The organism is Colwellia sp. MB3u-45 (assembly GCF_014077005.1).
Lineage (GTDB): Bacteria > Pseudomonadota > Gammaproteobacteria > Enterobacterales > Alteromonadaceae > Cognaticolwellia.
The window spans coordinates 115,344-165,185 of sequence record NZ_JACGVC010000038.1 but is presented as its reverse complement, the minus strand read 5'-3'; the positions used below and the strand labels follow the sequence as shown (position 1 = coordinate 165,185).

The following is a 49,842-nucleotide window of genomic DNA, read 5'->3' as shown; positions in this document are numbered from 1 at the left end:
TCATTTTTACTGGTTAAAATAACCAACTACTGCGTTATTTATTTAATAATTAGAACAACTAGTTATTAAAATAAATGCCTTATATTTGGCCATTTTTCCTGCGTATAAAGTAGACCACCTAATTAATGAAATAGGTATTAAACAATTTTTTGTATGAGGTGAAATTATGTCATTTAATATAGCATTGAGCGGATTAAACGCAGCTCAGAAAGACTTGGATATAACATCCAACAACATTGCCAATGTAAACACCACTGGCTTTAAAGAATCACGAGCAGAGTTTGTTGACGTTTATGCGGCTTCACTTTTATCAGCCGGTAAAACTAAAGTCGGTGACGGTGTTTTGACGGCTGATGTGGCGCAACAATTTTCACAAGGTAGTATTAAGTTTACCAACAACTCCTTAGACTTAGCGATTACCGGTAACGGATTTTTTGCTACCGTACCAGAAATCGGGAGTTTAGAAACCTCATATACCCGAGCGGGTCAGTTTAAATTGAACCAAGACAATTTTATTGTTAATTCTCAAGGTGGGCACTTATTGGGCTTTCCTGTTAATGGCGACGGTTCATCAACCTCAGTAAGTTTAAGTACCGCTGAGCCTATTCGTATCCCAACCGCCTCAGGTGCACCACAGAGAACCTCAGAAGTTGATGTGCGAATGAATTTACCCGCAGGTGAAGCCTATATTGAAGGAGCGCCAAAAAACTTTAATTCAGCTGATCCAGCAACATTTAATCATTCAACATCAGCAACGGTATTTGACTCATTCGGTGACAGTCATATTATGACTTATTACTTTGTCAAAGATAATCCAGCGAACAGCCCCAATGAGTGGATGATGTTTACCGCTGTTGATGACGAGATGGTTGATTTAAAGGCTGATCCTGGACAGACTAACCCGATTGCAGGGGCAGAGTCTAAACCGCTATCTGATCGGGTATTACCTACACCGCCTTACGATGGGGTAGAGACCGGAGTTGTTGGTGCCAAATTGAAATTTAATTCAGTAGGCGATTTTACTGGCATAGTGCCAAGCTTAGATGACGGCGGATTAACGACTCTCGCTCTTGGCGGCACCATCTTATCGAACGGTGCAGATCCTGAACAGACCATCAGTGTTAACTTTAATTTAGATACCTCAGGTCCGAATCCAAATGAACCCACACAGTTTGCTTCCAGCTTTGAAGTCACCTCTTTACAACAAGATGGACTAGCGGTTGGTCGATTAACCGGTATTGATATCGGCGGTGATGGTTTGGTCAGGGCGATATACAGTAATGGCACTTCAGAGCCTTTATCACGTATTGCGATGGCAAGTTTTGCCAATGAACAGGGCTTAAAACAGGTTGGCAGCACCGGCTGGAAAGAAAGCATTACTTCTGGAGAAGCGCTAGCGGGTGAAGCGGGTGCTGGTACCTTTGGTTCGATAAGTTCTTCAGCATTAGAGCAATCGAATGTTAATTTAACCTCTGAGTTAATTGACTTGATCTCGGCGCAACGAAATTTCCAAGCTAACTCTAGAGCACTCGAAGTGGATAATCAGTTAAACCAAACCATTTTACAAATTCGTTAATCTCAATAGTGGTTAATCTCAGTAGTGGTTAAGAGCAATAGACAATAATTGCTCTTAACTACCAGATTAATTTATAGCACTCAGCGCTAGTTATTGAGCCTAATGAAGTTAAAAAGCCAGATAATCATCCATTGATATCTGGCTTTTTTATACTCAGGACGAGCAGCCTGTAAAGCGTAGCTGTCAGTAAAAATCTTTTAGTAACAAGCTTTCAGCTGTCAGTGAAAGCTTGCTGTTAGTAAAAAAGTCATAAGATCATGAGCTTAATACCATTCGTATTGCACCTTATTAACCCTTCTTAATTTTTGGCACTTTATTTGCAACAGTTTCAATATTATTAATATTATTGAGTGAAGTTCATTATGGATAAGATGCTGTATATCGCCATGAGTGGTGCAAAGCAAAACATGCAAGCCTTATCAGTCAATGCTAACAACCTCGCTAACGCCAAAACTACGGGCTTTAAAGCGGATCTAGCCAATGCTAGATCCATGCAAGCTTTTGGTGAAGGCCTGCCTTCTCGGGTATTTTCAATGACCGAACGAGCAGGCCAAAACTTTGACACTGGTGCTTTATTGACCACAGGACGTGATCTTGATATTGCCATTAAAGGCCAAGGTTGGTTAACGGTACAAACCGAAGATGGTAATGAAGCCTATACCCGCAATGGTCAGTTGAAGTTAAACGACAACGGGGCACTTGAAACCTCAAGAGGTGACATAGTGATTGGCGACCGTGGGCCAATTTTTTTACCTTTACCTGTGAGTAATATCAATATCACGTCTGACGGCACCATTATGGTTCAGCCTGAAGGAGCGCCAAGCTCTGCTCAAGAAGAAGTCGGCAGAATTAAATTTGTTAAGCCAGATAATCGCTTCCTAGAAAAAGGCAGTGATGGCTTATTTCGTCGTCAAGACGGCAACAATGAACCGGCCGATGTCACGGTAAAAGTGGCGAGTGGGGCATTAGAGTCGAGTAACGTAAACCCTATTAGTGAAATGACCGATATGATCGCGCTGCAGCGTCAATTTGAAATGCAGTTAAAAATGATGAAAACCGCAGAAGAAGTTGATGCAAGTGCAGCTTCGTTATTAAAAGCGTTCTAAATAAAATTTTTCGAGGTGATATATGAACCCAGCATTATGGATCAGTAAAACAGGCTTAGACGCCCAAACCAAAGAGATTGCGGTTATTTCCAACAATCTAGCCAACGCCAGTACCATTGGTTTTAAAAAGAGTCGCGCGGTATTTGAAGACTTACTTTATCAAAATATTAACCAGCCTGGTGGGCGTTCAGCACAAGACACTGAAATGCCGTCAGGGTTAATGTTAGGTGCGGGTACCAAAGTGGTAGCCACACAAAAAATTCACACCCAAGGTGACATGCTTAATACTGACAATGCCTTAGATCTGATGATCCAAGGTGAAGGTATGTTTGAAATTTTAATGCCTGACGGCTCTTCTGCTTATTCACGTAATGGTCAATTTACCATGAACGATGAAGGCAGCATAGTGACCCCAGGCGCGGGTTATTTAATGCAACCGCAAATAACCGTGCCAGAAGATGCCTTGAGTATTATTGTTTCGCAAGACGGCGAAGTCTCTGTCACCTTGCAGGGCCAAGCTGAACCCGCTGTAGTCGGACAAATTAATACCGTTAACTTTGTCAACCCAACTGGATTACAGCCCATCGGGCAGAACTTATACATAGAAACTGCAGTAAGTGGTGCGCCACAAGAGGGTGTACCAGGTTTGGCGGGTTACGGCATGATAGTGCAAGGTGCGTTAGAAACCTCAAATGTTAATACCACCGAAGAGCTGGTTAACCTGATTGAAAGCCAACGAGTTTATGAAATGAACTCGAAAGTCATTTCGGCGGTTGACGAAATGCTTAGCTACATTAATCAGCAACTATAACGTTGAGGAAGGTATCATGAAAAGCACCCGAACTTCGTTATTAAGCACAGTATTTACCGTCAGTATGGTCGCGCTATTACTCACGGGTTGTGCTAGCACTAAACAAGAAAAAACATTGCCTAATGATCCTGATTTTGCCCCCATTTTACCAGAAATGGAGGATAAACCTTTAGTGCCAACGGGCTCTCTTTTTAACGTCAATTATGTCAATAACATCTATTCAGACTCTAAAGCGCATCGGGTTGGCGATATTATTTCCGTGATTTTAAGTGAAAGTACCCAAGCGCAAAAAAGTGCCAAAACAGAGTTTAAAAAAGCCAATAGTGCCACGCTTAATCCTATTACCGGTTTTGGTGGTGCAGCGGTAAATTTCAACAACAAAGCCATACAATTTGGTTACGACCAAAGCTCAGATTTTAAAGGTGATTCAAAAGCTAATCAGGGCAACAGTTTAGCTGGCAATATTTCGGTGCATGTCTTGAGAGTTTTACCCAACGGTAACTTGATGATCCGTGGTGAAAAATGGATGTCATTAAATAATGGTGATGAATATATTCGCTTAACGGGTATTGTTCGTTCGCAAGACATCAGTTCAGATAACACAGTTACCTCGAGTAAAGTGGCGAACGCCCGTATTGAATATGCTGGCACCGGCACATTCGCTGACGTGCAAGAGCAAGGCTGGTTGTCGAAGTTTTTCAATAGTTCATGGTGGCCTCTTTAGTAGGATCATAGCAGTAGGATAAGAGAATGAAAAAATATTTAGTTAGCTTTGCTTGTTTAACCTTGATGCTTTTATTACCAGCAGCCAATGCCCAACGTATTAAAGACTTGGCTGATGTTGCGGGTGTGCGCAGCAACCAATTAATTGGTTATGGTTTGGTGGTGGGTTTGCCAGGTACGGGTGAGCAAAGTCCTTTTACCGAGCAAAGTTTTAAAACCATGTTAAGCAATTTTGGCATTAAAATGCCGGCGAATTTAAAACCAAAAATTAAAAATGTCGCTGCTGTGGCGGTCCATGCTGAATTACCTGCATTTGCCAAACCAGGACAAACCATTGACGTTACCGTGTCGTCTATGGGTAGTGCACAAAGTTTACGTGGCGGTACCTTAATACAAACTATTTTAATGGGACTAGACGGTAATGCTTATGCGGTTGCCCAAGGTAGCTTGATTGTGAGTGGTTTAGGCGCTGAAGGCTTAGACGGCTCAAAAGTGATTGCTAATACCCCCACCGTAGGTCGTATCGCCAATGGTGCTATGGTTGAGCGCGAAGTATTATCGCCCTTTGCTTCAGGTGACCATATTACTTTTAATCTTCATAACGCTGACTTTACCACCGCAAAGCGCCTTTCTGACACCATTAATAACTTAATTTCTGGCTCAGCACGCGCCATTGACGCTGCGTCGGTACAAGTGACTGCGCCCAGAGATGCTGCGGATCGGGTGAGTTTTTTGTCAGTATTAGAAAACTTAGAGTTTGAACCTGGCTCGCCAGCGGCAAAAATTATTGTTAACTCACGCACAGGTACTATCGTTATTGGCGCTGATGTTCGCCTATTACCTGCGGCCATTACCCATGGTGGCATTACCGTCACTATTAATGAAGTGGCTGCTGTTGCACAGCCTAATGCCTTTGCTGAGGGGGTAACGGTAGTGACTAATCAATCGATTATTGACGTTAAAAAAGATGACTCACGGATGTTTGTTTTTGACCCCGGCGTTACGCTAGACGCACTTGTACGTGCTATCAACCAAGTAGGCGCTGGCCCTGGTGATGTTATGGCGATATTAGAAGCCCTAGACCAAGCCGGTGCATTACGTGGAGATTTGATCATTATTTAATGAACAAATAAAGCTTATGACAACACGTATTGCAGACGCACAAAACTTTTTAGACGTTAATGGCTTAAACTCGATTCGCCAAGACGCGAAATCGGGTGATAAAGCCGGTAAAAAAGATGCATTAGATCAGGCCGCTAAACAGTTTGAAGCTATTTTTATGCAAATGCTGATGAAAAGTATGCGTAAAGCGCAAGAAGTGTTGGAGTCTGACAGCCCATTTAATTCAGAATCGACAAAATTTTATCGTGACATGCATGATCAACAAATGTCACTAGAGTTGTCCAATAATGGTGCCTTAGGTCTTTCTGAACTTATTGTTCGCCAGCTAGGTGGCGACAGTGAAAACTTTACCCCACATAATATTTTACGCAGCGATGGCAATCTCGATAGTCGTGGCAGTTTGCGTATTAGCGAGCCGGCATTGCTCAGCAATATAAGCACAGTCAATGACTCGTCAGCGCATCAGGATCCTAGTAAAGATCGTCAAACAAATGGCTCTATTGCTGCCCAAGCGGCCAGCATGATGCAAAGCCCAACCTTCGAACAGCCAAAAGATTTTGTGAGCGCCTTAACCGCTGATGCTAAACGTGTACAAGATAAAATCAACGTACCCTTTGAGGTCGTTATTGCCCAAGCCGCGCTAGAAACCGGTTGGGGTCAAAAAATAATCAAAACCAATTCAGGTGAAAGTTCGAATAACTTATTTAATATTAAAGCAGATAGCCGCTGGGCTGGCGAGAAAACACACAAAGAAACCTTAGAGTTTGAAAATGGCGCTATGGTGAAAAAGCGTGAACCGTTTAGGGTTTACGAATCTATTGGCCAAAGTGTTGATGACTACTTAAATTTATTGACCAAAAGCGAACGTTATCAGGGTGCATTAGAAAATTCGGCCAATGTGGAGCAATTTTTGCATAACCTACAAAGTGCTGGTTATGCCACCGATCCTGATTACGCTAAAAAAATCATAGGAACACTTCGGACAGTAACCAGCTTATTAGATAAATAATAAATAAGTTTACCGCTAATTTCACTGTTGAAATTAACGTTACTGTAGGAGTTTAGGTCATGTCGATTAATCTGTATCAAACTGGTGTTAGTGGTTTACTGTCCGCGCAGCAGCAGTTAGGCACTACAGGTCATAACATTGCTAACGTTAATACTGAAGGTTATACCCGCCAACGTGCTGAACAAGCCGCAGTGGCAGGAAATGCTAACAGCGGTAATTTTATTGGCGCGGGTACTTATGTTCAAGACATTACTCGGATCTACGATCAATTCTCTTATAAAGAACAATTACTCAATAAAAGTAACTTGGGTAATGCGGACTCAATGAGTACAGACCTCAACCAATTAAATCAAATAATGTCATTTTCAAACGAAGCTATTGGCGGCTCTATTGATCGGTTTTATCAAGCGGCTAATGGTATTGCTGACAACCCAAGTGACATTGGTTTACGTAATATCGCGCTCAGCCAAGCCGAGGTATTAGCCAAAGATTTTAACAGCTTAAATGATAATTTAGACCAGCTTGAAAAGTCGACTAACGGCGAAATCGAGCAAATGGCGAATAAAATATCACAAATCTCTCTTAATTTGGCCAAAGTTAATGAACAAATATTAGATAGTAAAAACCTAGATCAAACTGGCCAACCCAATGATTTATTAGACAAGCGCGACCAACTGGTGAGCCAACTGGGCGAATATACCTCGGTAAATACCATTGAAGACTCTAATGGGGTAATGACCGTTATGATCGGTAATGGCGCAACGCTTGTTGCTGGCACCACGGCTTTAACGGTGAGTGTGCAAGCGGGCGATCCTGACCCATTACAAACAAAATTACAGTTAAATAGTCGCAATGGCTCGGTCGCACTTGAGGGCGCTAAGTTGGGTGGCGCTATTGCCGCCAAAATAGAATATCGTGATGAGCATGTTGCCAAAGCGCGCAGCGAACTCAATCGTTTAGCCATGTCAGTGTCACAAACCTTAAATCAAACCCAAGCACAAGGGCTAGATTTAAATGGCAAGCAAGGCCAAGATATCTTTACTGATATTAACAGCACCAGCCTACAAAACTCACGCGTACTCGCCTCATCAAAAAATTCAGGCAGTGTGCAAGCGGGCATAAAAATCACTGACATTTCATTAGTGCCTACCAATGAATTTAGCGTTAAGTATGACGGCTCAGACTATATTATGACCAATGAACTTGATGGCAGCAAAACCACCTTAACCGAGTCACCTTTGGACTCGGGGGTTTACCCAACTGATTTTGGCTTTGAATTTAGCGTTAATTCAGGCACAGCCAATGTAAATGATAGTTTTACGCTGCGCCCAACCGAAAACAGCGCCGCATTAATGCATGTCACGCTTAACGATCCTAAAGGCATAGCCGCAAGCTCTGCCATTTCGGTCGCGGCGAATGATAATAATGTTAGTAATGGCACTGTGAATATTGTCAATGTAACTAACCCAGAAGTTGCCCGCGCTTTTACCGAAGGCAGCAATGAAAAATTAACCCTAGATGTTTATGAAAGTGCGCCAGGCACCTTCGAATACCGGGTTTATAACGCAGCTAATCCACCACCGGCGCCATCATTAGCCAATGGTAACTTTGCCGCTGGCGAGTCAGCGGTTATTGACATGCCACCCTTGCCAGCAACCGCGGCTTTTCAAATAGACATTACCGGTTTACCCGTTGGGCAAGGGCCATTTGCGCGGGAAAAATTTACTATCTCAGATGCTTTTGGCTCAGGTAACGCCAGTAATGCCAGCATAATGGCGGCCACGCAAGAACAACAGATTTTAGGTGGCGGTAAACAAACCTTTAACCAAGCATTAGCCACGGCCACGGCTGATGTAGGGTCAAATGCCAGTTCGGCTGAATTTGTTGCTGACACAGCGCAGGCACTGTACACCCAAGCCTATAACCGCAATCAATCTAAGTCAGGGGTAAATCTTGATGAAGAAGCGGCAAACTTATTGAAATACCAACAAGCCTACCAAGCGTCGTCACAGATAATTTCAGTGGCAAATACCATTTTCGACACATTACTAGCGGCCACTAGATAGGAGTTATTATGCGCGTTTCTACAGCACAGTTTTATATTCAAAGTGGCTTAAAAATGTCTAATCAGCAGTCTAACGTTAACGAACAAGTTAATCACATTTCTAGTGGTAAGCAGGTAATAACCGCCAAAGACGACGCCGTAGCCTATGGCACCTTAGCCGGTTATAAAAATGATTTGGCCAATATTGATAAGTACCAACGTAATATTACCCAAGCAGAAAATCATAACAGTTTAATTGATACCTCGTTAGCCAATGCCGAAGACATTATGAATGAGTTAAAAAACTTAATGCTACAAGCTAATAATGGTGCCTACACAGCGGATGATCTTGCCGCTATTGGCCAACAGGCCAGCCAAAATTTGCAGCAAATACTCGGCATTGCCAATACCCAAGACCAATCGGGCAATTATGCTTTTGCCGGTTACCAAATTGACGATGCCCCGTTTGCTTTACAAGCTGACAACTCGGTGAATTATCGGGGTGATAATGGTGTTAGAGAATTGCAAATAGCCAAAAACGTTACCATAGCGACTAATCAAAGTGGTGAGCAGGTGTTTGAAAAAGTGCCCAATGCTATTGGCGACTTTTCGGCCACTTATAATAACAATACTTCAGGCATAGCGGTTGAACGTGCCGTTGTCGCCGATGCGAGTAGTTATAATAGTGCGGTAAATCCAGCAGACTTTACCTTTGAATTTAGCACAGCCACTGACCTAAGCATTACTGACGGCGCCGGTAACGTGACCAACATCACAGATTACGCACCAGGGCAAACCATTGCCTTTAACGGTATTGAGGTTAAATTAAGCGGCAACCCGTTGCCGGGCGATAACTTCTCGCTAACACCAGAACAAAATGTCGGTGTTTTTGACACAATAAAATCAGCCATTGATTGGATTAACACCAAGGCCGGTAGCGAAGAAGACGCACAAGTACAAGTTGACTTTAATCAAATTCTTAACCAATTAGGTGATGCAATTAACCACCTAACGTCTAGCCGAGCAGAGTCGGGTATTAACTTACAAGTTATCGACCGTCAAAAAAGTAACCACTTAGATACCGAGGTTTACTTGGAGTCAGGTCGAGCTTCAATTGAAGATTTAGATTTTGCCAAGGCCATATCAAACTTTGAACAATCTAAAATTGCGCTACAAGCGGCTCAGCAAACATTCACGCAAGTGCAGGGCTTATCCTTGTTTAACTACATATAAAAATCATACCATCACTTTCTTAGTTGGCATTATTTATGCTTTGTTTAGGTTAGTGATAAAAAACAGCATGAGACTAAATTTAATCTGTCGTTTTTTATAAGTAAAAGAGCAGAGGCTTGCATTAACAAGCTTCTAATTAAAACAAAGTAAATGTATACATTAGGAGTGATATTATGGCTATTTCAGTAAACACTAACGTTACCTCGTTAAATGCACAACGTAACTTAACAAAATCAGGCGAGGCGTTAAGCCAGTCTATGGAGCGCTTATCTTCAGGTATGCGTATTAACAGTGCGAAAGACGATGCCGCGGGCATGCAAATCTCTACTCGTTTAACCTCACAAATTAGTGGTTTAGGTGTAGCACAACGTAATGCTAACGACGGTATTTCAATGGCACAAACAGCAGAGGGTGCATTGCAATCTTCTACTGATATTTTACAACGTATGCGTGACTTGTCTCTGCAATCGGCGAATGGTTCAAACTCTACTTCAGACCGTGAAGCACTACAAAAAGAAGTGTCAGCATTGCAATCAGAGCTAACCCGTATCTCAGATACCACTACCTTTGGTGGCCAAAAACTATTAAGTGGTGATTACGGAACACAGCAATTCCAAGTCGGCTCAGACAGCAATCAAACCATTGGTGTTACCTTAAACTCTTCAGCGGCTGAAGATATTGGTTTAACAGGTAAAGGCATTAATGGTCTTAGTGCTATTACTGGTTTTGCTGGGGCGCGTTCTTCAGCTTTAGAATTTGGCGGTACAGACTCTATTACTATGAATGTTGGTGGCGAGTCTAAAAGCTTAGATTTAACCACAGGAATGAGTGCGGCCAATCTAGCGGGTCAGATAAATGGTATTGATGGCGTCGCTGGTGTAAAAGCTAGCTCTGAAGTTGCCATCAATAATTTTGCTGGTGGTGCCAACTTTGTAGACGCAGTAAAGCTTAATGTGGAAGGTGTGGAAATAAATTTTGATATGGTTACAGATAGTGATACTACAGCGGCTGCTGGTCTGACTGCTATCAACTCATCATCTGTTGGTGAAGCTCTACTTGAGAAAGGTATAGTGGCAAGTATTCAAAGTGACACAAATGGTGATGCTTCATTAGTTTTTACAAATACTACGGGTGACAATATATCTGTGTCTATGCAGATAACCGCTGATGGTACAAATGGTGGTTCAGCTGATATTGTTGGCTATAATTCATCACTTGCTACACCTGCCGAAGTAGGGGCTACTACTTCAGTGAGTGCAGCGTCTGCGAATGCAGTCGCACTTGGCTCTGTTGATGCCACAGGTCGATTAAATTTTGATGATGCGATTGTTAATGCAAGTGTTGGTAGTGCATCGTTAGTGGTTACTGGCACGGGCACAGGAAGTATATTAACAGCTTCTGATGAAGACGCTACCTTTGATGCTTCAACTAGCTTACTTTCTATAGCTGAGGTAGATATCTCAACTACCGGTGGCTCTCAGTCAGCAATCGATGTTATTGATGCCGCATTACAACAAATTGGTAATGAACGTGCTGAGTTAGGTGCGACGCAAAACCGTTTTAGTCAAACTATTGGTAACTTGGCGAATATCCAAGAAAATGCTTCAGCATCACGTAGCCGTATTCAAGATACTGATTACGCGACTGAAACAGCGGTTATGACTAAAAACCAAATATTGCAACAAGCCGGCACCTCAATTTTAGCGCAAGCGAATCAAATACCACAAGCAGCAATTAGCTTAATCGGCGGTTAATAAATATCAGCTTGGTATAAGTTTACTAATAAGATCATTGTAATATTTAAGCCATCCCTGTGCCGTGATGGCTTTTTTGTCACTAGAATGCGTCATGTATTTGCTAATGGTTATAGATTTCAGTCCCTCAACATACATTGCCCTAACTCATAGCTCAAACTACCGAGTAACAACCGCGGGCAGATTAATATCATTTCGAAAATCGCTGAATATCAATAGGGCTGTTATGCCCATGTCACACTACTTGTTATTTAAACTAGGCTAGTGATTAATTATAGTCCTGCTTAAACATTTAAAAGTGGGCAACTGATGTTTTCAGGAATATAAAGCTTGCCTTTTGTAAGGCGATAAAAGGCCTTTTAAAACAATTGGTTATATTCATGGGTGGGAGGGTTTTAGTCACCCTTTTAAAAATAGTCATCTTTTTTATATAAAAAGATTAAAGTTAATTTAACTGCTGCCGTTACTGTTATTAGAACGGGTACTTAATGACACTTTCTTATCAATAATGAAAAGCATCATGTAGGTTCCTGATTTATTAAAATTGTTTAACTAACGTATTACATATTGTAATCAGGAGTTTTAAAAATGGCTATTTCAGTAAACACTAACGTTACCTCGTTAAATGCTCAACGTAACTTATCAAAATCAGGCGAGGCGTTAAGCCAGTCTATGGAACGCTTATCTTCAGGTATGCGTATTAACAGTGCGAAAGACGATGCCGCGGGCATGCAAATTGCTACCCGTTTAACCTCACAAATTAGTGGTTTAGGTGTAGCACAACGAAATGCTAACGACGGTATTTCAATGGCACAAACAGCAGAAGGTGCATTGCAATCTTCTACTGATATTTTACAACGTATGCGTGACTTGTCTCTGCAATCGGCGAATGGTTCAAACTCTACTTCAGACCGTGAAGCACTACAAAAAGAAGTGTCAGCATTGCAATCAGAGCTAACCCGTATCTCAGATACCACTACCTTTGGTGGCCAAAAACTATTAAGTGGTGATTACGGAACACAGCAATTCCAAGTCGGCTCAGACAGCAATCAAACCATTGGTGTTACCTTAAACTCTTCAGCGGCTGAAGATATTGGTTTAACAGGTAAAGGCATTAATGGTCTTAGTGCTATTACTGGTTTTGCTGGGGCGCGTTCTTCAGCTTTAGAATTTGGCGGTACAGACTCTATTACTATGAATGTTGGTGGCGAGTCTAAAAGCTTAGATTTAACCACAGGAATGAGTGCGGCCAATCTAGCGGGTCAGATAAATGGTATTGATGGCGTCGCTGGTGTAAAAGCTAGCTCTGAAGTTGCCATCAATAATTTTGCTGGTGGTGCCAACTTTGTAGACGCAGTAAAGCTTAATGTGGAAGGTGTGGAAATAAATTTTGATATGGTTACAGATAGTGATACTACAGCGGCTGCTGGTCTGACTGCTATCAACTCATCATCTGTTGGTGAAGCTCTACTTGAGAAAGGTATAGTGGCAAGTATTCAAAGTGACACAAATGGTGATGCTTCATTAGTTTTTACAAATACTACGGGTGACAATATATCTGTGTCTATGCAGATAACCGCTGATGGTACAAATGGTGGTTCAGCTGATATTGTTGGCTATAATTCATCACTTGCTACACCTGCCGAAGTAGGGGCTACTACTTCAGTGAGTGCAGCGTCTGCGAATGCAGTCGCACTTGGCTCTGTTGATGCCACAGGTCGATTAAATTTTGATGATGCGATTGTTAATGCAAGTGTTGGTAGTGCATCGTTAGTGGTTACTGGCACGGGCACAGGAAGTATATTAACAGCTTCTGATGAAGACGCTACCTTTGATGCTTCAACTAGCTTACTTTCTATAGCTGAGGTAGATATCTCAACTACCGGTGGCTCTCAGTCAGCAATCGATGTTATTGATGCCGCATTACAACAAATTGGTAATGAACGTGCTGAGTTAGGTGCGACGCAAAACCGTTTTAGTCAAACTATTGGTAACTTGGCGAATATCCAAGAAAATGCTTCAGCATCACGTAGCCGTATTCAAGATACTGATTACGCGACTGAAACAGCGGTTATGACTAAAAACCAAATATTACAACAAGCCGGTACCTCAATTTTAGCGCAAGCGAATCAATTGCCACAAGCGGCGTTAAGTCTAATTGGTTAATTTGATAGGTAGTCGCAGATAACTTTGTCAGGCTAATTAGCTGATAAAGTTAGCGTAATACGAGGAAGGCCTATTTTATAGTACCTTCCTTTTTCGTGTTTCTATCACAGTGTTTTATTTTATTTTATTTCAGTTTAGTTCAGTTTGATATTTTAGGAGTTAATGATGAGTGCCATAAATATTTCAACAGATAATAGTCATAATGTTAATTCACCCGCAATAATGACAAGCTCTGAAAAAGACTTAGCCATTAAAAATAGTTCAATAACATCACAACCTGCAGACAAAGTGCAAAGCGATAAAAAAACGGCTGAAGCAGCCATAAAGCTAAGCGAAGCAGAGCAAAATAATAAAGCTTTAATGACCTCTGATCAGTTAGAGAAAGTGGCGCAAAAATTGCAGGATTTTGTCGGTGAAATGAACAAAGGTTTAGAGTTCTCAGTAGATAAAGCTTCTGGACGAGATGTCATTAAAGTCATTGACAAAAAAAGTGGTGATTTAATTAAGCAGTATCCTACAGAGGAAGTATTAGACCTAGTGGCTAAACTTTCTGAAGCAACTGGTAATTTTATTAATACCGATGCATAGTTACTCAGGCACTAAAGCGCTAGTTACTGTTGTATGATTTTGTGCACAGGGTGCCTTATAACACATAGCAATAAACTTGATTGATGACCGTTGGCTTTATATAGCGGCTAACTGGATAAAACGTGGTGACATATGGCTAATATTACATTTAATGGTTTAGGATCTGGCTTACAAGTAACTGAGATTGTAGAGGCTATTGTAGGTGCGGAAAAAGTGCCTTTTGTATCAAGACTCAACCGCAAAGAAGCGGCAATGACAACCGATATCTCAGCTGTTGGTGCGCTTAAATCGGCGCTACAAAAAGTACAAGACTCCATTTCGAATTTAGCCAATGCTGATAGGTACCAACTACGTGAAGCAAAAGGTAATGATGATTTCATCGCCATGACATCAAATAAAGAGGCTGAAATAGGTAATTACTCTGTAAAAGTTGATACCTTAGCTGAAAAGCATAAGCTAATATCTGAAGGTATAGATAGTGAAGACGTTGTGGGTGAAGGTACGCTAACCATTAAATCTGGCGAGAACAGTTTCGACATTACCGCTTCTGATACCGCAACACTAGCTGATATTCGTGATGCCATTAACGATAGCAGTGATAATGAATCAGTTATCGCGACCATTATCACCGATGATAACGGACAACATTTAGTGTTATCGAGTAAAGAAACCGGGGTTGCAAATGCAATTACTGTCGTTGTTGATGATGTTAGTGATGGTCAAAATACCGATAATCAATTTCTTTCACGTTTAGCTTATGATCCTGACACAAATTCTGCCAATTATTCACTAAGCATGAATGAAGTTACACCAGCCGTTGATGCGCAAATAACCATTGACGGTACCTTAGTCGTCACTAATAGTACTAACACCTTTACCGACGTTATTGACGGTGTTGATATAACAGCCAAGAAAATCCATACAGTCGATGATGATTTAAGCCGTGTTACTTTAAGTGAAAATAATGCCAATGTTGAAGCTGGGCTTAACCAGTTTGTTAAGAATTATAATGAACTCTTAACGTTAAGCAAAGCCTTAGGTCAAGCAAGTGAAGCAAGCTCAGGCCCATTAGCGGGAGACTCTCTTTTGCGTGGCGTTATGAGTAAATTACGTCAGCAAATAAGTACTCCCTTTGAAACCAGTGGTGGTGATACCTTATCACTATCGCAGTTAGGTGTTCGAGGTGATCGTGAGGGCGTATTGTCGTTAGATAAAAGTGATTTAAATGAATTCATAGCACAAGATGTTGATGGCGTACAAAACTTTTTTGTTGGCTCTGACGATACTCCTGGCTTTGCCGCATCAGTTGATACTTTAATGAAGTTTTATACTGATTCTGATGGCTTAATTCAAAGCCGTATTGATGGTAAAAAAAATCAATTAGAAAGTTTAGATGATGACCGTCTCGCTTTTGGTCGAAAAATGGATAGTTTAGAAGACCGCTTATATCAACAGTACAACGCTATGGATTTATTAGTTGCCAATTTAAATGCTACCGGGAGCTATCTCACCGCGCAATTGGATAATATGCCGGGTGTAGTAAAACAAAACAAGTAATTGACCTAGCGGTGAATAATAAAGGTTAATGACCTTGATAATGTACCTGTTTAATAAAATAAAAAATAACGATTTTTGAAGCCAGTTCAATTGGTTTATAAGAAAATAGCAACGCTATAATAAAAATTCGTCGCTTGGTAGCTAATTCAATTACCTTGTGACTTTTCTTTACCGTCTATTATGCACACCTTAATTATTTCCTTGACGATACCTTTAATTACGTTAGTAGTTGCCATATAAATCAGTACTCAAGCGCTTTTATTTACTGATTGTTGTCGGCTTAGGCATTAAATGACACTAGATCACACTATTACTGGTCAGTGGCTTTGTAGTTTACATAACATACGCCTGAATTTTTACCAAAGCAGGGTGCTAATTGCTTGCTAGTGAAAGTAGCTTCAGTATGAATTATTTCTACATGAAGAAGTGACATTATACTGCGCAAATTAACTTGCCCGTTAATACTTTTGATAAGATTTAGATATCTTTTTTCTTTTTTTAAGTCTAATGACGTGCTCTGCTAAGATCTGTTTGCAGACTTCGGAATGTTTCGATAACTCAGTATCAAGTGGGATCATTCTATTTAATAAGTTAAGCTCTTTTGATATTTCTTCATGGGTGTTTTGCTCAAATAAACAATGGATTAAACGATGTCTTGTCGCTACTAATTCAATTAGTTCTTGATCTGTTATTAATCCGCTAGAATTAGAGTCATCGTTATTTGATGCGTTAATATCTGTTTTAATTTCTTTAAGTTTATTTTGCATAGTAAGTAAATGCGACAGTAACTGCCGCGATACTTCATTGATTTTCTCAAGTTGCTGTTTAGTATCATTGAGCACTAAAAGCTAACCTGATTGTGGTTTTCAAGTGGAATACTATCCCAGCCTGATTTGATAGGAATTAATATTTGCGCCACTTCATTGAGTTTATCAATATCGTTGTTAGTGCTTGCTAGCAGTAACTGTTCTGAACAATAAAGGTAGAGCGATGCTAAGTTATTCGATATTTCGCCACCTTGTTCGAAATCAATTGAGGCCTCTAATACCCCAATAATGGCAATGGCATTTGATAACTCTGCGCCTTTCTTCTCGTAATTTTTTTGCGTTATAGCGCCTTTTGCGGTGGCAATGTTATCAAGTAACTTTTGAAATAACATGGCAACCAACTGATAAGGCGAAGCTTCTTGAGCGGTGCTTTTGTTAACTTGTTGATATTTTTTTAATGACGCGTGAATCATAGGTATTCCCTTCTCATTTAATAAAATTATTAAATCTGAGTGTTATAAATTATATCAAGGCCTGGTTATTTACCGTTACAGCAAAGCCTTCATTTTTAGCTTTTTCGTAGGCGGCTTTTAAAACAGCATGCTCAATATCGTTTAGATCTTCAACAATACCGTTATTAGTAACCTCAATATTATCCCAGCCCCGAGTGACTAAGTAATCTTCTATTTGGATGAGCTGATCTTCTAGCGGCATATTTACTGAGAACATATTGAACTCATGTCGGTCGCCTTTTTGAAAGCTGCCATTATCTTTCATAAGCTCAGCTGTACCGTTAATAATTAACATCGAATATTCCTATTAAATTTTATTTCTAATCGTGTTGCTCAGACAAGCTTATTTCATGCCACTTTTGATTTAGACTTAAAAAAAACAGTATTGTAATGAAATATAAGCAATTATCTGCTTGTTTAAATATAAAAATCATTCAAGTGATTATAGGTAAGCTTAGTTGTTGTTTTTTTGACATGGCGTTAATAGGACCTTTTTTACTTGTGTGCATGTGAGTATTAACCGCAAGCTATTTTCGTTACTTACCCTGTATCGGCTGGCTTCTCTTTTACTTTAACTGACAATAAAATGACAGACAAGTGTCAATTTATTGTTGATTAATCATGACAGCAAGTGAATAATGGCGGCAGCTTATAATAATAAATGACTTGTTAGGCTCTTGCGTAAGATCAAAAAGTAAGGTCAAAAAGCGCAAGATAAGCTAACGTGAAGTCAACCAATACAAAGGCAAAAAATGCAAGAAAAAAAATATATTTTAGTTGTCGATAATGATGCGACAAGACGCCATCAAATAGAAACAGTTTTAGCTTTTGTAGGTGAGTATTTTCATGTTTTTGCTGAAGAAGAAATTGATCAATATCTAGCTGAAGTGCCGAATGTTCTGACCATTATTTTATGTGGTGACGTTTCTGAAAAGTTACAAAATATTATTAAATCTCAGCCAACCTACCCTTTTATTTATCACGATGTTATTGATAGAAAACAACTGAGTGGTTATGTCAATGTGATTGGCGAATTAACCAGACCGCTAAATTATGCACAATTGACCGAGTTAGTGCACCACAGTCACCAATACCATAATAACCTGCCGTCAAAACGTGGTTTTAATCGTCCAAACTCTTTATTTCGCTCTTTGGTGGGTACGAGTAGTGCAATGCAAGAGGTACGATTTTTAATTGAACAAGTGGCCTCTACTTCGGCCAGTGTCTTGATTTTAGGTGAGTCGGGCACAGGTAAAGAGGTGGTTGCGCGAAATATTCATAACTTGTCAGAGCGAAGTAAAGGGCCATTTGTGCCAGTTAATTGTGGTGCTATTCCCGCTGATTTACTAGAAAGTGAGCTGTTTGGCCATGAAAAAGGGGCATTTACCGGTGCTATTTCTACGCGCAAAGGTCGCTTTGAAATGGCGGAAGGCGGCACACTATTTCTCGATGAAATTGGTGATATGCCACAGCCCATGCAAGTAAAATTATTACGTGTATTACAAGAACGAACCTTTGAACGGGTAGGTGGCGCTAAAAGTTTAAAAGCTAATGTGCGAATTGTGGCGGCGACACATCAACATTTAGAAGACATGATTAAAACTAATCATTTTCGTGAAGATCTTTACTATCGATTAAATGTTTTCCCTATCGAAACTCCGTCGCTAAGAGAGCGAAAAGAAGATATTCCACTCTTGTTGCAAGAGCTTATTTCACGATTTTCTGCTGAGCAAGGGCAGTCAGTGCGCTTTACGGAACAAGCGATTGAATCGTTAAAAGAGCATACCTGGGCCGGTAATGTGAGAGAACTCTCCAATTTAATTGAACGTATGATTATTATGTATGGCGAGCAGGTGGTGAATGTTGGACAACTACCGTTGAAGTATCAACACTTAGACATAGATGACTATCAACCTGAATATCCTGAAGAGTTACAAGAACGTGAAGCGATTAATGACATGTTTTCAGGTGCTGATTATGACGATGAAGATGAAGAGGAGGCGATGGCACAAACTAGCTCAGCAGATGCGAGCGCTGATAGTGGCAATATCCTTGATGTTTTGCCCAATAATGGTCTGAACCTAAAAGAGTATTTAGCTGATTTAGAAATTTCCTTGATTAACCAAGCCTTAGGTAAAAATGATTGGGTTGTTGCTCGTTCAGCTGAGCTTTTAGGTATGCGCCGTACTACCTTGGTGGAGAAAATGCGTAAATATAATCTCCAGAAAGTCAGTTAATTATTCATTCATAGCTATAAGCGCTAGGTAACAGCAAGACAAGTTAGCGCTGCTTTGTTAGCTTGATTGCGTAAAACGCCCTTGAAATAATGATTATTTCAAGGGCGTTTTACTTTTTAGCACAGCCAATAAAGTCAGTTATACCCATTGTTTAATTCGCATTGTTTAAATAGACATTGTTTAAATACAGATGGTAATAGCGCTTTTAGATCGGCGTTCAGTGTTTTTTTAACGGTTTTATGATGTTAGCCATTTTATTGACAGCCAGTTTTAATCGAAATAATTAGCTTTAGTTGCTGAATAATATCAGTTTAATTGGTTGGCATGCTTAATGCTTTGTTCGAGTGTACTTCTTTACTCGGGTAAAATATTATGGCACTTGCCTATTCGACATCGACCAATTCTTCTTCAGCCCATTCTGCGCTGAATCGTGTAGTAACTTCATTTGATGAGGTTAGTTTTAAACGCGAGCAATCCAATCGACTAGAAAGCGAAAACTACGCGGGTGAATTGGCGTACTTACGTCAACAAAACAAACAACTGCAACACGTTATTGATGTTATGCCAACGGGGATGATCATGCTTGATGGCAACGGTATTGTGGTGAAAATTAATGACAGCGCTAAACGTTTGCTTGATGAGCCCATTTTGGGTCAACCTTGGTTTGGTGTAATTAAACGCTCTTTTAAACCCCGCGCTGATGATTGGCACGAGGTTTCGCTAAATGATGGTCGCCGGGTAAAATTAGAAATTACCACTTTAGGCGGTCAACCTGGGCAGTTGATCATGATCACTGACTTAACCGAAACGCGACTTTTACAAGATAAGCTTGGCCAATTACAGCGACTATCGTCTTTAGGGCGTATGGTGTCAAAATTGGCTCATCAAATTCGTACACCATTATCGGCTGCCATGTTGTATGGCGCTAATCTACGCAATAAAAAACTCAGCCAAGAGGCACGGGGTAATTTTCAAGACAAATTAATGTTACGTCTACATGACTTAGAGCAGCAAGTTAATGACATGCTGTTGTTTGCTAAAAGTGGCAGTAAAGCGGTTGTTGAACCGGTTAATATTAACCAACTGATTGAGCAAGCCAAGCAAGTCATTGAGCCGCAAGTGAGTCAAGCTGGCGCAAAAGTTAATCTGCATTTTTGCCAACAAGGCTGCGAGATTTTAGGCAATGTGAGTGCCTTGTCGGGGGCAATTCAAAACTTAATACACAATAGTTTATCTGTCATTAAAGCCGATGCCGTTATCAACATTAGTGCTTACTGTCAGGGCGAATATGCCTACATTAGTGTCCGTGATAATGGTCCGGGCATTAGTGGCGAGCTAGCCGATAAAATATTCGAACCTTTTTATACCTCAAGAAGCCAAGGCACAGGTTTAGGCCTAGCGGTGGTAAAATCTGTCACTAATGCACACCAAGGTGAAGTGAGCTTGTTAAGTCAGCCAGGTGAAGGGGCACATTTTTGTATGAAAATACCCTTACTGGTCAGTGAAGAGACTAACGCGGCATTGACTGAGCATGAAAATGAGGCACTTTTGTTTAAGGAGCTTAGTCATGAGCACAAGTAAAATAATGGTTGTTGAAGATGATGCCGGTCTTAGAGAGGCACTGGTTGATACTTTGCTGTTGGCGGGCTATCAATGTTTAGCCGTAGACTCAGGCGAAGACGCACTGATAAAACTCAAGTCGCATAACGTCGATTTAGTGGTGAGTGATGTACAAATGGGCGGCATGTCAGGACTGTCGTTATTGAAAAGTATTCGCCATAACTATCCAAAATTGCCGGTATTGATCATGACCGCGTATGGCACTATTGATGATGCTGTACAGGCCATGCGAGACGGTGCACGCAATTATATGGCCAAACCCTTTGCGCCAGAAGTTTTACTCAATATGGTCAGTCAGTATGTGCCGTTACAAGTGAATGATGGTGGCGACCCTATTGTGGCTGATGCGCAAAGTCTTGAGTTATTAAAGCTCGCCAAAAAAGTGGCAAATACTGACGCCTCTGTGATGGTTTTGGGACCTAGTGGCTCAGGTAAAGAAGTGCTGGCACAATACATTCACAACTACTCGCCACGTAGCCAAGCGCCTTTTGTGGCGATTAACTGTGCGGCTATTCCTGAAAATATGCTTGAAGCCACTTTATTTGGTTATGAAAAAGGCGCTTTTACTGGCGCTATTCAAGCGTGTCCGGGTAAATTTGAACAAGCGCAAGGCGGCACTATTTTACTTGATGAAATAACCGAAATGGACTTAAGTTTACAAGCCAAAATTTTACGCGTGTTACAAGAGCGAGAAGTAGAGCGCATAGGTGGACGTAAAACCATCAGCTTAGATGTCAGAGTAATAGCCACCAGTAATCGCGATTTAAAAGCCGCTGTGCAAAGTGGTATCTTTAGAGAAGACTTATATTATCGCCTGAATGTATTCCCATTAACCTGGTTGCGACTTAATGAACGTCGTGATGATATTCTCCCCTTGGCGACCCATCTTATTAGCCGTATTTGTCAAAAAGACGGTAATGTTATTCCTGAATTCACCGCGGCTGCGCGTAGTAAATTAGTGGCTTACGACTGGCCGGGTAATGTGCGAGAGTTAGACAATGTTATTCAACGGGCGTTAATTTTACAAAGTGATCGTTGCATTGATGCGAATGATTTATTGATCGATGACTTTGAAATACCCAAGGTAGCAAGTGAGGCAGTAGACGCGGCAAAAAATGACAAACTCGGCAGTGAACTTAAATTACAAGAACATCAAATAATATTGGACACTTTGCATGCTTGTCGCGGCAGTCGTAAAGATGTGGCCGAGCGTTTAGGTATTAGTCCACGCACCTTACGTTATAAAATTGCGCGTATGCGTGATAGTGGTATTAATATCCCACTTTAAGAAAAAATAGGCTTAGTACCTGTTTGTAACAAAAAAACGACGCATTAACGTCGTTTTTTTCGTTTCATTAATTATTTATTTATATTTACGATATTTATTTATTTTTAGTTTCTATCTGATTTTAAAGTCTTTTTAAAAACTTTAAAAGATATTTTAGCTTTTTTATCAGGTGATTTTTTCAATATTTTGCGATATTATTTAGCTTGGCACTATGCTTGCTTTAATCTTAGGTAACATTAAGTAACAAGAAATTGACGAAAGCGAGATAGCCATGGATATTAAAACTAATTCTTTATACGCTCAAATGCAAAGCATGTCGATGGAAGCTATGGGTAATAAACTACCCATAGGTGAAGCAAATGGCATGGGCACACCACCGGTGAGCAAAGCCGGTAGTGACTTTGGTAGCTTATTAAAAGATGCCGTTAATAATGTCAATGAGCTACAACAAGATGCGGGTGCTAAGCGTACCGCTTTTGAACTTGGCGATCGCAGTGTTACTTTGGCTGACACCATGATTTCGGCGTCAAAGGCAGGTATTGCTTTCGATGCGACCGTTCAAGTGCGTAATAAGTTTGTTGAAGCTTACAAAGAAATTATGAGCATGCCGGTATAACGGTTCAGTGGTTAAGCATAAAACGATAGTGACGCGGAGAGAAGTAAGTGGCAGATTCAACAAACAACACAAATTTAACGGTGGCAGATGGTAACAATGACTTAGTCGCCAACGATAGTTCAGATGATGTTGGTGAACAAAAGTCAGGTTTAGCCGCGGCTATGGGTAATGTTGATTTTCTACGTCAAATGACCATAGTGATTGCGCTAGCGATTTGTTTCGCGATTGCTGTGTTTGTTATTATGCTAGCCAATGAAGCAGAATATCGTTTTTTAACTAAATTGCCCACCGAGCAATTAATTAAAACCATGGATTTTCTGGACAGCAAGCAAGTTGAATACCGCCAAGAAAACAACACAATATCGGTAGAAAGTGACCAATACCAAGATGTTAAGTTGATGCTAGCTCGTGGCGGCCTAAGTGATGCGCCTTCTGAGGGCAGCGAAATTCTTATGCAAGATATGGGTTTTGGTGTGAGTCAACGGCTTGAAACTGAACGTTTAAAGCATTCTAGAGAGCAGCAACTTGCCCGCACCATTGAAGAGTTAAAATCTATTTCACGCGCTCGAGTTTTATTAGCCATTCCACGTGAAAATGTTTTCGCTAAACGTGAAAAAAATCCGTCAGCTACTGTGGTACTAACCTTGAGTCGGGGCCGCCTGTTATCTGAAGAAGAAGTTGACGCTGTAGTAGATATTGTCGGATCAGCCGTGCAAAGTTTATCGCCCAATCGGGTCACGGTGACCGACCAAAATGGTCGTTTATTAAATTCTGGCTCACAAGATTCTGTGTCGTCACGCTCACGTAAAGAATTTGAAATTGAACAAAAACGCGAAGCAGAATACATGGATAAGATTGATTCGATTTTAATTCCAGTGGTAGGTTTAGGCAACTTTACCGCCCAAGTTGACGTGGCCATGGACTTTACCAATACTGAAGAAACTCAGCGGCGTTATAATTCAGATTTACCAGCTTTGCGTAGCGAAATGAAAGTTGAAGATAATACCATTGGTGGTTTACTCGGTGGTATTCCAGGTGCGTTAACGAATCAACCCCCGCTGGACAGTAATATTCCCGAAGATGCTACGGGCAATGCTCAACAGCAAACCATGCCAGGCCGCAAACATACAGAGTCAACACGTAATTATGAACTCGACGAGGCTATTAGCTACACCAAACAACAAACCGGCGTTATTCATCGCATTAGTGTCTCTGTTGCCTTAGATTACTTGTCTGAGTTAAATGCTGAAGGTGAACCTGTACCAACACCACGCTCTGTACAAGAAATGGCTAATATTCGTCGTTTATTGCAAGGCAGTATTGGTTTTAACTTACAACGTGGTGATTCATTAGAGGTGGTTACTTTACCGTTTTCTCGCCCAGAAATTATAGCCGTGGCGCCACTAGCATGGTGGAAAGATCCTACTATTTATAAATATGCAAAATTGCTTGGGGCGGTTATCTTAATTGCTATCTTGTTTATTGCCGTGGTGCGTCCGATGTTAAAACGCCTAATTCATCCCGAAAAAACCCCGAGTGACTACGGTGATAAGTCGCTTGATAGTCATGTTGATTTGGGTGATGAAACCATGGACATGTTATCATCTGACTTTGATGCTGGCTCAATTGGCTTTGCTCCTGATGGTAGTTTACAATTGCCTGATTTACATCGCGATGGCGATATACTAAAAGCGGTACGGGCCTTAGTGGCAAACGAGCCAGAATTATCATCGCAAGTCGTTAAAAGTTGGTTAACCGAAAATGAGTGATGAAAATCAAGAACTAGCAGAGCAACAATCGTCTGGCTATGACGTCAATAAACTTGACGGCGCTGAAAAAGCCGCGATTTTATTGTTGAGTCTTTCAGAAGAAGATGCGGCACAAATACTAAAACACTTAGAGCCCAAGCAAGTGCAAAAAGTGGGTATGATCATGGCCGGTATGGAAGATTTTACTCAACAAAAAATTACCGCTGTGCATAAGTTATTTATTAACGAAATTCAAAATTTTTCTACTATTGGTTTCAAAAGTGAAGAGTTTGTCCGCAAAGCATTAACCGCAGCATTAGGCGAAGATAAAGCCGGTAACCTTATTGATCAAATTGTCAAAGGTGGTGGTGCTAAGGGCCTTGATTCTTTGAAATGGATGGACTCGAAGCAAGTGGCGAACATTATTCGTAATGAACATCCTCAAATTCAAACCATCGTTTTATCTTACCTTGAACCAGATCAATCAGCAGAAATACTGACCCAGTTCGCCGACAAAGTGCGCTTGGATCTTATGATGCGTATTGCCAATTTAGAAGAAGTTCAACCCGCGGCATTGCAAGAATTAAATGAGATCATGGAAAAACAATTTGCCGGTCAAGCCGGTGCACAAGCCGCGAAAATGGGCGGCTTGAAAGCGGCTGCAGACATCATGAACTATTTAGACAATAATGTTGAAGGTATGTTGATGGCTTCAATTCGCGAACATGACGAAGAAATGAGTCAGCAAATACAAGACCTTATGTTTGTCTTTGAAAACCTTGCCGATGTTGACGACCGAGGTATCCAAGCCATTTTAAGAGAAGTTCAGCAAGATGCGCTCATGAAAGCAATAAAAGGTGCTGATGAAGCCTTAAAAGAAAAAATTATGGCCAATATGTCTAAACGTGCTGCAGAAATGCTAGCGGATGATCTTGAAGTGATGGGGCCAGTACGTATTAGTGAAGTTGAAGCCGCGCAAAAAGAAATTTTGGCGGTTGCACATCGATTATCTGATGCCGGTGAAATTATGTTAGGCGGCGGCGGTGGCGGCGATGAATTCTTATAATCAAACATCAGAGAGTGTAACCTAATGGCAGCAGATTCTGAGCCAAGCACTGGGGCGATGGCGGAAAAAAAAATTGAAAAGGTTGATACCTGGTCAGCACCTAATGTGCAACCAGACGAAGATACAAAGGTTAATAAAACTAATGCCTTAGGCCAGCCAATGAACTGGCGTTATGAGCCACCAGAAGAGACAGAAGTCAATGAGCCTGTGCCGTTAACGGCACAAGACATGGAAGACATTCGTCAAGCCGCATTTGAAGAAGGCTTTAGTGAGGGAAAAGCAGACGGTTTTGCTAAAGGTTTTGATGAAGGTAAAACCAGTGGTCATGAAGCGGGTCTTATTTCAGGTAGTGAAGAAGGTGTGATACAAGGTTTAGCCGAAGGTAAAGAAACCAGCGAACAACAAATCGCGGCAATGCAAACTCTATTAGACCAATTACATCAGCCTTTGCTTAATGTTGAAAAAAATGTTGAAGCGCAATTATTACAGTTAGTCGTGCAACTAACCCAAGCGGTGACTAAGCATGAAGCGAAAACTAACCCAGATATTTTATTATCGGCTATCGCTGAAGGTATTAAAGCCTTACCGGCACAAGAGTCTCAAACCCAAATTTTATTGCATCCCACAGACATTAAATTGGTAGAAGAACAATTTGGTGCAGCACATATTCAAGAACAAGGTTGGCGTTTATTGGCTGCGCCACAATTAAGCCCCGGGAGTTGTCAAATTGAAAACAGCACTTCTAATATTGATCTGAGTGTTAAATCACGTTTGAATGAGGTTTTGGACTCGTTTTTGCAAGAAGCTTTACATCAATAAGCTTTACATCAATAAGCTATATATCAAAAAACTTATATCAAGAAAACGAATCTCAAGAAAAAATAAGTCATGAAACTTACAAAAATAAACCCGACACACCTTAACTTTCTCGCGACAAATATTGTCCTGTTAAACTTTATCAATAAGCGTAAAAATTTCTATGGTTGATATAAATCGCATAACTGAACGTTTAAAAAATAGTGAAAAATTTATTCACCCGCACAGTGTCTCTGTTGCCGGGCGTTTAGTGCGTGTGGTGGGGTTAACTTTAGAAGCGGTTGGCGTTAAAGCCGCGGTTGGTAGCCAATGTTTGGTGGAAACCTCACAAGGCGAGCTGATTGCAGAAATTGTTGGCTTTGCCCAAGATATAACATTTTTAATGCCAGAACAAAGCTTGCAAGGGGTATTACCTGGCGCACGAGTCGTGCCTTTATCGACTAAAGCACGTTTACCCTTATCAATGGACTTGTTAGGCAGAGTTATTGACGGTGTTGGCAAACCGCTTGACGGTAAAGGGCCGATTAAAGCCTCTGATAGTTATCAATATGACAGTACACCGATCAATCCCTTATCACGACGAGCCATTACCGAGCCCCTAGATGTTGGAGTGCGCTCGATTAACAGTTTTCTAACCGTTGGTGTTGGGCAACGAATGGGCTTGTTTGCGGGCTCAGGTGTTGGTAAAAGTGTGCTGTTAGGTATGATGACACGTGGCACAAACGCTGATGTTATTGTCGTGGGTTTAATTGGCGAGCGTGGACGAGAAGTTAAAGAATTTATTGAAGAAATTTTGGGTGAAGAAGGTCGTGCGCGTTCTGTGGTGGTGGCAGCACCGGCCGATAATTCAGCGTTAATGCGGCTTAAGGGCTGTGAAACCGCAGTGCAGATCAGCGAATACTTTCGTGACCAAGGTTTAAATGTTTTATTGTTGGTAGATTCACTGACCCGTTATGCACAAGCGCAGCGCGAAATAGCACTAGCGGTAGGCGAGCCACCGGCAACGAAAGGTTATCCGCCATCCGTTTTCTCTAAATTACCCCAACTCGTTGAGCGAGCCGGCAATGGCGGGGACGGCCAAGGTTCAATCAGTGCATTTTTTACTGTATTAACCGAAGGTGATGATTTACAAGACCCGATTGCTGATGCTGCCCGTGCCATTTTAGACGGTCATATTGTTTTGTCTCGAAAACTAGCTGATGCCGGGCATTATCCAGCGGTTGATATTGAAGGCTCAATTAGTCGAGTTATGCCGATGGTAACCAGCCAAGAACATCAGCAACTTGCTAGGCAACTACGGCAGATTTATGCCTTATATCAGGAAAATAAAGATTTGATTGCCATTGGCGCCTACAGCAGAGGGACGGATCCAAGAATAGATCAATCGATTGACTTGCAACCCGTAATTCAATTTTTTTTGCAGCAAAAAACGCTTGAAATTATTCCTTATGATCAAAGTTTAACTCAGCTGCAGGAAGTATTAGCGGCAGCGCAAGCTCATGCCAATAAAAATCAGTAGACACAATAACGAATAGGTCACTAAACCGATGAAACAGTTGAACACCTTATATAAGTATGAACTTGATAAAGAACAAAAAGCCTCACAAGCATTACAAGTGGCAGAGGTTGATTATGAACAAAATAAAACGCGATTAAAAAGTGTTAGTGATTATCGTTTAGAATATATGCGCCGGCTTAATCAGCGTTCAATCGAGGGTATTGATAGTGCAACATATAGCCATTTTCATGCTTTTATCGCGAAACTAGATAACGCCTCTCAACAGGTTAAAGTTGCGGTTCATCAAGCGAAAGCATTAGTTGATACGCGAAAAAAACAATGGTTAGAGCAAAGACAAAAAATACAAGCGGTAGAATTACTACGTAATAAAAAACTGGCCGCGCTGCAATTAGTCGCGAATAAAAAAGAACAAAAAATGTTTGATGAAATGGCGACACAACAATTTGTTCGCCGCCGCCGCTAAACTCTGCCATTTTAATAATAGAAACAATAGATTAAGTACTTGAGTAAACCCCATCAGCATCAAGATTCAAACTCAAGGCTTGTTATTGATGCTTTTATATTTAGTTCACTTTAATCTTTAGCGCTGAACTGCCTATTAGATCGGCACGATTTGGTCACAGGTAGAGACAAGCAGGATCATACTGCCTTCTCTCTTGAAAATTATTTTTGGAATGAATATTGCTTAATTAACAATAGAAATAATTTATTAAATTGTGCTTAAGTCTACATTTAAGAAAGGTCTGTTATGTCTCAAATGAATATATTGTCTACTGATGCTGGCCAAAGCCTTGACACCCCTGGTGCTAAAGGTGGGTCGTCAATAAAAAGTCAAGCTAAAAGCAACGCATTTAATGATGCGATGGAGCAACACTATTTAAGAAAAAAAGCGGAAGAGTCAGAGCAAAATACTGAGCCATATGGCAATTTTGTCTCTAAAGCGGCAGAACAACACCAACAGGCTTTAAAAAGCGAGCGTTTAGCCAAGGGCAATGAAGTTGATGATGCTCATACTTTACCCGTGCCTTTACCGATAGACGATGCCAAAAATCTCTCTGCGCCAAACGCTGAGCTAAAATCCTATCTTGGCTTTCAAACTCAAACTGAACATCAAGCTCAAACCCAAAGTGACTTAGCGAGCAATGTTGAAAATGATGACGCGGTTGATTTATTAAAAATGTTAAGTGGTGCAGAGCAATTGTTGACAAAATCTGCAGCAAATAATACTGCTGAAGGGAAAGTGCCGGGCGACGTTACATCAGGCTATATGCAAACAACCACTGCCGGCACAACGTCCTTAACGAGTGAGCAAGCTAGCATTGATGATGCCGAGCTAATGGCAAAGCAAGCAGGTATAAAAGCATTAACTGAAGAAGGCAATGCCGGTTTAGATAAAACCCAAGGTGTTGACCAATTAGCTAACAATAGCGCATTGCAAAATAGTGCCAGCGATAAAGCGAGTGAATTTAAACCTGGTAGCGATATCGAAGCCGCAAAAACTCATCTTGTTAATCAAAGTACAGCTACTGTGGTATCAACATCGGTTACGGATACAAAACTTGATACTAATCAGAAAACAGCGATAAATGAAGACCTTGATAAATTAGCCAGTGCCATGCTCGAGGCACAAAAAACCGCTAAAACTGAGGGCGACAAGCTAACACCACAAGTTGACAAAGTGGCGTCAGTGTTTAATCAAACATTAGTTGATCAAGCCAAGCCGCTGACAAGTGCTGCGGATTTAGCTGCCCAGCAAGAGCAAAGTTTTGAAAGTACGGTAAATCAATTAACGACAAATACTGTCTCAACACAAAAATCATTTGCCACTATGCAGACTGAAACTATTGCTATTTACCGTAAAGATTTTGCCGATGCTGTTAAAGATAAAGTGATGGTGATGATCAACCAAAAAATTCAACAAGTGGAAATTCAACTTGACCCACCAGAGATGGGTAATATTCATGTGCGAGTGAATTTACAAAATGAGCAAGCCGCGGTGCAATTTGTGGTGCAAAACCAGCAAGCAAGAGAGGCTTTAGAGCAAAATATGGGCAAGTTACGCGATATGTTAGCTGAAAGTGGTGTTGATGTTGGGGAGGCAAATATCGAACAGCGCGAAGCAAAAGAGCAAGATGGTGATGGTTTTGACAGCCAGTCTAACAAGGGGCAAAATGCCCAGTCGGCTGAAGACAGTTTCAGTGAAAATGATAACGCAATAGTGAATGTGCTCAAAGCTTCGTCAACCGGTATCGATTACTATGCTTAATTCATGAATACACTGACAATACTTGATAAACCCTTTGGATTAGCAGCTATTCAACGATATAGTTTAACAATAGATATAAAAACTCTTCACAGGTAGAAACCATGGCAGACGAAAAAGAACTTAAGCTGGATAACCCAGGTAAGAAGAAAAAGTTGATTATCATTATCGCCATTGTTGCCGTTTTGGCTATTGCTGGCGGTGCGGCTGCGTTTTTTATCTTTGGTGGTGATAATGACATTTCACAAGCTGAGATCGATGCGGCTTTAGACACAGGCGCTGAAAACGAAGCGGTAAAAGTCGTAGGTGCTCAACTTGGCTCAGCTTTATATGTGCCTATGCCAAGACATTTTCGCTTTAATGTACCTGGAATTGCTCGTGATCGCTTTGTTGAAATTCGTGTACAGCTGTTGGTGCGAGGCGCTGAAAATGAAGAAATCGCTAAAAAACATGTACCCTTAATTGAAAGTGCCTTGTTAGGTGTTTTCTCAAAGTCGAATGCTGATGATCTAGCAACAAGTGCAGGAAAAGTAGCTTTAAAGCAAAAGTCTTTAGTAGCAGTTCAGAAAGTAATGACTGAAATTGAAGGGAGTACAGTGGTTGAAAAAGTACTCTTTACCGGCTTTGTCATGCAGTAATTCCTTTGAAGAAAAATAGCCGCGAATAGATTGCTTGGTTGATTGAAGCTTTTGATTGAATTTTTGATTAAACTTTTGCTTAAGTTAACGGCTATGGTTTGTGAACAGTGTAACTAAACTAACAAGATAAAGAGACTATTGAGTGAGTGATTTATTATCTCAAGATGAAATTGATGCACTTTTACACGGTGTTGATGATGTTGAAGAAGATGAAACTTTAGAGGACTCTGCTAATTCAGGAGAGACGTCTGATTACGATTTCTCTTCGCAAGATCGCCTTGTTCGTGGCCGCATGCCAACGTTGGAGATGATCAACGAACGTTTTGCACGTCATATGCGTATTAGTTTATTTAATATGATGCGTCGCACCGCAGAAGTTTCTATTAACGGTATCCAAATGATTAAGTTTGGAGAATACGTACATACTTTATTTGTGCCAACCAGTTTAAATATGGTGCGCTTTCGGCCTTTAAAAGGCACGGCACTAATTACCATGGAAGCGCGACTGGTTTTTATATTAGTGGACAATTTTTTTGGTGGTGATGGTCGATATCATGCGAAAATTGAAGGACGTGAATTTACTCCCACTGAACGCCGTATTGTGCAAATGTTGTTAAAAATTATCTTTGAAGATTATAAAGTAGCATGGTCACCTGTGATGGATGTTTCATTTGAATATCTTGATTCAGAAGTTAATCCCTCGATGGCAAATATTGTTAGTCCAACTGAAGTGGTGGTGATTAGTTCTTTTCATATTGAACTTGATGGGGGTGGCGGTGATTTTCATGTGGTTTTACCGTATGCAATGTTAGAGCCTATTCGCGAATTACTTGATGCCGGTTTACAAACTGATAAAGAAGATACTGATATGCGTTGGTCGAAGGCCCTGCGTGATGAAATTATGGACGTGTCGGTCGAGATATCAACTAAATTTATCGAAGTGACCTTGCCATTGCAAAAAATTATGGACCTTAAAGCCGGTGACATTATTCCCATTGATATGCCTGAACATATTACTGTATTAATAGAAAAATTACCGTCATTTAGGGCTCAACTTGGTCAAAGTCGTAATAATTTAGCGCTGAAAATAGAATCAAAAATTAAGCGTCCGGAATCAGTTAAATCAGAGCTAACTATTTTGACCAAAGGTGGTAAGCGTTTAGACAGTGATGCCGAGCTGCATTTATTAGACGATTATTTATAACAAACCTGGATAAGTAATATTGATAAAACATGTTTGAGAAAACAGGCTTGATAAAACAGGACTGATTAACTCTGGTGTAAAAATTGTATAACGGCATAATAGAAAATAACAAACGAGTAGTGTAAGTATTTTGACGCTACTCGATGAAAATTGAGGAAAATAGTATGAGTACAGAAAACAAAGATGATTTAGGTATGTGGGATGAAGCGATGGATGAGCAAGCTAGTGCAGAAGCGGCTAAAGCGGTTGAATTGGAAGAGTTAGAAGAAGATAGTGGCAATATCTCAGGTGCAGAAAAGCGTAAGCTCGATGCGATTCTAGACATACCTGTTACCATCTCTATGGAAGTAGGGCGTAGTCATATTAGTATTCGAAATTTGCTACAGCTGAACCAAGGCTCGGTTGTTGAACTTGACCGTGTTGCAGGTGAATCATTAGATGTGATGGTCAATGGCACCTTAATCGCTCATGGTGAAGTGGTTGTGGTTAATGATAAATTTGGTATTCGCTTGACTGATGTTATTAGCCAAGTTGAACGTATTAAAAAGTTAAAATAGTCACTAATGAAAAAAACTTTATCAGGACTTTTAAGCTGGTTGGCTTTTGCAGCCTTTGCCCATGCGCAAGAGGTTGTTAGCGATGTTGCTTTAACTGAGGATGTTCCGGTTGAAGTGGGCAAGCATGTTGCCACTAATATGAATTCTATGAGTATGATTATGTCATTACTGATGGTGCTGGCGGTGATTGTTATTAGTGCCATGATATTAAAGCGTTTTCAAGGCGTACGTCAAACTCACCATGGCTTAAAAATAGTCACAAGTTTACACCTTGGGGCAAAAGAGAAGTTAGTGGTGGTGCAAGCTGGAGATAAACAATTATTGCTTGGGGTCACCACACAGCAGGTTACCTTGTTAGAAACCCTTGATGAACCCTTGGTGAATGCCACAGAAAACAGTGTTGATTTTGCTCAGTCGTTAGCAAAACTATTCAAACAAAAAGCTATAAAAACTTATGATAAACAAAAATAAAAAATCATTATTATCGTTAAACAAAATCGTCACTTTACTGGTGACGATTTTGTCGTTTTTACTCATTAGCAATACTAGTTTTGCCGCCGATGGCCTTTCATTATCAGCGTTAACCTTGACCACTAATCCGGATGGTTCGCAAGAATACTCAGTTACCTTACAAATATTAATTTTTATGACCGCGCTAGGTTTCATACCGGCAGCGGTGATCATGATGACGTCGTTTACCCGCATTGTGGTGGTCATGGCGATTTTACGGCAAGCTTTTGGTTTACAACAAACCCCGTCTAATCAGGTTATTATTGGCATTACTTTGTTTATGACCTTATTTATTATGACGCCGGTCTATAACGAAATTAATGCTCGGGCGATTCAACCTTACTTACAAGACCAATTAACCTCGGTTGAGGCGATTAATAAAGCTAAAGTGCCATTACGGGCGTTTATGTTAGAGCAAACACGTATTAAAGATCTGGATACCTTGGCCCAAATGGCAGGTATAACACAAGTTGATAAACCAACAGATTTACCGATGACAGTGATCATTCCAGCCTTTGTTATTAGTGAGTTAAAAACGGCATTTCAAATTGGCTTTATGTTATTTATTCCATTTTTAATCATAGATTTAGTGGTGGCCAGTATTTTAATGGCGATGGGGATGATGATGCTATCGCCGATGATCGTATCTTTGCCGTTTAAGTTAATGCTATTTGTGCTGATTGATGGCTGGAATTTAGTGATAGGTACACTGGCAACAAGTTACGGTATGGGAGCCACGTAATGGGTCCTGAGGTATTTGTTGATATTTTACGAGATGCGCTGTTTCTAGTGATTGTACTGGTGAGTGCCGTTATTGTGCCAAGCCTGATTATTGGTTTGGTTGTAGCAGTATTCCAAGCCGCTACCTCGATAAATGAACAAACCTTGAGTTTTTTACCGCGTTTAATTGTGACTTTGCTGTCTTTAATTATAGGCGGACATTGGTTGGTACAAAAACTAATGGATTATACCATTCGACTCATCGGTAGCATCCCTAGCGTAGTCAGTTAGCCATGGAGTTCACTGAGTCAATTATTAATCAAAGCATGGCTGATTTTTTGCTGCCGTTTACACGTATTTCAGCCATGGTGATGTCAATGATAGGCTTAGGGGCAAAAGCCATTCCTGGACGGGTGAAATTGTTTCTTTGCTTGGCCGTCACGGTCGCGGTTATGCCAGCATTACCGCCTGCTCGTGTTGATAATATGTTTTCATTGGCGACAACATTGCTCATTGGTGAGCAAATGATTATCGGCATCATGCTCGGCTTTGTCACCGTGATGGTGGTTAATACTTTTACCTTAGCGGGCCAAATTATCGCGATGCAAACGGGTTTAGGTTTTGCCTCGCTTGTTGACCCCGCCAGTGGCACAAGCGTGCCGGCTGTAGGTCAGTTCTTTTTAATTTTATCATCATTATTGTTTTGGACAATGGATGGCCACTTAGCTTATTTACAGTTTGTGGTCGCCAGTTTTGACACTATTCCTATTCCTGCCCCAGAATTTTCCAGTATCAAATTTAAAGAAATCGCCCAATGGGGTGGATGGATGTTTGCCACCGCATTGTCACTCGCCATTGCACCTTTAACAGCGATGTTATTAATTAACTTTTCATTTGGCATTATGACGCGAGCAGCGCCGCAATTGAATATTTTCGCTATTGGTTTTCCTGTCACCATGTGTGCAGGATTATTAATTATGTGGTTAACCATGGGTAATTTTTATAGTCATTTTGTTATGCAATGGCAACGGGCTTTAGATTTTAGCTGTTATCTTATCGATTGTGGAGCCGCGCCCTAATGGCTGAATCTGATAGCGGTGAAAAAACCGAAGAACCCACGGCGAAAAAACTTTCTGACGCGAGAAAAAAAGGCCAAATAGCGCGTTCAAAAGATTTAGGCACTATGTTTGTTTTAGTCGGCAGTGCGGCGGCATTGATGCTCATGGGCAATTCTTTGGTTGAGGGCCTAGCAAAGATGATGACTCGTCTGCTGAGTCTAAGTCGGAAAGAAACCATGGATGTGCATGCTTTATATCAAGTGATCAGTGATAGTATCAGTGCAATAACAGTACCTTTTCTTTGGATACATATTATTATTGTTATTGCGGCCTTTATTGGCAACATGCTGCTGGGCGGTATCAGTTTTTCTTGGGAAGCTATGGCACCCAAAGCCAGTAAACTTTCGCCGATGGCTGGGTTTAAACGCATGTTTGGTGTGCAATCCTATGTTGAACTTATTAAGTCAATTCTTAAGTTTTTTGTGGTTTTTATTTCAGCGTATTTATTACTGAGTAGTTTGTTTGGCCAAATATTGAGTTTAAGTACGGAGAATATTCCGGATAATTTTGCTCATGCGGTGTCATTACTGATGTGGATGTTTTTAGCCTTAGCGTTTTCAATTGGCATTATTGTGGTTATTGATGCGCCATATCAAGTGTGGAATCATAATCGGCAATTAAAAATGAGTATGCAAGAAATTAAAGATGAAATGAAAAGCTCTGAAGGTAGCCCAGAAACAAAAGGTCGGATTAGAAGGGCGCAATATGAAATGTCACAACGGCGCATGATGCAAGACGTACCCCAATCTGATGTGGTGATCACTAACCCAACCCATTATTCAGTAGCGCTTAAATATGACACTGAAGCGGGTGGTGCACCGGTATTAGTCGCTAAAGGCATAGATGAAATGGCCTTACATATTCGTACCATTGCCAAAGAGCATAATATTGAGGTTGTGGCATCTCCAGCTTTAGCTCGATCTTTATATTACACCGCAGAGCCCAATGAAGAAATCCCAGAACAATTATTTGCGGCAGTAGCACAAATACTGGCATTTATTTTTCAGTTGAGTGCCCATAAAAAAGGTCAGGCGCGCCGACCCAAACCTGTGGCCAAAAACTTACCCATCCCAGATGAATTTCGCTATTAATTCTGACGAAAAAAAGGTCGGGATTAGCTTTCAGTAAAAAGACATCGCTGTCGGTCGGTGGTTAAACAATTAGTCATCAGCTGTCAGTAAAAATATTGGACAGTTTTAAGCAACAATAACCCCCAATCCACATCAGCAGCCATAGGCGTTATCTAATTCGGATTAACTGTCGACCTAGAATAAAATTTTGTCGTTTATGCATTACGATTTTTTTATATGAACAAGAACTGATCAATAGTGATACTAAAAAATACAAAATAAAAATGCATAAATTACAAAAGTAATAACATTGGTCTGATTATTGCTAATTACAAGACACGTCAAAAAATTATCCTTAAGCACTCATGCAGTTAGCCGCAACTTTTAATAAGCTAAAGAAACAAAAACTTAACCTACTTTCAGGTTTAGGTACGCCATTCCTCGTGATGGCGGCGCTCGGTATGGTGATTTTACCTATGCCAGCATTTTTGTTGGATATTCTTTTTTCCTTCAATATTGCCTTGTCTCTGGTGGTTTTATTGATCACGGTTTATACCTTAAAGCCGCTTGAGTTTGGCTCATTTCCAGCGGTATTGCTGATTGCGACTATTTTACGTTTAGCGCTTAATGTTGCGAGTACCCGAGTGGTATTACTTGAGGGGCACGAAGGCCCTGATGCGGCAGGGAAAGTGATTGAAGCCTTTGGCTCGGTTGTTATTGGTGGCAATTATGCGGTTGGTTTAGTCGTTTTTTCCATTTTGATTATCATCAACTTTGTTGTTGTTACCAAAGGTGCAGGGCGTATTGCTGAGGTAACTGCGCGCTTTACTTTAGACGCTATGCCAGGTAAACAAATGGCGATTGACGCGGATTTAAATGCCGGTTTTATCACCGCAGATGAAGCGAGAGAACGCCGAGTTGAAGTCACCAGTGAAGCCGACTTTTATGGTTCAATGGATGGTGCGAGTAAATTTGTTAAAGGTGATGCCATTGCGGGGATTTTAATTCTCTTTATCAATATTGTTGGTGGTTTAATTATTGGTATGGTGCAGCATGATCTTTCGTTTGACAGTGCGGTGGAAATTTATACCCTACTGACTATCGGAGACGGTTTAGTTGCACAAATTCCAGGGTTATTGCTCTCAGTAGGCACGGCAATCGTGGTTACCCGCCAAAACACCTCTCAAGATATGGGCGAGCAAGTTAGTAGTCAACTTGGCCAAGAAAAATCACTTTATATTGCCGCAGGTGTGATGTTTGTTATGGGCATTGTGCCTGGAATGCCCCACTTTGCTTTTTTAACCTTTGCGATATTAATCGCGGGGGTGGCGTTTTTTAATAGTAAATATAAAGCAGCGGCGGCGGCACAATTAATTGAACAAGGTCAGGCGGCAGAAGTTGAAAGTCAGCAACAAGAAGCCGAAGTTAAAGACCTAGGTTGGGATGATGTCAATCATGTTGATATTATTGGCCTTGAAATAGGCTATCGCTTAATTCCTTTGGTGGATAAAGCTCAAGGTGGAGAGTTACTTAATCGCATTAAAGGCGTGAGAAAAAAGCTTTCGCAAGAATTTGGCTTTTTGGTACCAGCCGTTCATATTCGCGATAATTTAGACTTAGATCCTAACAGTTACCGGATATCACTGATGGGAGTCACGGTAGGTGAAGCCGAAATTCGCCACGATCAAGAACTGGCTATTAATCCAGGTCAAGTATTTGGCAAGCTTGATGGTGTTGCAACCAAAGACCCTGCTTTTGGCTTAGATGCGGTGTGGATAAAAAAAGATCAACGCGAACACGCACAATCACTAGGCTATACGGTGGTTGATTCAGCCACGGTATTAGCAACACATTTAAGTCAAATTTTAACTAATAATACCGCACAGCTATTAGGCCATGAGGAAGTTCAAAACTTACTTGATATGTTAGCTAAGAGTTATCCTAAATTGATTGAAGGCCTGATCCCTGATGTCTTGTCATTAGGCACTATTGTAAAAGTACTACAAAACTTAATGAATGAAGGGGTGGCTGTACGTGATATGCGTAGCATTATTCAAACCTTAGTTGAGTATGGTCCTAAGACTCAAGACCCTGAAGTGTTAACGGCGGCGGTTCGGATAACCTTGCGAAAATTCATTGTGCAAGAGTTAGTTGGACCTGTGGTAGAGGTACCTGTCATAACTTTGTCACCAGAGTTGGAACAGATGTTGCATCAGTCTATGCAAATGGCTGGAGATGATGGCGCAGGTATCGAACCAGGTTTAGCAGAAAGACTACAGAAATCTTTGACCGATGGTGCACAACAGCAAGAAATGGCTGGTGACACACCAATTTTATTAACGTCAGGTATTTTACGTGCAGTTTTAGCTAAATTTGTTAAATATACCATCCCGGGATTACGGGTGATTTCTTATCAAGAAATTCCAGATGATAAGCAAATCAAAATTGTTAGCGCTATCGGCCAGTAAAAAATACTTCAAAGTAAGTTGTACTGAATTATAAGGGTTGGCGATGAAAATTAGACGTTATGTAGCAAAAGATATGAGAAGCGCACTCGCACAAATTAAAGAAGATTTGGGTGTTGATGCCGTCATTATGTCTAATAAAAAAATTGCTGAAGGTGTCGAGTTAATGGCTGCGGTTGATTATAACCAAAGTGTTAAGCCTACCCAATCACCAGTATCTGAGCACAGCAAAGCGAGTACGGCTGCCAATACCCAGCCGACTCATCAAGTTGACCGATTCGACAGTGTTGAAGATACGGTAGCCATTAGTAGCTCACCTCAGTCAGCAGAAACGTCAACCACTTTGCCAGCCGATAGCTTAGCCGCGTTGTTAAGCCGACAAGTACAACAAAATGGCTACGATAAAGCACCAGCAACACAGGCATTTAATAGTCAAATAGCTAGCTCAACTCATGAGGTTAATCATCAAGCGGACAACAAGCCTGGTGCTGCACCACAAGATATTGAACAACAGTTTAAAAATTTCACTACTCGTTTAGCGCAAACTACTGATTTAGACTCAGCGGATCACGCGGGCAACCAAGGAGCAGATACTCCTGGGCATGGCTCAAACAGTGCAAACTTTACTAACTCGCTTGATTCATCAACACCTGCACCTGAGCAAATGGCTTCGCGTGGCGAACGTCAAATAAGTGGCAGTGAGTTTGATCATATGCAAAAAGAAATGTCATCTATTCGTCAGCTATTAGAACATCAAATGTCAGGGCTAATGTGGCAAGATATGGCGCAAAAAGATCCGATGCGCGCTGTGTTGGTTAATAAATTAATGGCGATGGGTCTTAATGAACAAGTGGCTGATCAAATTGCGGGTTACATTCCAGCCAATAGCCTTGAAAAAGATGCCTTTGAGCAAGCAAAACATATTATAGCGCAACAATTAAACACCACTAACAATGATATTATTCAACGTGGTGGCGTGGTTTCTCTTGTTGGGCCAACAGGCGTGGGTAAAACCACCACTATTGCGAAATTAGCGGCCCGCTTTGCTCAGCTGCACGGCGCCGACCAAGTGGTATTAATTTCTACAGATAGTTATCGTATTGCTGGTTTTGAACAGCTTGCTACTTACGGTCGTATTATTGGTTGCCACGTTAAGTTGGCCAATGACGGCGATGAGCTAGATAGCTTGTTACAACAGTTCTCACAAAAAAAATTAATATTGATCGATACTGCCGGTATGGGGCAAAGAGATATGCGTCTAACTGAGCATTTGACTACCTTAATCTCAAATGCTCGTGTTAGAATTCGTAATTACTTAGTATTAGCCGCCAATACGCAGCAGCGTGTTATGCAAGAAAATGTTGAGCGCTTTAAAAGTATTCCTTTAGCGGGCTGCATTTATACTAAATTAGATGAAAGCCTAAGTGTCGGTGAAATTATCACCACATCATTACAAAACGGTTTAGCTATTGGCTATCTTACTGATGGACAAAGAGTTCCGGAAGATATTAAGGTTGCAAATGCTGAAAAATTGGTTACGCTAGCAGACAGAATGGCCACTAAGTATCAAAGCTCAGGGACTGTTTCTTGGCGTAATCCGGTATCAGCCGTCGCAATATAGTTAGGCAGAGCAATTATGCTAATTGAATTAAGTAAGCAATTATCCAATTATAAGTAAGCATAAATATTCAAGAGCATAGGTTTATTGTTTCAGACTACAGGTAAGTATCACCATCCGTGTAGTTTGGCGCTTGATTGATTCTTACATGGCCATTTTGAGTCATGTATGGTTCCACAGCATTAAGTGATTTTTGTACGTTGAGGTCAGCTTAAAATGACCGATTATTTATTGCAATGGGCATTACATAGAGAAGTTATATAGATGATAGATCAAGCGAGTGGCTTAAGAAAAATGCAAAACCCCGAATACATAAAAGTCATCGCCGTTTCTGGCGGTAAAGGCGGGGTTGGTAAAACTAATGTCTCATTAAATACTGCCATTTCTTTAGCTAAATTAGGTAAGCGGGTTTTAGTGCTAGATGCCGACTTAGGCTTGGCTAATGTTGATGTTATGCTAGGTTTGCGCGTAAAACGCAACCTGTCGCATGTGCTATCGGGTGAATGTGAACTGGATGATATTATTATTCAAGGCCCTGCCGGCATTAATATTATTCCTGCGACATCAGGCACTCAATCTATGGTGGATTTAACCCCAGCTGAGCATGCCGGACTTATTCGTGCTTTTAGTGATATGAAAACCAAATTTGACATTTTAATTGTTGATACCGCTGCCGGTATCTCAGATATGGTATTAAGTTTTTGCCGTGCATCACAAGATGTTTTATTAGTCGTGTGTGACGAACCCACCTCAATTACTGACTGTTATGCCTTAATGAAATTGTTAAGCCGAGATCACGGGCTATTCAAATTTAAAGTGGTGGCAAACATGGTGCGCACCCCGAATGAAGGTAAAAATTTATTTGCGAAATTAGCTAAAGTCACTGACAGATTTTTGGATGTCACTTTAGAGCTGGTTGCTGTTATACCTTATGATGAAAATATTCGTAAATCTGTGAGAAAACAACAAGCGATTGTCGAGGCATATCCTAACTCGCCAGCGTCAATTGGCCTTAAAGCACTTGCCAAAAACATTGTGAGCTGGCCAGTGCCAAAACAAGCCTCTGGGCATTTAGAATTCTTTATTGAGCAATTACTAGAACACTAAAGCTGTTGAGCTTTTAACTTGTAGCTAGGTATGAACATAACGACGAAGCAGGGTTACAATTGGACAATTCGTGGTGTTTTTTTTTGCATGAGTTAAGCGAGCTCTAGCTATAGCAAGTGCGTAGGTTTTTTTACCGCCTGTTAAAGGTCTATCGTTGTTTTTTAACTAACATCGTTAGCAAGTGTAAACTAGCATAGCTACCTAATATGTCTGTCGCCTTGTTAACTGAAAGCCTAATCTATAGCCGAGACTAGAATGAAAATTCTACAGGCCCTATTTAACAAACAAGTGAGTTATCGTGTTAAAAGTACATACTTATAGTGTTGATAAATCGGCCTTGCTGGAGCGACACACAGTACTCGTGAAGCGCATTGCTTATCATTTGCTTGCCCGACTACCGGCCAGTGTTTTGGTTGATGACCTTGTTCAATCAGGCATGATAGGCTTATTTGAAGCGGCAAATAATTTTGATAATAGCAAAGGTGCTAGCTTTGAAACTTTTGCGGGTATTCGTATTCGTGGTGCCATGCTTGATGAAATTCGTCGGGGTGACTGGGTTCCCCGCTCAGTGCATAAAAATAGTCGCATGATCAGCGAAGCCATCAAAAGCTTAGAAGCGCAATATGGCCGCGACGTTACCGATGTTGAAGTGGCTGAAAAACTTGAGATTTCAATCAATGAATACCATCAGATACTGAATGACGTGAGTTCAGGGAAAATTCTTGGTCTTGATGATTTAGGTGTTAGTGATGATGTGATTGAAATAGCCCACAGTCACCAGCAAGATGAACCTTACGCTAACATTGAACAAAGTTTCTTTAAAAAGTCATTAGCAGAGTGTATTTCTTCTTTACCCGAGCGTGAAGCTTTAGTACTGTCCTTGTATTATGACGAAGAGCTTAACCTTAGAGAAATAGGCCAAGTACTTGATGTGAGTGAATCACGGGTAAGCCAAATACACAGTCAAGCGATGCATAGATTAAAAGCTCGTATGCAATCGTGGCAAAATTAAGTAGAATATTAAAAATATTGTAAAATTTTAAATGTTATCACCGGAGGGTGTCTTGGAAAAAAATATGAAAGTGCTTGTTGTTGACGATTTTTCAACAATGAGACGCATAATCAAAAACTTATTACGCGACTTAGGTTTCACCAATATATCAGAAGCAGATGATGGTAATACCGCGCTGCCGATGCTGAAAGCTGGTGATTTTGATTTTGTTGTTACTGATTGGAATATGCCAGTTATGCAAGGGATAGATTTACTTAAAGCCATTAGAGCGGATGAAAAGTTATCTCATATTCCAGTATTGATGGTGACTGCAGAAGCGAAGAAAGATCAAATTATCATGGCAGCTCAAGCGGGAGTTAATGGTTATATCGTTAAACCTTTTACAGCTGCAACGTTAAGCGCAAAGCTTGATAAAATTTTCCAACGTCTTGGTTAATCACCAATTTTTTTACACAAGGCTGTTATATGAGTAAATATACTAGTATCCATGTTTCTTTAGAACAGGCTAAATTGTTGGTTAAATACCTTGAGGCAGATCAGCAAAACAAAGCGGATGAGTTAATTGCAGAAATTCAAAATCCAGTTCAAACTGCATTGTTTGAAGAAATAGGTAAGTTAACTCGCGAATTGCATAATTCATTGAATAACTTTCATTTTGATTCACGTTTGAATGATTTAGCGACTGCGGACATTCCAGATGCTAAAGAAAGATTGAATTTTGTTATTGATCGTACCGAAGAAGCGGCTAATAAAACCATGGATGTTGTTGAATCAATTTTTCCTGTGGTTAGTAATATTCAACAACAAATCAAGAACGTTAATCCGCTGTGGCATAAATTAATGCACAATGATCTTGATGTTACTGATTTTAAAGTATTATGTCGAGATATCGATGTTTTACTGACAACAACAGAAAAAGAAACCAGCAAAATTCATGGCTTAATGACGGATGTTTTGATGGCGCAAGATTTTCAAGATCTTACCGGCCAAATTATTCGCAAAGTTATTGATTTAGTTTGTGAGGTTGAAGACAGCTTAATAAATATGCTAACAGCCTTTGGTATGGCTTCCAAACAAGAGCAATCGAATTACTTACCAAAATTAGGTGAAAACTTAGTTGAAGGTCCGATTGTTAATCCTGGAAATCGTAAAGATGTTGTTTCAGATCAACACGACGTTGATGATTTATTATCAAGCTTAGGTTTTTAATAGGAGTTACTAAATGTCATTTGAACAAGATGAAGAAATTCTTCAGGATTTTTTAATTGAAGCTGGGGAAATACTTGAAACCTTGTCAGAGCAATTAGTTGAGCTTGAAAATGATCCTGAAAATGCGGAATTGCTCAATGCTATTTTTAGAGGATTTCATACAGTAAAAGGTGGTGCTGGCTTTTTGTCACTTGCCGAGTTAGTTGATGCCTGTCACGGTGCGGAAAATGTTTTCGATACCTTAAGAAATCAACAACGATCAGTTACCTCCTCATTAATGGATGTTATTCTTAAAGCGCTCGACACCATTAATGAAATGTTTGCTCAAGTACAAAATAAAGCGCCATTAAGCCCGGCAGATCCTAGTTTGCTAGCCGAGTTACATCGACTATCTCAGCCGGAAGGACAAGCAGAGTCTGTGGCAGAAAATGCGCTTGCAACGGCTGAGGAAAATATACCTGCAGCTGATAGTAATTCAAGTGACGAAATGTCAGAAGATGAATTTGAACGCCTATTAGATGAACTTCATGGCAGCGGTGCAAAAAAAGCCAGTGCGCCGGTAGTTGAGCAGCCAACAACATTTAGTAGTGATAGTGATAGTGGTAGTAGTAATGATATTTCGGATGATGAATTCGAATCATTACTGGACGAACTGCACGGCCAAGGTGCATTTTCTCCTGCGGTGACTCCTGCGCATGCTAGCACAGAAAATTCCGCATCGGCTGATGAAATAGATGATGATGATTTTGAGTCGTTATTAGATGAACTGCATGGCAAAAATCAACGACCTAAAGCTCAAGCACCGGAAAAACCTGCTGCCGCTGTTACAAAAGCGGCAAGTGCTCCTGCGGCGAATAACACCGCGGCTAAACCGGCAATAAATCAAATACCAGCAAGCACTGACAAAAAAACCGCACCGGCAAAGCCCGCTCAAGCTGAAACAACGGTGAGGGTTGATACCAAACGACTAGATCAGATCATGAACATGGTTGGCGAGTTAGTGTTAGTGCGTAACCGTCTAGCGAGTCTAGGCATGACAAAAGAAGATGAAGAATTAACCAAGGCCTTGTCAAACCTAGATGCGGTTACTACTGACTTGCAAGGCGCGGTAATGAAAACGCGTATGCAACCCATTAAGAAAGTGTTTGGACGTTTTCCTCGTGTGGTACGAGATCTAGCCCGTAGTCTCAATAAAGAAATTAAACTTATTCTTGAAGGTGAAGAAACCGATCTAGATAAGAACTTAGTTGAAGCTTTAGCCGATCCTTTAGTGCATCTTGTGCGCAACTCGGTTGATCATGGTATTGAAGCCCCTGATACTCGTGAAGCCGCGGGTAAGCCACGAGAAGGTATTGTGCTATTGTCAGCATCACAAGAAGGTGACCATATTCTACTCACCATTCGTGATGATGGCGCTGGCATGAATGCGGAAAAACTAAAAGAAATAGCCATAAATCGTGGTGTTTTGGATGCCGACGCTGCAGCACGTATGTCTGATAAAGAAGCTTTTAGTTTAATTTTTGCCCCTGGATTTTCAACAAAAACCGAAATTTCAGAAGTATCAGGCCGTGGCGTAGGTATGGATGTGGTGAAAACAAAAATCACCCAGCTAAATGGCACCATCAGTATCGACTCAGAAATGGGTGTTGGCACCATACTTGAAATTAAAGTGCCATTAACGTTAGCCATATTGCCAACCTTGATGGTGGTGATTGGTAAACAGACTTTTGCCTTACCCTTGGCCGTGGTTAATGAAATATTTCACCTTGATTTAACTAAAACTAATGTAGTTGATGGACAGTTAACGATTATTGTTCGTGAAAAATCCATCCCATTATTTTATCTTGATCAGTGGCTAGTGCGTAATTATGTTGAAAAACCACGAGAGCTAGGTCATGTCGTTATTGTGCAGTTAGGCAACCAGAAAGTGGGCTTTGTTGTTGATAGTTTAATTGGCCAAGAAGAAGTGGTGATTAAACCACTAGACAGATTATTAAATGGTACGCCAGGTATGGCTGGAGCAACAATAACCAGTGACGGGGGTATTGCTTTAATTATTGACGTACCTAATATGCTTAAATTTTACGCAAAAAAAGCACTAGTGAATAAGAAATTACGCTCATAATATCCATAGGTAATAGCCTGTGGTAAACACATAATCACGACAGGAAATAGATTGTAAATGTCATTTAAAGTATTAGTAGTTGATGACTCCAGTTTTTTTCGACGCCGAGTAACCGATATCCTTAATACAGATGTTAATCTTGAGGTTATTGGTGTTGCTATTAATGGTATTGATGCAGTAGAAAAAGCTATTGCCTTAAAGCCTGATGTCATCACTATGGATATAGAAATGCCGTTATTAAATGGCATTGAAGCGGTTAAACAGATCATGGCAAAAGCACCAACGGCCATTCTGATGTTTTCTTCATTAACCCATGACGGCGCTAAAGCAACGCTTGAAGCATTAGATGCTGGCGCGTTAGACTTTTTGCCGAAAAAATTTAATGAAATAGCTAAAACTACTGAAGACGCCGGTAGTGTATTACGTCAACGCGTTAAGCAATTAGCTAGAAAAAAAATGGTTACAGCCGCACGAGTTTCAAGCTTTCGCTCAAGGGCTGATGTTGAGGACAAAGCTAAGGTCAGTCATGCAACTACCCCAAATGCGGCCACAACAACTATCACACATCAAAACCAGACCCTTAGAAAAAGTTCTGGCAAAAAATATAAATTACTTGCCATAGGCACTTCAACTGGAGGCCCTGTAGCATTACAAAAGTTGTTAACTCAATTACCTGAAGACTTCCCGCTACCTATCATTATGGTGCAGCACATGCCGGCTGCATTCACCTTAGCTTTTGCTAACCGCTTAAATGGTATCTGCAAGATACAGGTTAGCCAAGCGAACTCAGGTGACATCTTAAAACCTGGTCATGCCTATTTAGCACCAGGTGGTAAACAAATGATCATTGATGGGACAGAAAGTGCTGCAAAACTAAGAATACTGGAAGACAACTCTGAACGTATGGCTTTCAAACCGAGTGTAGATATTAGTTTTGCTTCAGCCGCTAAAGTTTTTGGTGGTAATGTTTTAGGTGTTATATTAACTGGAATGGGTGCAGATGGTCGCGAAGGCTCGCGATTATTAAAAAATAAAGGCGCAACTATATGGGCACAAGATGAGGAGTCTTGTGTTGTTTATGGTATGCCGCAAGCGGTTAAGGTTGCCGGAATCTCTGAACTATCATTAACCCTTGAAAGCTTTCCAGCTGCAATTCTTAAGGAAATACAGCATGGATAAACTCAGTATAGCTGGGCTCCTTATTGCCATTTTCGCTATTTATTTCGGTTTTATTATTGATGGCGGTGCTATATCTTCGTTACTGGAACTGCCCGCTTTCATTATTGTTTTTGGTGGTACGCTCGGTGCTGTTATGTTGCAGTCATCACAAAGTCAATTTTTTCACGCCATAAGCTTACTCAAATGGTTGTTTGTTCCCCCTAAATACGATATTGAACAGGGCATTGAATCGATTGTGCTTTGGGCTGAAAAAGCACGAGAATCTGGTTTTTTGTCGCTAGAATATATTGCCAAAGAAGAAAACGATTTTTACGTTAACAAAGGCTTAAATTTGCTTGTTGACGGTGTAGAGGTTGAGAACCTAAGGGTTTCATTAGAGCTTGATTTAGATTTATATCGTGAACACAATTTACGTTCTGCTCATGTTTTTGAGTCTATGGGCGGATATAGTCCAACCATTGGTATTATAGGCGCTGTGCTGGGGTTAATTCATGCCATGTCGAATTTGGCTGACCCGCAACTATTGGGGCAAGGCATCGCCACCGCATTTGTTGCCACTATTTACGGCGTAGGTTTTGCCAACTTACTTTATTTACCGGTCGCTAATAAAATAAAAGCCATAGTACACGAACAAACTATGTATCGTGAAATGATGACCGAAGGTTTGATTGCCATTGCCTTAGCAGAAAACCCACATGCCATTGAAAACAAACTGTCGGCATTTCGGTTGGAGCAATGAGCCGGCTACGCGCAAGACGTCACCTAGTAGAACATGAAAATGTTGAGCGTTGGTTAGTCTCTTATGCCGACTATATGACCTTATTATTTGCGCTTTTTGTCGTGTTGTATGCCATGGCGAGAGTCAATGAAAAACCGTTTGCAACCGCGACAGAATCTCTAGGTCGTGTATTTCAAGCGCAGGAAGCACAAACTAAAAATCGCGGTCATGGCGATGATATCTTACCGGTTAATAGTGTAAAAACTAAGCAGGTATTGTTTGGTGATGCTATTGTAGATGTCGCTGAACCTGACATTGTTTCAGGTGAGGTAAATTTATCTACTGTCTCAGATACTCAAGTGGGTAGCAGTTTAAGCTCTTTAGAAAAAGATCTTCATGAAGCCTTATATGAACTAGTAGAGTCCGGTTACGCGCAACTGCAAATTGATGGTGATTGGTTGGAAATTGAATTAAACAGCAGTTTATTGTTTCCAAGTGGCTCGGCGTCGCCCACCAATGGCGCAAAAGATATTTTATTGGTTATCTATCAAATTATTGCTGATACCAACAACTACATTCGAGTTAGAGGTTATACCGATAATCAAGCGATTAAGACCGAGATTTTTTCCTCTAATTGGGAGTTATCAGTATTTAGAGCAACCGCCATTTTACGGACCTTAGAAGCCTTAACCTTAAACCCGGCTCGAATGGCTATTGAAGGTTACGGTCAGTATTATCCAAGTGCTGACAATAGTACAAGTGCAGGGCGGGCCAAAAATCGTCGTGTCGTTATTGCGCTTTCTAAATACGGTTTAGAAAAAGCCAAGGTAGTGGCCCCTCCCAGTATCTCAGAAGAAAATGTAGCCGTAATTAACCGCATTAGCACTTCAATGGCCGATGATGAAATCCGTATTATCGAACTTGATAATGGTGGTATTCGCATTACCACCCGAGCTGAGACTAAGGCTAACAATGAAGCCACTCAGCCATCACAAGCAAAAACTAATGAACGATAGGAATTCCACTTGGTAGTTTGGACAGTTGCAAATCAAAAAGGTGGTGTCGGTAAAACGACCACAGCTATTGCCTTAGCTGGTTTATTAGCTGAGCAAGGAAAGCGCGTGCTTTTAGTTGATACCGATCCTCATGCGTCATTAAGTTATTATTTTGGTATTGAGTCTGAAGACCTAGAGCTCAGTGTTTATGATTTGTTTTTACAGGTGTCTACTAAAGAACAGATCATGCAAAGTTTATGTCCTACGCATTATAGTAATATCGACATACTCCCCGGCACAATGGGCTTAGCAACACTGGACCGCGCACTTGGCAATAAAGGCGGCATGGGCTTAGTGTTAAAAAAAGTGATGTCTGCAATCGAAGGTGAATATGATTATGTATTAATTGATTGCCCGCCGATTTTAGGGGTCTTGATGGTGAATGCATTAGCGGCTAGTGATAGAATTATAGTGCCGGTTCAAACTGAGTTTTTGGCACTAAAAGGTTTAGATCGGATGATGAAAACCTTAGAAATTATGCAAGCTCAACATCCTTTGCCGTTTAAATATACCATTGTTCCTACCATGTTTGATAAACGTACTAAAGCATCAAGAACGACCTACCAAAAGTTACAAGACCTTTACGGCGAGTTTGTTTGGCCTTCAGTTGTGCCAATTGATACTAATTTTCGTAATGCCAGTGTTGCCCAGAAGGTGCCTTCAGATTATGCCGCAAAATCTCGTGGTATCATTGCTTATAAAAATTTATTAAAATATCTCATTAACTTAAACACAAAGAGTAAGTAAGCCGATGCCAAAGTCTTTAGCTGCAAGTAAAAAACTTATGCAGACTTATTTGTCAGAGTTGCTTACTGAAGAAGAAGTAGAGCAAAAACCAGCACTGCCGGTTAAAGAAAGACAACATCAGCCATTAGAAAAGTTACTGAGTAGTGCTACTTTTCCAAAGGTTTTTGCATCAAACGATATCGAGAAATTAAGTTCAACTAAAGCTGACAGTCAAAGTTCAGTTCAAGACGCTACGATTAGCACAAGCGATATAAGTAATGCAGGAGAGCAAACATTATCAGAAAAAGTAGCAGATCAAGTTGCACTGAGACAGGCAGTAATAAACCCGGCAGACCTTAATGAAAAGCTAATTACCACCGGTAAAAGTACAGATGGAGTTGAGGATACTCAACAACACAGTTATCGCCAAGGCGACTTTCAGGTAATGTTTTTCGAGGTTGCGGGCTTAATGATTGCCGTACCACTAATCGAGTTAGGTGGTATTCATAACACAGATAAAATCACGCCGCTGATGGGTAAGCCGGATTGGTTTAAAGGTGTTATGCTTCACCGAGCAGCAAAAGTTAACGTGGTTGATACCGCTTTATGGGTTATGCCTGAAAAGTGTGATGAAGCATTAATTTCAGCACTTAATTACCAATATATTATC

45 protein-coding genes (1 of these 45 cut by a window edge) are annotated in these 49,842 nt (G+C 40.7%); 42 read left to right on the top strand and 3 right to left on the bottom strand.

Features of this window, described 5'->3' with window-relative positions:
* The first annotated feature begins 166 nt into the window (after positions 1–166).
* The 12 genes from flgE (at position 167) to fliD (ending at position 15,689) form a co-directional block, all read left to right on the top strand.
* Positions 167–1,576, top strand: coding sequence for a flagellar hook protein FlgE (gene flgE, locus H4J41_RS03310; protein ID WP_220460826.1), 1,410 nt, complete (start codon positions 167–169; stop codon positions 1,574–1,576).
* Between the two features lie 362 nt (positions 1,577–1,938).
* On the top strand, positions 1,939–2,682 hold the full coding sequence (gene flgF / locus H4J41_RS03305) for a flagellar basal-body rod protein FlgF (protein WP_182134765.1): 744 nt from the start codon (positions 1,939–1,941) through the stop codon (positions 2,680–2,682).
* A gap of 22 nt (positions 2,683–2,704) precedes the next feature.
* Positions 2,705–3,493: a flagellar basal-body rod protein FlgG gene (gene flgG, locus H4J41_RS03300; protein WP_182134766.1), complete on the top strand. Its 789-nt coding sequence runs from the start codon at positions 2,705–2,707 to the stop codon at positions 3,491–3,493.
* Positions 3,494–3,557: 64 nt separating this feature from the next.
* Positions 3,558–4,217, top strand: a complete 660-nt coding sequence (gene flgH / locus H4J41_RS03295; RefSeq protein ID WP_404842446.1) for a flagellar basal body L-ring protein FlgH — start codon at positions 3,558–3,560, stop codon at positions 4,215–4,217.
* A gap of 26 nt (positions 4,218–4,243) precedes the next feature.
* Positions 4,244–5,338 carry a flagellar basal body P-ring protein FlgI gene (locus H4J41_RS03290; protein WP_182134770.1) on the top strand — a complete coding sequence of 365 codons (1,095 nt, stop codon included), beginning with the start codon at positions 4,244–4,246 and terminating at the stop codon, positions 5,336–5,338.
* Positions 5,339–5,354: 16 nt separating this feature from the next.
* The gene (gene flgJ / locus H4J41_RS03285; RefSeq protein WP_182134772.1) at positions 5,355–6,347 is read left to right on the top strand and encodes a flagellar assembly peptidoglycan hydrolase FlgJ; all 993 of its coding nucleotides are present in this window, start codon (positions 5,355–5,357) and stop codon (positions 6,345–6,347) included.
* A 59-nt stretch (positions 6,348–6,406) separates the two neighbouring features.
* Positions 6,407–8,413: a flagellar hook-associated protein FlgK gene (gene flgK / locus H4J41_RS03280; protein ID WP_182134774.1), complete on the top strand. Its 2,007-nt coding sequence runs from the start codon at positions 6,407–6,409 to the stop codon at positions 8,411–8,413.
* 8 nt (positions 8,414–8,421) lie between these two features.
* Entirely contained in the window at positions 8,422–9,624 is a 1,203-nt protein-coding gene (gene flgL / locus H4J41_RS03275; protein ID WP_182134776.1) for a flagellar hook-associated protein FlgL, read from the top strand.
* Positions 9,625–9,797: 173 nt separating this feature from the next.
* Positions 9,798–11,378, top strand: coding sequence for a flagellin (locus H4J41_RS03270; protein ID WP_182150446.1), 1,581 nt, complete (start codon positions 9,798–9,800; stop codon positions 11,376–11,378).
* Positions 11,379–11,966: 588 nt separating this feature from the next.
* Positions 11,967–13,544 carry a flagellin gene (locus H4J41_RS03265; protein WP_182150445.1) on the top strand — a complete coding sequence of 526 codons (1,578 nt, stop codon included), beginning with the start codon at positions 11,967–11,969 and terminating at the stop codon, positions 13,542–13,544.
* 165 nt (positions 13,545–13,709) lie between these two features.
* Positions 13,710–14,132, top strand: a complete 423-nt coding sequence (locus tag H4J41_RS03260; RefSeq protein ID WP_182134780.1) for a flagellar protein FlaG — start codon at positions 13,710–13,712, stop codon at positions 14,130–14,132.
* A gap of 132 nt (positions 14,133–14,264) precedes the next feature.
* Positions 14,265–15,689 (top strand): flagellar filament capping protein FliD, encoded by a 1,425-nt coding sequence (gene fliD / locus H4J41_RS03255; protein WP_182134782.1) that lies wholly within the window; start codon positions 14,265–14,267, stop codon positions 15,687–15,689.
* A 458-nt stretch (positions 15,690–16,147) separates the two neighbouring features.
* On the opposite strand, the gene H4J41_RS03250 is transcribed toward fliD, so the two are convergent.
* The 3 genes from H4J41_RS03250 to H4J41_RS03240 are packed head-to-tail and all read right to left on the bottom strand — an operon-like array spanning position 16,148 to position 17,263.
* A complete protein-coding gene (locus H4J41_RS03250; protein ID WP_182134784.1) occupies positions 16,148–16,531 on the bottom strand; it encodes a hypothetical protein in 384 nt (127 codons plus the stop codon).
* Positions 16,531–16,929: a flagellar export chaperone FliS gene (gene fliS / locus H4J41_RS03245; protein WP_182134786.1), complete on the bottom strand. Its 399-nt coding sequence runs from the start codon at positions 16,927–16,929 to the stop codon at positions 16,531–16,533. Before fliS ends, H4J41_RS03250 begins: the two co-directional genes overlap by 1 nt.
* A 49-nt stretch (positions 16,930–16,978) precedes the next feature.
* A complete protein-coding gene (locus tag H4J41_RS03240; protein ID WP_182134788.1) occupies positions 16,979–17,263 on the bottom strand; it encodes a hypothetical protein in 285 nt (94 codons plus the stop codon).
* A 457-nt stretch (positions 17,264–17,720) separates the two neighbouring features.
* On the opposite strand from H4J41_RS03240, the gene H4J41_RS03235 reads away from it, so the two are divergent.
* From H4J41_RS03235 to H4J41_RS03090, 30 genes are all read left to right on the top strand, one after another.
* Complete coding sequence (locus H4J41_RS03235) at positions 17,721–19,205, top strand: sigma-54 dependent transcriptional regulator (protein WP_182134790.1); 1,485 nt, start codon at positions 17,721–17,723, stop codon at positions 19,203–19,205.
* Positions 19,206–19,577: 372 nt separating this feature from the next.
* On the top strand, positions 19,578–20,786 hold the full coding sequence (locus tag H4J41_RS03230; protein ID WP_182134792.1) for a PAS domain-containing sensor histidine kinase: 1,209 nt from the start codon (positions 19,578–19,580) through the stop codon (positions 20,784–20,786).
* Complete coding sequence (locus tag H4J41_RS03225; RefSeq protein ID WP_182134794.1) at positions 20,773–22,113, top strand: sigma-54 dependent transcriptional regulator; 1,341 nt, start codon at positions 20,773–20,775, stop codon at positions 22,111–22,113. Before H4J41_RS03230 ends, H4J41_RS03225 begins: the two co-directional genes overlap by 14 nt.
* A 271-nt stretch (positions 22,114–22,384) precedes the next feature.
* A complete protein-coding gene (gene fliE, locus H4J41_RS03220) occupies positions 22,385–22,729 on the top strand; it encodes a flagellar hook-basal body complex protein FliE (protein ID WP_182134796.1) in 345 nt (114 codons plus the stop codon).
* A gap of 47 nt (positions 22,730–22,776) precedes the next feature.
* Positions 22,777–24,498 carry a flagellar basal-body MS-ring/collar protein FliF gene (gene fliF / locus H4J41_RS03215; RefSeq protein WP_182134798.1) on the top strand — a complete coding sequence of 574 codons (1,722 nt, stop codon included), beginning with the start codon at positions 22,777–22,779 and terminating at the stop codon, positions 24,496–24,498.
* Positions 24,491–25,543, top strand: a complete 1,053-nt coding sequence (gene fliG, locus H4J41_RS03210; RefSeq protein ID WP_182134800.1) for a flagellar motor switch protein FliG — start codon at positions 24,491–24,493, stop codon at positions 25,541–25,543. The genes fliF and fliG overlap by 8 nt, the downstream gene beginning before the upstream one ends.
* A 24-nt stretch (positions 25,544–25,567) precedes the next feature.
* The gene (gene fliH, locus H4J41_RS03205) at positions 25,568–26,362 is read left to right on the top strand and encodes a flagellar assembly protein FliH (protein WP_259364501.1); all 795 of its coding nucleotides are present in this window, start codon (positions 25,568–25,570) and stop codon (positions 26,360–26,362) included.
* Positions 26,363–26,522: 160 nt separating this feature from the next.
* Positions 26,523–27,878: a flagellar protein export ATPase FliI gene (gene fliI / locus H4J41_RS03200; RefSeq protein WP_182134802.1), complete on the top strand. Its 1,356-nt coding sequence runs from the start codon at positions 26,523–26,525 to the stop codon at positions 27,876–27,878.
* A 28-nt stretch (positions 27,879–27,906) separates the two neighbouring features.
* Positions 27,907–28,341 carry a flagellar export protein FliJ gene (gene fliJ, locus H4J41_RS03195; RefSeq protein ID WP_182134804.1) on the top strand — a complete coding sequence of 145 codons (435 nt, stop codon included), beginning with the start codon at positions 27,907–27,909 and terminating at the stop codon, positions 28,339–28,341.
* A gap of 285 nt (positions 28,342–28,626) precedes the next feature.
* The gene (locus H4J41_RS03190; protein WP_182134806.1) at positions 28,627–30,144 is read left to right on the top strand and encodes a flagellar hook-length control protein FliK; all 1,518 of its coding nucleotides are present in this window, start codon (positions 28,627–28,629) and stop codon (positions 30,142–30,144) included.
* Positions 30,145–30,245: 101 nt separating this feature from the next.
* Entirely contained in the window at positions 30,246–30,779 is a 534-nt protein-coding gene (gene fliL / locus H4J41_RS03185) for a flagellar basal body-associated protein FliL (RefSeq protein ID WP_182134808.1), read from the top strand.
* A gap of 142 nt (positions 30,780–30,921) precedes the next feature.
* Entirely contained in the window at positions 30,922–31,983 is a 1,062-nt protein-coding gene (gene fliM / locus H4J41_RS03180) for a flagellar motor switch protein FliM (RefSeq protein WP_182134810.1), read from the top strand.
* Between the two features lie 164 nt (positions 31,984–32,147).
* Positions 32,148–32,540: a flagellar motor switch protein FliN gene (gene fliN / locus H4J41_RS03175; protein ID WP_182134812.1), complete on the top strand. Its 393-nt coding sequence runs from the start codon at positions 32,148–32,150 to the stop codon at positions 32,538–32,540.
* Between the two features lie 6 nt (positions 32,541–32,546).
* Positions 32,547–33,011 (top strand): flagellar biosynthetic protein FliO, encoded by a 465-nt coding sequence (gene fliO / locus H4J41_RS03170; protein ID WP_182134814.1) that lies wholly within the window; start codon positions 32,547–32,549, stop codon positions 33,009–33,011.
* Positions 32,995–33,792: a flagellar type III secretion system pore protein FliP gene (fliP, locus tag H4J41_RS03165; RefSeq protein ID WP_182134816.1), complete on the top strand. Its 798-nt coding sequence runs from the start codon at positions 32,995–32,997 to the stop codon at positions 33,790–33,792. Before fliO ends, fliP begins: the two co-directional genes overlap by 17 nt.
* Positions 33,792–34,061: a flagellar biosynthesis protein FliQ gene (gene fliQ, locus H4J41_RS03160; protein ID WP_146880882.1), complete on the top strand. Its 270-nt coding sequence runs from the start codon at positions 33,792–33,794 to the stop codon at positions 34,059–34,061. The genes fliP and fliQ overlap by 1 nt, the downstream gene beginning before the upstream one ends.
* 2 nt (positions 34,062–34,063) lie before the next feature.
* Entirely contained in the window at positions 34,064–34,849 is a 786-nt protein-coding gene (gene fliR / locus H4J41_RS03155) for a flagellar biosynthetic protein FliR (protein ID WP_182134818.1), read from the top strand.
* A complete protein-coding gene (gene flhB, locus H4J41_RS03150; RefSeq protein ID WP_182134820.1) occupies positions 34,849–35,979 on the top strand; it encodes a flagellar biosynthesis protein FlhB in 1,131 nt (376 codons plus the stop codon). Before fliR ends, flhB begins: the two co-directional genes overlap by 1 nt.
* A gap of 344 nt (positions 35,980–36,323) precedes the next feature.
* Positions 36,324–38,426, top strand: a complete 2,103-nt coding sequence (flhA, locus tag H4J41_RS03145) for a flagellar biosynthesis protein FlhA (RefSeq protein WP_182134822.1) — start codon at positions 36,324–36,326, stop codon at positions 38,424–38,426.
* Positions 38,427–38,469: 43 nt separating this feature from the next.
* On the top strand, positions 38,470–40,044 hold the full coding sequence (flhF, locus tag H4J41_RS03140) for a flagellar biosynthesis protein FlhF (protein ID WP_182134824.1): 1,575 nt from the start codon (positions 38,470–38,472) through the stop codon (positions 40,042–40,044).
* A gap of 261 nt (positions 40,045–40,305) precedes the next feature.
* Positions 40,306–41,148: a MinD/ParA family protein gene (locus tag H4J41_RS03135; RefSeq protein ID WP_182134826.1), complete on the top strand. Its 843-nt coding sequence runs from the start codon at positions 40,306–40,308 to the stop codon at positions 41,146–41,148.
* 298 nt (positions 41,149–41,446) lie between these two features.
* Positions 41,447–42,160: an RNA polymerase sigma factor FliA gene (locus H4J41_RS03130; protein ID WP_182134828.1), complete on the top strand. Its 714-nt coding sequence runs from the start codon at positions 41,447–41,449 to the stop codon at positions 42,158–42,160.
* A 52-nt stretch (positions 42,161–42,212) separates the two neighbouring features.
* The gene (gene cheY / locus H4J41_RS03125) at positions 42,213–42,596 is read left to right on the top strand and encodes a chemotaxis response regulator CheY (protein WP_182134830.1); all 384 of its coding nucleotides are present in this window, start codon (positions 42,213–42,215) and stop codon (positions 42,594–42,596) included.
* Positions 42,597–42,625: 29 nt separating this feature from the next.
* Positions 42,626–43,369: a protein phosphatase CheZ gene (locus tag H4J41_RS03120; RefSeq protein ID WP_182134832.1), complete on the top strand. Its 744-nt coding sequence runs from the start codon at positions 42,626–42,628 to the stop codon at positions 43,367–43,369.
* Positions 43,370–43,382: 13 nt separating this feature from the next.
* The gene (locus H4J41_RS03115) at positions 43,383–45,494 is read left to right on the top strand and encodes a chemotaxis protein CheA (protein ID WP_182134834.1); all 2,112 of its coding nucleotides are present in this window, start codon (positions 43,383–43,385) and stop codon (positions 45,492–45,494) included.
* A 57-nt stretch (positions 45,495–45,551) separates the two neighbouring features.
* Complete coding sequence (locus H4J41_RS03110) at positions 45,552–46,673, top strand: chemotaxis response regulator protein-glutamate methylesterase (protein WP_182134836.1); 1,122 nt, start codon at positions 45,552–45,554, stop codon at positions 46,671–46,673.
* A complete protein-coding gene (locus H4J41_RS03105; RefSeq protein WP_182134838.1) occupies positions 46,666–47,412 on the top strand; it encodes a flagellar motor protein in 747 nt (248 codons plus the stop codon). The genes H4J41_RS03110 and H4J41_RS03105 overlap by 8 nt, the downstream gene beginning before the upstream one ends.
* Positions 47,409–48,407, top strand: a complete 999-nt coding sequence (locus H4J41_RS03100; protein ID WP_182134840.1) for a flagellar motor protein MotB — start codon at positions 47,409–47,411, stop codon at positions 48,405–48,407. The genes H4J41_RS03105 and H4J41_RS03100 overlap by 4 nt, the downstream gene beginning before the upstream one ends.
* Before the next feature lie 9 nt (positions 48,408–48,416).
* A complete protein-coding gene (locus H4J41_RS03095; protein ID WP_182134842.1) occupies positions 48,417–49,193 on the top strand; it encodes a ParA family protein in 777 nt (258 codons plus the stop codon).
* A 4-nt stretch (positions 49,194–49,197) separates the two neighbouring features.
* On the top strand, positions 49,198–49,842 hold the 5' portion of the coding sequence (locus H4J41_RS03090; RefSeq protein ID WP_259364500.1) for a chemotaxis protein CheW. The gene runs 204 nt beyond the window's last position; only the first 645 of its 849 coding nucleotides appear in the window; its start codon is at positions 49,198–49,200; its stop codon lies off the right edge, out of view.

Excerpts from the sequence above, each read along its gene's own strand:
- flgE (WP_220460826.1), top strand. The coding sequence starts at position 167 with ATGTCATTTAATATAGCATTGAGCGGATTAAACGCAGCTCAGAAAGAC.
- flgF (WP_182134765.1), top strand. The coding sequence starts at position 1,939 with ATGGATAAGATGCTGTATATCGCCATGAGTGGTGCAAAGCAAAACATG.
- flgG (WP_182134766.1), top strand. The coding sequence starts at position 2,705 with ATGAACCCAGCATTATGGATCAGTAAAACAGGCTTAGACGCCCAAACC.
- flgH (WP_404842446.1), top strand. The coding sequence starts at position 3,558 with ATGGTCGCGCTATTACTCACGGGTTGTGCTAGCACTAAACAAGAAAAA.
- H4J41_RS03290 (WP_182134770.1), top strand. The coding sequence starts at position 4,244 with ATGAAAAAATATTTAGTTAGCTTTGCTTGTTTAACCTTGATGCTTTTA.
- flgJ (WP_182134772.1), top strand. The coding sequence starts at position 5,355 with ATGACAACACGTATTGCAGACGCACAAAACTTTTTAGACGTTAATGGC.
- flgK (WP_182134774.1), top strand. The coding sequence starts at position 6,407 with ATGTCGATTAATCTGTATCAAACTGGTGTTAGTGGTTTACTGTCCGCG.
- flgL (WP_182134776.1), top strand. The coding sequence starts at position 8,422 with ATGCGCGTTTCTACAGCACAGTTTTATATTCAAAGTGGCTTAAAAATG.
- H4J41_RS03270 (WP_182150446.1), top strand. The coding sequence starts at position 9,798 with ATGGCTATTTCAGTAAACACTAACGTTACCTCGTTAAATGCACAACGT.
- H4J41_RS03265 (WP_182150445.1), top strand. The coding sequence starts at position 11,967 with ATGGCTATTTCAGTAAACACTAACGTTACCTCGTTAAATGCTCAACGT.
- H4J41_RS03260 (WP_182134780.1), top strand. The coding sequence starts at position 13,710 with ATGAGTGCCATAAATATTTCAACAGATAATAGTCATAATGTTAATTCA.
- fliD (WP_182134782.1), top strand. The coding sequence starts at position 14,265 with ATGGCTAATATTACATTTAATGGTTTAGGATCTGGCTTACAAGTAACT.
- fliS (WP_182134786.1), bottom strand. The coding sequence starts at position 16,929 with ATGATTCACGCGTCATTAAAAAAATATCAACAAGTTAACAAAAGCACC.
- H4J41_RS03240 (WP_182134788.1), bottom strand. The coding sequence starts at position 17,263 with ATGTTAATTATTAACGGTACAGCTGAGCTTATGAAAGATAATGGCAGC.
- H4J41_RS03235 (WP_182134790.1), top strand. The coding sequence starts at position 17,721 with ATGCAAGAAAAAAAATATATTTTAGTTGTCGATAATGATGCGACAAGA.
- H4J41_RS03230 (WP_182134792.1), top strand. The coding sequence starts at position 19,578 with ATGGCACTTGCCTATTCGACATCGACCAATTCTTCTTCAGCCCATTCT.
- H4J41_RS03225 (WP_182134794.1), top strand. The coding sequence starts at position 20,773 with ATGAGCACAAGTAAAATAATGGTTGTTGAAGATGATGCCGGTCTTAGA.
- fliE (WP_182134796.1), top strand. The coding sequence starts at position 22,385 with ATGGATATTAAAACTAATTCTTTATACGCTCAAATGCAAAGCATGTCG.
- fliG (WP_182134800.1), top strand. The coding sequence starts at position 24,491 with ATGAGTGATGAAAATCAAGAACTAGCAGAGCAACAATCGTCTGGCTAT.
- fliH (WP_259364501.1), top strand. The coding sequence starts at position 25,568 with ATGGCAGCAGATTCTGAGCCAAGCACTGGGGCGATGGCGGAAAAAAAA.
- fliI (WP_182134802.1), top strand. The coding sequence starts at position 26,523 with ATGGTTGATATAAATCGCATAACTGAACGTTTAAAAAATAGTGAAAAA.
- fliJ (WP_182134804.1), top strand. The coding sequence starts at position 27,907 with ATGAAACAGTTGAACACCTTATATAAGTATGAACTTGATAAAGAACAA.
- H4J41_RS03190 (WP_182134806.1), top strand. The coding sequence starts at position 28,627 with ATGTCTCAAATGAATATATTGTCTACTGATGCTGGCCAAAGCCTTGAC.
- fliL (WP_182134808.1), top strand. The coding sequence starts at position 30,246 with ATGGCAGACGAAAAAGAACTTAAGCTGGATAACCCAGGTAAGAAGAAA.
- fliN (WP_182134812.1), top strand. The coding sequence starts at position 32,148 with ATGAGTACAGAAAACAAAGATGATTTAGGTATGTGGGATGAAGCGATG.
- fliO (WP_182134814.1), top strand. The coding sequence starts at position 32,547 with ATGAAAAAAACTTTATCAGGACTTTTAAGCTGGTTGGCTTTTGCAGCC.
- fliP (WP_182134816.1), top strand. The coding sequence starts at position 32,995 with ATGATAAACAAAAATAAAAAATCATTATTATCGTTAAACAAAATCGTC.
- fliQ (WP_146880882.1), top strand. The coding sequence starts at position 33,792 with ATGGGTCCTGAGGTATTTGTTGATATTTTACGAGATGCGCTGTTTCTA.
- fliR (WP_182134818.1), top strand. The coding sequence starts at position 34,064 with ATGGAGTTCACTGAGTCAATTATTAATCAAAGCATGGCTGATTTTTTG.
- flhB (WP_182134820.1), top strand. The coding sequence starts at position 34,849 with ATGGCTGAATCTGATAGCGGTGAAAAAACCGAAGAACCCACGGCGAAA.
- flhA (WP_182134822.1), top strand. The coding sequence starts at position 36,324 with ATGCAGTTAGCCGCAACTTTTAATAAGCTAAAGAAACAAAAACTTAAC.
- flhF (WP_182134824.1), top strand. The coding sequence starts at position 38,470 with ATGAAAATTAGACGTTATGTAGCAAAAGATATGAGAAGCGCACTCGCA.
- H4J41_RS03135 (WP_182134826.1), top strand. The coding sequence starts at position 40,306 with ATGATAGATCAAGCGAGTGGCTTAAGAAAAATGCAAAACCCCGAATAC.
- H4J41_RS03120 (WP_182134832.1), top strand. The coding sequence starts at position 42,626 with ATGAGTAAATATACTAGTATCCATGTTTCTTTAGAACAGGCTAAATTG.
- H4J41_RS03115 (WP_182134834.1), top strand. The coding sequence starts at position 43,383 with ATGTCATTTGAACAAGATGAAGAAATTCTTCAGGATTTTTTAATTGAA.
- H4J41_RS03110 (WP_182134836.1), top strand. The coding sequence starts at position 45,552 with ATGTCATTTAAAGTATTAGTAGTTGATGACTCCAGTTTTTTTCGACGC.
- H4J41_RS03105 (WP_182134838.1), top strand. The coding sequence starts at position 46,666 with ATGGATAAACTCAGTATAGCTGGGCTCCTTATTGCCATTTTCGCTATT.
- H4J41_RS03100 (WP_182134840.1), top strand. The coding sequence starts at position 47,409 with ATGAGCCGGCTACGCGCAAGACGTCACCTAGTAGAACATGAAAATGTT.